The sequence below is a fragment of the Mesorhizobium kowhaii genome (assembly GCF_003253745.1).
GTDB classification, from domain to species: Bacteria; Pseudomonadota; Alphaproteobacteria; order Rhizobiales; family Rhizobiaceae; genus Mesorhizobium; species Mesorhizobium kowhaii.
In genome coordinates this window covers 54,144-107,852 of sequence record NZ_MZXV01000010.1, presented here as the reverse complement: position 1 = coordinate 107,852, position 53,709 = coordinate 54,144, and the positions used below count along the sequence as shown (strand labels likewise).

At 62.3% G+C, this 53,709-nt stretch carries 64 protein-coding genes (2 of these 64 running past the window's edge); 32 read left to right on the top strand and 32 right to left on the bottom strand.

Going from position 1 to position 53,709, the window contains the following annotated elements:
- The 6 genes from B5V02_RS01700 to B5V02_RS01675 all read right to left on the bottom strand — a co-directional run.
- Positions 1-1,246: the 5' portion of a multidrug effflux MFS transporter gene (locus tag B5V02_RS01700; RefSeq protein WP_111542519.1), read on the bottom strand. Its footprint begins 23 nt before the window's first position; only the first 1,246 of its 1,269 coding nucleotides appear in the window; its start codon is at positions 1,244-1,246; its stop codon lies off the left edge, out of view.
- A gap of 164 nt (positions 1,247-1,410) precedes the next feature.
- Complete coding sequence (gene grxD, locus B5V02_RS01695; RefSeq protein ID WP_111542518.1) at positions 1,411-1,746, bottom strand: Grx4 family monothiol glutaredoxin; 336 nt, start codon at positions 1,744-1,746, stop codon at positions 1,411-1,413.
- A gap of 258 nt (positions 1,747-2,004) precedes the next feature.
- On the bottom strand, positions 2,005-2,238 hold the full coding sequence (locus B5V02_RS01690; RefSeq protein WP_010909092.1) for a BolA/IbaG family iron-sulfur metabolism protein: 234 nt from the start codon (positions 2,236-2,238) through the stop codon (positions 2,005-2,007).
- 134 nt (positions 2,239-2,372) lie between these two features.
- On the bottom strand, positions 2,373-2,894 hold the full coding sequence (locus B5V02_RS01685) for a hypothetical protein (RefSeq protein WP_111542590.1): 522 nt from the start codon (positions 2,892-2,894) through the stop codon (positions 2,373-2,375).
- Positions 2,895-2,964: 70 nt separating this feature from the next.
- Complete coding sequence (purL, locus tag B5V02_RS01680) at positions 2,965-5,196, bottom strand: phosphoribosylformylglycinamidine synthase subunit PurL (RefSeq protein WP_111542517.1); 2,232 nt, start codon at positions 5,194-5,196, stop codon at positions 2,965-2,967.
- A 163-nt stretch (positions 5,197-5,359) separates the two neighbouring features.
- Positions 5,360-6,778 (bottom strand): aminotransferase-like domain-containing protein, encoded by a 1,419-nt coding sequence (locus tag B5V02_RS01675; protein WP_111542516.1) that lies wholly within the window; start codon positions 6,776-6,778, stop codon positions 5,360-5,362.
- 93 nt (positions 6,779-6,871) lie between these two features.
- Here B5V02_RS01675 and B5V02_RS01670 point away from each other — a divergent pair, with 93 nt between their 5' ends.
- Positions 6,872-7,123, top strand: coding sequence for a DUF1127 domain-containing protein (locus tag B5V02_RS01670; RefSeq protein ID WP_111542515.1), 252 nt, complete (start codon positions 6,872-6,874; stop codon positions 7,121-7,123).
- 26 nt (positions 7,124-7,149) lie between these two features.
- On the opposite strand, the gene B5V02_RS01665 is transcribed toward B5V02_RS01670, so the two are convergent.
- The 5 genes from B5V02_RS01665 to B5V02_RS01645 form a co-directional block, all read right to left on the bottom strand.
- Positions 7,150-7,791: a Pr6Pr family membrane protein gene (locus B5V02_RS01665; protein WP_111542514.1), complete on the bottom strand. Its 642-nt coding sequence runs from the start codon at positions 7,789-7,791 to the stop codon at positions 7,150-7,152.
- Between the two features lie 4 nt (positions 7,792-7,795).
- On the bottom strand, positions 7,796-8,203 hold the full coding sequence (locus tag B5V02_RS01660; RefSeq protein WP_111542513.1) for a hypothetical protein: 408 nt from the start codon (positions 8,201-8,203) through the stop codon (positions 7,796-7,798).
- Positions 8,200-8,865, bottom strand: coding sequence for a glutathione S-transferase family protein (locus B5V02_RS01655; protein ID WP_111542512.1), 666 nt, complete (start codon positions 8,863-8,865; stop codon positions 8,200-8,202). Before B5V02_RS01655 ends, B5V02_RS01660 begins: the two co-directional genes overlap by 4 nt.
- Positions 8,866-8,946: 81 nt before the next feature.
- Entirely contained in the window at positions 8,947-9,615 is a 669-nt protein-coding gene (purQ, locus tag B5V02_RS01650; protein WP_111542511.1) for a phosphoribosylformylglycinamidine synthase subunit PurQ, read from the bottom strand.
- Complete coding sequence (locus tag B5V02_RS01645; protein ID WP_111542510.1) at positions 9,612-10,163, bottom strand: RNA 2'-phosphotransferase; 552 nt, start codon at positions 10,161-10,163, stop codon at positions 9,612-9,614. Before B5V02_RS01645 ends, purQ begins: the two co-directional genes overlap by 4 nt.
- On the opposite strand from B5V02_RS01645, the gene B5V02_RS40375 reads away from it, so the two are divergent.
- The gene (locus B5V02_RS40375; RefSeq protein ID WP_167458320.1) at positions 10,132-10,320 is read left to right on the top strand and encodes a hypothetical protein; all 189 of its coding nucleotides are present in this window, start codon (positions 10,132-10,134) and stop codon (positions 10,318-10,320) included. The two genes, B5V02_RS01645 and B5V02_RS40375, sit on opposite strands and share 32 nt — an antisense overlap.
- A 77-nt stretch (positions 10,321-10,397) precedes the next feature.
- Complete coding sequence (locus B5V02_RS01640; protein ID WP_146605998.1) at positions 10,398-11,624, top strand: hypothetical protein; 1,227 nt, start codon at positions 10,398-10,400, stop codon at positions 11,622-11,624.
- A gap of 39 nt (positions 11,625-11,663) precedes the next feature.
- Here the strand turns inward: B5V02_RS01640 and purS are convergent, their stop codons facing one another.
- Together purS and purC are read right to left on the bottom strand one after the other, a co-directional pair.
- Entirely contained in the window at positions 11,664-11,906 is a 243-nt protein-coding gene (gene purS, locus B5V02_RS01635) for a phosphoribosylformylglycinamidine synthase subunit PurS (RefSeq protein WP_111542589.1), read from the bottom strand.
- Between the two features lie 44 nt (positions 11,907-11,950).
- Entirely contained in the window at positions 11,951-12,745 is a 795-nt protein-coding gene (gene purC / locus B5V02_RS01630) for a phosphoribosylaminoimidazolesuccinocarboxamide synthase (protein ID WP_111542508.1), read from the bottom strand.
- Between the two features lie 275 nt (positions 12,746-13,020).
- Here purC and B5V02_RS01625 point away from each other — a divergent pair, with 275 nt between their 5' ends.
- Both B5V02_RS01625 and B5V02_RS01620 read left to right on the top strand, forming a co-directional pair.
- Positions 13,021-13,341, top strand: coding sequence for a DUF1476 domain-containing protein (locus B5V02_RS01625; protein WP_111542507.1), 321 nt, complete (start codon positions 13,021-13,023; stop codon positions 13,339-13,341).
- 109 nt (positions 13,342-13,450) lie between these two features.
- Positions 13,451-14,224 carry an HpcH/HpaI aldolase family protein gene (locus B5V02_RS01620; RefSeq protein WP_111542506.1) on the top strand — a complete coding sequence of 258 codons (774 nt, stop codon included), beginning with the start codon at positions 13,451-13,453 and terminating at the stop codon, positions 14,222-14,224.
- A 151-nt stretch (positions 14,225-14,375) separates the two neighbouring features.
- Here the strand turns inward: B5V02_RS01620 and B5V02_RS01615 are convergent, their stop codons facing one another.
- Entirely contained in the window at positions 14,376-14,930 is a 555-nt protein-coding gene (locus tag B5V02_RS01615; RefSeq protein WP_111542588.1) for an RBBP9/YdeN family alpha/beta hydrolase, read from the bottom strand.
- A gap of 238 nt (positions 14,931-15,168) precedes the next feature.
- On the opposite strand from B5V02_RS01615, the gene B5V02_RS01610 reads away from it, so the two are divergent.
- Positions 15,169-15,981 carry a VOC family protein gene (locus B5V02_RS01610; protein WP_111542505.1) on the top strand — a complete coding sequence of 271 codons (813 nt, stop codon included), beginning with the start codon at positions 15,169-15,171 and terminating at the stop codon, positions 15,979-15,981.
- 79 nt (positions 15,982-16,060) lie between these two features.
- On the opposite strand, the gene purB is transcribed toward B5V02_RS01610, so the two are convergent.
- From purB to B5V02_RS01595, 3 genes are all read right to left on the bottom strand, one after another.
- Positions 16,061-17,362 (bottom strand): adenylosuccinate lyase, encoded by a 1,302-nt coding sequence (purB, locus tag B5V02_RS01605; protein WP_111542504.1) that lies wholly within the window; start codon positions 17,360-17,362, stop codon positions 16,061-16,063.
- 59 nt (positions 17,363-17,421) lie between these two features.
- Positions 17,422-17,835 carry a hypothetical protein gene (locus B5V02_RS01600; RefSeq protein WP_111542503.1) on the bottom strand — a complete coding sequence of 138 codons (414 nt, stop codon included), beginning with the start codon at positions 17,833-17,835 and terminating at the stop codon, positions 17,422-17,424.
- A gap of 107 nt (positions 17,836-17,942) precedes the next feature.
- Positions 17,943-18,665 carry a DUF2259 domain-containing protein gene (locus B5V02_RS01595; RefSeq protein WP_111542502.1) on the bottom strand — a complete coding sequence of 241 codons (723 nt, stop codon included), beginning with the start codon at positions 18,663-18,665 and terminating at the stop codon, positions 17,943-17,945.
- A gap of 237 nt (positions 18,666-18,902) precedes the next feature.
- Here B5V02_RS01595 and B5V02_RS01585 point away from each other — a divergent pair, with 237 nt between their 5' ends.
- Positions 18,903-19,157 carry a DUF2171 domain-containing protein gene (locus tag B5V02_RS01585; protein ID WP_111542501.1) on the top strand — a complete coding sequence of 85 codons (255 nt, stop codon included), beginning with the start codon at positions 18,903-18,905 and terminating at the stop codon, positions 19,155-19,157.
- Positions 19,158-19,166: 9 nt separating this feature from the next.
- Here the strand turns inward: B5V02_RS01585 and B5V02_RS01580 are convergent, their stop codons facing one another.
- Together B5V02_RS01580 and B5V02_RS01575 are read right to left on the bottom strand one after the other, a co-directional pair.
- Positions 19,167-20,192: a P1 family peptidase gene (locus B5V02_RS01580; RefSeq protein ID WP_111542500.1), complete on the bottom strand. Its 1,026-nt coding sequence runs from the start codon at positions 20,190-20,192 to the stop codon at positions 19,167-19,169.
- Positions 20,192-21,265, bottom strand: coding sequence for a branched-chain amino acid ABC transporter substrate-binding protein (locus B5V02_RS01575; protein ID WP_111542499.1), 1,074 nt, complete (start codon positions 21,263-21,265; stop codon positions 20,192-20,194). Before B5V02_RS01575 ends, B5V02_RS01580 begins: the two co-directional genes overlap by 1 nt.
- A gap of 179 nt (positions 21,266-21,444) precedes the next feature.
- Here B5V02_RS01575 and B5V02_RS01570 point away from each other — a divergent pair, with 179 nt between their 5' ends.
- From B5V02_RS01570 to B5V02_RS01540, 7 genes are all read left to right on the top strand, one after another.
- The gene (locus B5V02_RS01570) at positions 21,445-21,972 is read left to right on the top strand and encodes a flavin reductase (RefSeq protein ID WP_111542498.1); all 528 of its coding nucleotides are present in this window, start codon (positions 21,445-21,447) and stop codon (positions 21,970-21,972) included.
- Positions 21,969-22,898 (top strand): AAA family ATPase, encoded by a 930-nt coding sequence (locus B5V02_RS01565; protein WP_095085532.1) that lies wholly within the window; start codon positions 21,969-21,971, stop codon positions 22,896-22,898. Before B5V02_RS01570 ends, B5V02_RS01565 begins: the two co-directional genes overlap by 4 nt.
- 3 nt (positions 22,899-22,901) lie before the next feature.
- Complete coding sequence (locus B5V02_RS01560; RefSeq protein WP_111542497.1) at positions 22,902-24,146, top strand: vWA domain-containing protein; 1,245 nt, start codon at positions 22,902-22,904, stop codon at positions 24,144-24,146.
- A 59-nt stretch (positions 24,147-24,205) separates the two neighbouring features.
- Entirely contained in the window at positions 24,206-24,544 is a 339-nt protein-coding gene (locus B5V02_RS01555; RefSeq protein WP_095085542.1) for an XdhC family protein, read from the top strand.
- A 6-nt stretch (positions 24,545-24,550) separates the two neighbouring features.
- Positions 24,551-25,288 (top strand): XdhC family protein, encoded by a 738-nt coding sequence (locus B5V02_RS01550; protein WP_111542496.1) that lies wholly within the window; start codon positions 24,551-24,553, stop codon positions 25,286-25,288.
- Between the two features lie 66 nt (positions 25,289-25,354).
- Positions 25,355-26,965, top strand: coding sequence for an NTP transferase domain-containing protein (locus tag B5V02_RS01545; protein ID WP_111542495.1), 1,611 nt, complete (start codon positions 25,355-25,357; stop codon positions 26,963-26,965).
- 33 nt (positions 26,966-26,998) lie between these two features.
- Positions 26,999-27,889, top strand: coding sequence for an alpha/beta hydrolase (locus B5V02_RS01540; RefSeq protein WP_111542586.1), 891 nt, complete (start codon positions 26,999-27,001; stop codon positions 27,887-27,889).
- 28 nt (positions 27,890-27,917) lie between these two features.
- Here B5V02_RS01540 and B5V02_RS01535 read toward each other — a convergent pair whose 3' ends face one another.
- Positions 27,918-28,970 (bottom strand): DUF1176 domain-containing protein, encoded by a 1,053-nt coding sequence (locus tag B5V02_RS01535; protein WP_111542494.1) that lies wholly within the window; start codon positions 28,968-28,970, stop codon positions 27,918-27,920.
- A gap of 139 nt (positions 28,971-29,109) precedes the next feature.
- Here B5V02_RS01535 and B5V02_RS01530 point away from each other — a divergent pair, with 139 nt between their 5' ends.
- Positions 29,110-29,616: a DUF1993 domain-containing protein gene (locus tag B5V02_RS01530; protein WP_111542493.1), complete on the top strand. Its 507-nt coding sequence runs from the start codon at positions 29,110-29,112 to the stop codon at positions 29,614-29,616.
- 59 nt (positions 29,617-29,675) lie between these two features.
- Here the strand turns inward: B5V02_RS01530 and B5V02_RS01525 are convergent, their stop codons facing one another.
- Entirely contained in the window at positions 29,676-29,840 is a 165-nt protein-coding gene (locus B5V02_RS01525; protein ID WP_023810361.1) for a hypothetical protein, read from the bottom strand.
- Between the two features lie 394 nt (positions 29,841-30,234).
- On the opposite strand from B5V02_RS01525, the gene B5V02_RS01520 reads away from it, so the two are divergent.
- The 3 genes from B5V02_RS01520 to B5V02_RS01510 all read left to right on the top strand — a co-directional run bounded on the left by B5V02_RS01520 (position 30,235) and on the right by B5V02_RS01510 (position 33,212).
- Positions 30,235-30,708: a hypothetical protein gene (locus B5V02_RS01520; protein WP_111542585.1), complete on the top strand. Its 474-nt coding sequence runs from the start codon at positions 30,235-30,237 to the stop codon at positions 30,706-30,708.
- A 119-nt stretch (positions 30,709-30,827) separates the two neighbouring features.
- Entirely contained in the window at positions 30,828-31,895 is a 1,068-nt protein-coding gene (locus B5V02_RS01515; protein WP_111542492.1) for an aldo/keto reductase, read from the top strand.
- 48 nt (positions 31,896-31,943) lie between these two features.
- Complete coding sequence (locus B5V02_RS01510) at positions 31,944-33,212, top strand: cysteine desulfurase-like protein (protein ID WP_167458324.1); 1,269 nt, start codon at positions 31,944-31,946, stop codon at positions 33,210-33,212.
- 15 nt (positions 33,213-33,227) lie between these two features.
- On the opposite strand, the gene B5V02_RS01505 is transcribed toward B5V02_RS01510, so the two are convergent.
- From B5V02_RS01505 to B5V02_RS01480, 6 genes are read right to left on the bottom strand one after another with little or no spacing between them, the layout of a single operon-like run.
- Complete coding sequence (locus tag B5V02_RS01505; RefSeq protein WP_111542491.1) at positions 33,228-34,256, bottom strand: histone deacetylase family protein; 1,029 nt, start codon at positions 34,254-34,256, stop codon at positions 33,228-33,230.
- Positions 34,253-34,774 (bottom strand): GNAT family N-acetyltransferase, encoded by a 522-nt coding sequence (locus B5V02_RS01500; protein ID WP_111542490.1) that lies wholly within the window; start codon positions 34,772-34,774, stop codon positions 34,253-34,255. The genes B5V02_RS01505 and B5V02_RS01500 overlap by 4 nt, the downstream gene beginning before the upstream one ends.
- 3 nt (positions 34,775-34,777) lie before the next feature.
- Positions 34,778-35,287 carry a 2-thiouracil desulfurase family protein gene (locus tag B5V02_RS01495; RefSeq protein WP_111542489.1) on the bottom strand — a complete coding sequence of 170 codons (510 nt, stop codon included), beginning with the start codon at positions 35,285-35,287 and terminating at the stop codon, positions 34,778-34,780.
- A gap of 39 nt (positions 35,288-35,326) precedes the next feature.
- Positions 35,327-36,256 carry a 3,5-dioxohexanoate:acetyl-CoA acetone transferase gene (gene kce, locus B5V02_RS01490; RefSeq protein ID WP_111542488.1) on the bottom strand — a complete coding sequence of 310 codons (930 nt, stop codon included), beginning with the start codon at positions 36,254-36,256 and terminating at the stop codon, positions 35,327-35,329.
- 3 nt (positions 36,257-36,259) lie between these two features.
- Complete coding sequence (locus B5V02_RS01485) at positions 36,260-37,645, bottom strand: aminotransferase family protein (protein ID WP_111542487.1); 1,386 nt, start codon at positions 37,643-37,645, stop codon at positions 36,260-36,262.
- Between the two features lies 1 nt (position 37,646).
- Complete coding sequence (locus tag B5V02_RS01480; protein ID WP_208647026.1) at positions 37,647-39,290, bottom strand: N,N-dimethylformamidase beta subunit family domain-containing protein; 1,644 nt, start codon at positions 39,288-39,290, stop codon at positions 37,647-37,649.
- A 156-nt stretch (positions 39,291-39,446) separates the two neighbouring features.
- Between B5V02_RS01480 and B5V02_RS01475 the strand changes: the two genes are divergently transcribed.
- The 3 genes from B5V02_RS01475 (at position 39,447) to B5V02_RS01465 (ending at position 41,312) form a co-directional block, all read left to right on the top strand.
- The gene (locus B5V02_RS01475; protein WP_013895829.1) at positions 39,447-39,695 is read left to right on the top strand and encodes a ParB N-terminal domain-containing protein; all 249 of its coding nucleotides are present in this window, start codon (positions 39,447-39,449) and stop codon (positions 39,693-39,695) included.
- A 148-nt stretch (positions 39,696-39,843) separates the two neighbouring features.
- Positions 39,844-40,329, top strand: coding sequence for an SRPBCC family protein (locus B5V02_RS01470; protein WP_111542582.1), 486 nt, complete (start codon positions 39,844-39,846; stop codon positions 40,327-40,329).
- Between the two features lie 26 nt (positions 40,330-40,355).
- Positions 40,356-41,312 carry an alpha/beta fold hydrolase gene (locus tag B5V02_RS01465; protein WP_111542486.1) on the top strand — a complete coding sequence of 319 codons (957 nt, stop codon included), beginning with the start codon at positions 40,356-40,358 and terminating at the stop codon, positions 41,310-41,312.
- A gap of 50 nt (positions 41,313-41,362) precedes the next feature.
- Here the strand turns inward: B5V02_RS01465 and B5V02_RS01460 are convergent, their stop codons facing one another.
- Positions 41,363-42,391, bottom strand: coding sequence for an isopenicillin N synthase family dioxygenase (locus B5V02_RS01460; protein ID WP_111542485.1), 1,029 nt, complete (start codon positions 42,389-42,391; stop codon positions 41,363-41,365).
- Positions 42,392-42,507: 116 nt separating this feature from the next.
- On the opposite strand from B5V02_RS01460, the gene B5V02_RS01455 reads away from it, so the two are divergent.
- From B5V02_RS01455 to B5V02_RS01435, 5 genes are all read left to right on the top strand, one after another.
- Positions 42,508-42,906 (top strand): GFA family protein, encoded by a 399-nt coding sequence (locus tag B5V02_RS01455; protein ID WP_111542484.1) that lies wholly within the window; start codon positions 42,508-42,510, stop codon positions 42,904-42,906.
- A 152-nt stretch (positions 42,907-43,058) separates the two neighbouring features.
- Positions 43,059-43,256, top strand: coding sequence for a hypothetical protein (locus tag B5V02_RS01450; protein ID WP_111542483.1), 198 nt, complete (start codon positions 43,059-43,061; stop codon positions 43,254-43,256).
- A 197-nt stretch (positions 43,257-43,453) separates the two neighbouring features.
- Positions 43,454-44,326 (top strand): undecaprenyl-diphosphate phosphatase, encoded by an 873-nt coding sequence (locus B5V02_RS01445; protein WP_111542482.1) that lies wholly within the window; start codon positions 43,454-43,456, stop codon positions 44,324-44,326.
- A 75-nt stretch (positions 44,327-44,401) separates the two neighbouring features.
- Complete coding sequence (locus tag B5V02_RS01440) at positions 44,402-45,190, top strand: phosphodiester glycosidase family protein (protein WP_111542481.1); 789 nt, start codon at positions 44,402-44,404, stop codon at positions 45,188-45,190.
- Between the two features lie 183 nt (positions 45,191-45,373).
- Complete coding sequence (locus B5V02_RS01435) at positions 45,374-46,453, top strand: glycoside hydrolase family 25 protein (protein WP_111542480.1); 1,080 nt, start codon at positions 45,374-45,376, stop codon at positions 46,451-46,453.
- A 9-nt stretch (positions 46,454-46,462) separates the two neighbouring features.
- On the opposite strand, the gene B5V02_RS01430 is transcribed toward B5V02_RS01435, so the two are convergent.
- Entirely contained in the window at positions 46,463-47,374 is a 912-nt protein-coding gene (locus B5V02_RS01430; RefSeq protein WP_111542479.1) for a LysR substrate-binding domain-containing protein, read from the bottom strand.
- A gap of 103 nt (positions 47,375-47,477) precedes the next feature.
- Between B5V02_RS01430 and B5V02_RS40370 the strand changes: the two genes are divergently transcribed.
- From B5V02_RS40370 to B5V02_RS01415, 3 genes are all read left to right on the top strand, one after another.
- Positions 47,478-47,645, top strand: coding sequence for a hypothetical protein (locus B5V02_RS40370; protein WP_167458323.1), 168 nt, complete (start codon positions 47,478-47,480; stop codon positions 47,643-47,645).
- 47 nt (positions 47,646-47,692) lie between these two features.
- Complete coding sequence (locus B5V02_RS01420; protein WP_111542477.1) at positions 47,693-48,301, top strand: class I SAM-dependent DNA methyltransferase; 609 nt, start codon at positions 47,693-47,695, stop codon at positions 48,299-48,301.
- A 190-nt stretch (positions 48,302-48,491) separates the two neighbouring features.
- Positions 48,492-49,466 carry a DUF3592 domain-containing protein gene (locus B5V02_RS01415; protein WP_245445585.1) on the top strand — a complete coding sequence of 325 codons (975 nt, stop codon included), beginning with the start codon at positions 48,492-48,494 and terminating at the stop codon, positions 49,464-49,466.
- A 28-nt stretch (positions 49,467-49,494) separates the two neighbouring features.
- Here B5V02_RS01415 and B5V02_RS01410 read toward each other — a convergent pair whose 3' ends face one another.
- Entirely contained in the window at positions 49,495-49,839 is a 345-nt protein-coding gene (locus B5V02_RS01410; protein WP_245445584.1) for a hypothetical protein, read from the bottom strand.
- A gap of 196 nt (positions 49,840-50,035) precedes the next feature.
- Here B5V02_RS01410 and B5V02_RS01405 point away from each other — a divergent pair, with 196 nt between their 5' ends.
- Positions 50,036-50,557 (top strand): hypothetical protein, encoded by a 522-nt coding sequence (locus B5V02_RS01405; protein WP_111542475.1) that lies wholly within the window; start codon positions 50,036-50,038, stop codon positions 50,555-50,557.
- A 4-nt stretch (positions 50,558-50,561) separates the two neighbouring features.
- Positions 50,562-51,176 carry a hypothetical protein gene (locus B5V02_RS01400; protein WP_245445583.1) on the top strand — a complete coding sequence of 205 codons (615 nt, stop codon included), beginning with the start codon at positions 50,562-50,564 and terminating at the stop codon, positions 51,174-51,176.
- Between the two features lie 39 nt (positions 51,177-51,215).
- Here B5V02_RS01400 and B5V02_RS01395 read toward each other — a convergent pair whose 3' ends face one another.
- Positions 51,216-52,184, bottom strand: coding sequence for an MBL fold metallo-hydrolase (locus B5V02_RS01395; RefSeq protein ID WP_111542473.1), 969 nt, complete (start codon positions 52,182-52,184; stop codon positions 51,216-51,218).
- Positions 52,185-52,358: 174 nt separating this feature from the next.
- Between B5V02_RS01395 and B5V02_RS01390 the strand changes: the two genes are divergently transcribed.
- Entirely contained in the window at positions 52,359-53,225 is an 867-nt protein-coding gene (locus B5V02_RS01390; RefSeq protein ID WP_425374341.1) for a LysR family transcriptional regulator, read from the top strand.
- Between the two features lie 349 nt (positions 53,226-53,574).
- Here the strand turns inward: B5V02_RS01390 and B5V02_RS01385 are convergent, their stop codons facing one another.
- Positions 53,575-53,709 carry the 3' portion of a type II toxin-antitoxin system HicB family antitoxin gene (locus B5V02_RS01385; protein WP_024504399.1) on the bottom strand. It continues 72 nt past the right edge of the window, so only the last 135 of its 207 coding nucleotides appear in the window; its start codon lies off the right edge, out of view — the gene reads right to left on this strand; its stop codon occupies positions 53,575-53,577.

The following is a 53,709-nucleotide window of genomic DNA, read 5'->3' as shown; positions in this document are numbered from 1 at the left end:
CTGAGACGGGTGGGTTGTGCGGCTGGAACATCTTGCCGCGCTCGGCAATGAAAATCATCAGCAGCGCTGCGACCGAGACGCTGCAGAAGCCGGCGGCCAATGGCGTCACCGTGCCGTTGAAAGCCTGACCGATCAGCGTGCCGAGAATGCCACCGAGAAAGGTCTGCATGAAGCCCAGTATGGACGACGCCGTGCCGGCCAGTTGGCCGAGCGGTTCCATCGCAAGCGCGTTGAAATTGGCGCCGAGTGCACCGAACGGCAGCATGGCGCCGGCAAAGAAGGTGATGAAAAGCCAGAGTGGCATCTTCATTTCAAGCGAAACGACCAGCCAGGCGAGGCTGATGACCAGAAACAACAGCAGCGCGCTCTGCGACAGGCGGCGCATGCCGATGCGGCCGACAAGGCGCGAGTTCAGATAGTTGGAGAAAGCAAGCACGCCCGCAACCCCGGCGAAGATGACCGGGAACATCTCGCCGACGTTGAACATGTCGACATAAATCTGCTGCGCCGAGGCGATGAAGCCGAACATGGCGCCGAAGACGAAAGTGCTGGCGAAGGCGTAGCAGAGTGCTATGCGATTGGTCAGCACGATGTGGAACCCGCCGACGACGGATGAAACCGTCAGTGGCCTGCGATACTCCGGATGCAGCGTTTCTGGCAGGCGCAGCAGCGACCACGCCGACACGATCAGAGCGCCGACCGCCATGGTGACGAAGATCCAATGCCAGGTTGCGAACAGCATGATGAACTGGCCGATGCCGGGAGCAATGACCGGTATCGCCATGAACACCATGAAGATCAGCGACATCACCTCGGCCATGCGCCGGCCATCGAACGTATCACGCACGATCGAGACGGCAATGACGCGGGTCGCGGCCGCACCAATGCCTTGCACGGCCCGGCACAGCAGAAGCGTTTCAAAGCTTGGCGCAACAGCGGCCGCTGCGGCGGCGGCGACATAGATCACCAGCCCGGCAACCAGCGGCGCGCGCCGTCCGAAACGATCCGAGATCGGACCGAAGAAAAGCTGGCCGCCGCCGAAGCCCAGAATATAGGCTGTTATGACATATTGCCGATGGTTTTCATTCTCGACGCCGAGCGAAGCGCCGATCTGCTGCAGGGCCGGCAGCATGATGTCGATGGCCAGCGAGTTCAGCGCCATTAGCGCGGCGCACAGCGCGATGAACTCCCAGCGCGGAATGGGCAGCTTGCTCGCCGATTGCGGCGCTACTGATGGCTGGTCCACGGCAAGTCCGATCTCTCAAACGAAAAACGCGCCGGCGGGCCGGCGCATTGGCTCGTCCTGGTCCCGATATCCGGGACATAAAATTGCCGAGGTGGGGCTGCCCTGGCGCCTGGTGCACGAACCGAAAATCGACATCGATTTTCGGTTCATGCAAGAAACTGAAATCAGGCGGCGCCTTTGACGCTTACGCCCTTCTCGACGAGGAACGTCTGCAGTTCGCCTGCCTGGAACATCTCGCGGATGATGTCGCAGCCGCCGACGAATTCACCCTTGACGTAAAGCTGCGGGATTGTCGGCCAATTGGAATATTCCTTGATGCCTTGGCGCAGCTCGGCCGAGGTCAGCACGTCCACGCCTTTGTAGTCGGCGCCGATATAGTCGAGGATCTGGACGACCTGGCCGGAAAATCCGCACTGCGGAAAACCGGGCGTGCCCTTCATGAAAAGGACGACGTCGTTGCCCTTCACTTCGTTGTCGATGTAGTCGTTGATACCGCTCATGGAACATCCTTTCCCGCCTGTGGGAGTCAGGCTCGAAACATACCTTTCAAATAAACCCAACGATTGCTCGAAACAAGACGTTAGCCGTGCCGCGGCTGAAATGGCGCAAAGGATGGGCCGTGTTGGGCCAAGCGGCTGTTGCGACACCGGTCTCCAATCGGATGTCAGCGTGCCGATGTTATTTGCTGGCCACGCACGCAGATGAACGCCGGCGCTAGGCTCAGTTCGGCAAAACCGGGGGGCGGCGGTTTATGCGGATTAGTCGGGAACGCTGGTCTGCAGCGCCAGCGCGTGCAGCACGCCGCCCATATTGCCCTTCAGCGCGTCATAGACCATCTGGTGCTGCTGGACGCGGCTCTTGCCGCGAAAGCTCTCTGCCACCACCTCGGCCGCGTAATGGTCGCCATCACCGGCCAGATCGCGGATCGTCACCTTGGCGTCCGGAATGCCGTCCTTGATCAGTTTTTCGATGTCGTGGGCATCCATTGCCATGGCAAAATCCTGTTTCGAGCGGCCGGTAGCCGACCATCTGATAAGAGTCGGGCGAGCCTAAAGCCTTTCTGGTCCGGATTGAAGCCGTTCAGTCCTGCCACAGGCAAGAAGACCCGGAGCCCTCAAGGGCAGACCTAGGCTGGTGGGCTTGCTTCGTCCTCGGCAGCATCCTCGCGCGTCGAAAAAGCGCGGCCAAGGCTAAAGGCCAGCACATAGAGCGGAACGTTGATAATCAGGCTGACGATGGGGAGATAGCTCGTCATTCGCCAGAACGGCGAGAAGAATGGCTGACCGTAGCCATCGCAGACAAGCGAGGAGCCGTATTCCCACAGCGCTCCAACGACCACCGCGGCGGCGAAAAGCTTGATGCAGGTGACAATATGCCTTGCTCGCGCGGGCTCCGGCAAAAGCCGGCCCCATAGCACCAGGCACAGGATCGGAACGGCATAGATCAAGTTCTGTACCGCAAGCATCGGAATGGTGCCGTTGGCCGCGGCGAGGAACTCGGCACGTGTTTCCAGCCGGGCGCAAACCTCGCTCGAGGTCGTCGACAGCAGGAAAAAGACGAACGGCCCGAGGAACCAGAAGAAGAACAGCGACGGCCAGAAAACGACTGCAAGCAGCGCCTGGGCAGCCAGTTTCCTGTGATTGAGCATGATCTCTGGACAAAACGGTTTTCCGTTTGTCCGAGAAAACCGGTTTCCACTTTTCGGGATCATGCTCTCGTCAACTGGCCTGATCCATGAAGCGGGGGAACCAGCCTTCGTGCGCGGCGCTCAGTTCGCTGACCGGGATCGCCCGCGCCTCGCCAAGCTTCAGCGCGCTGCCGCCGGTCGAGCCGATCCATGGCGCGAAGATGCCGAGTTCGCCTTGCTGCTTACGGATGGCGTCCCATTCATCACTATCCGGATCGATCGACAGCGTCAGGAGATAGCGCCCCTGATCCTCACCGAACCAGACCGGGATCGGATCGGTGCCGACAAGCCCGGGGACGGTGGCGCCGATGCCGGACGCCATCGCCATTTCGGCCAGGGCCACGGCGATGCCGCCGTCGGAAACGTCATGCGCCGCCGTGACGATGCCGGACGCAATCAACGCGCGCACATGGTCGCCGACGCGTTTTTCATGCTCGAGGTCGACCGGGGGCGGCGGGCCGTCGCTGCGCCCATGGATATCGCGCATATAGACCGATTGGCCGAGATGCGTTCCCCAGAAAGCGGGCGCACCAACCAGCAGGATCATCTGGCCTTGCGCCGCAAAGCCGGTTCGCACCATCTTCGACCAGTCGGCGATCAGACCGACACCGCCGATGGTCGGCGTCGGCAGGATGCCCTGGCCGTTGGTCTCGTTGTAGAGCGAGACGTTGCCGGAGACGATCGGGAAGCCGAGTGCGCGGCAGGCGTCGCCGATGCCTTTCACCGCGCCGACCAGCTGGCCCATGATCTCAGGCCGTTCCGGATTGCCGAAATTGAGGTTGTCTGTGGCCGCCAGCGGCAGCGCGCCGGTGGCGGTCAGGTTGCGCCAGCATTCGGCCACCGCCTGCTTGCCGCCCTCATAAGGGTCGGCTTCGCAATAGCGCGGCGTGACGTCGGAGGAGAAAGCGAGCGCCTTGGTGGGATGGCCGTCGACGCGCACCACGCCGGCGTCGCCGCCGGGAAGCTGCAGCGAATTGCCCTGGATCAGCGTGTCATATTGCTCCCAGACCCAGCGGCGCGACGAAAGATCCGGTCCGCCGAGCAGCTTCAACAGCGCATCGGCCACATCGGCCTGCGGAACGTCGTTGGCGGCAAGCGGCGCCGGCTTTTTGGATTCGACCCAAGGCCTGTCGTATTCCGGTGCCTTGTCGCCAAGATCCTTGATCGGCAGGTCGGCGACCTCGTCGCCCTGGTGCAGCACGCGAAAACGCAGATCGTCGGTGGTCTTGCCGACGATGGCGAAGTCGAGCCCCCATTTGTGGAAGATCGCCTCGGCTTCCTTTTCCTTTTCGGGGCGCAGCACCATCAGCATGCGCTCCTGGCTTTCCGACAGCATCATCTCATAGGCGCTCATGCGCTCTTCGCGTACCGGCACCTTGTCGAGATCGAGCTCGATGCCGAGATCGCCCTTGGCGCCCATCTCGACCGCGGAGCAGGTGAGGCCGGCCGCGCCCATGTCCTGGATGGCGATGACCGCACCCGAGGCCATCAGTTCGAGGCAGGCCTCGAGCAGGCACTTTTCGGTGAAGGGATCGCCGACTTGCACGGTCGGGCGCTTCTCGTCGATCTTGTCGTCGAATTCGGCCGACGCCATGGTGGCGCCACCGACGCCGTCGCGGCCGGTCTTGGCGCCGAGATAAACGACCGGCAGGCCGACGCCCTTGGCTTCCGACAGGAAGATCGCGTCTGTCTTGGCGATGCCGGCAGCAAAAGCGTTGACCAGGATGTTGCCGTTGTACCGGGCGTCGAAATTGACCTCGCCGCCGACCGTCGGCACGCCGAAGGCGTTGCCGTAGCCGCCGACGCCGGAAACCACACCGGAGACGAGGTGCCTGGTCTTGGGATGGTCAGGCGCGCCGAAGCGCAGCGCATTCATCGCCGCGATCGGCCGCGCGCCCATGGTGAAGACGTCGCGCAATATGCCGCCGACGCCGGTCGCCGCACCTTGATAGGGCTCGATGAACGAGGGATGGTTGTGGCTCTCCATCTTGAAGACGACGCAGTCGCCGTCGCCGATGTCGACCACGCCGGCATTCTCGCCCGGCCCCTGGATCACCTGCGGGCCTGTCGTCGGCAAGGTGCGCAGCCATTTCTTCGAGGATTTGTACGAACAATGCTCGTTCCACATCGCCGAGAAGATGCCGAGTTCGGTGAAGCTCGGCTCGCGCCCGACGAGGTCGAGGATGCGCTGATACTCGTCGGGCTTCAGCCCATGCGCGGCGATGAGCTCGGGGGTGATCGGCACGGAATTGGAAATGGTCATGGGCGGCGATTTGTATCCGGGGCGTTGGGATTTGAGTCCCGTCTTATCGCAAGCTTTGAGGCCGATACACCCATGGATCGACGAAAAACGCGCGAAAGCCGGACAAAGCCACAGGGCAATCCCCAGCGGGTAGCGATCCCTCGCGCGCGAGGCGCCTCATGGCTCAGGAGAAGCTGTCGTAGCCGGCGCGGCCCTCATCCAGCAGACGCCTGATGACCGCGACGCCTTCGGCGATGTCCTTGCGTTGTCTCGGCTGTGAAACGCCGAAGCGGACGCCGTGGAAAACCTGCTCGGAGCGGCCGGCCTTGAACTCGTCCTCGTCGTCGATCAGCACGCCATGTTCGAGACAGGCGTTCTTGAAGGTGCCGGAAAGCCACGGGTCGGGCAGGGTCAGCCAGACAAAGGGCACCTTTTCGTGTGACTTGAACGCGAAGCCGGCCAGTGTCTCGCGCACGATGGCGATGCGGGCGCCGATTTCGGCGATACTGCGCTTGCGTATCTCATCCGCCTGGCCGGACAGCACCAGCCGGGTATTCACCTCCGCCAGCAGGAAGGGCATTCCTCCGGTCATCATCTTGTGGGCGACGCGGATGCGATGGCGATAGGCGGGCGGGCAGGACAGCCAGCCGCCGCGCACACCCGCCGCCACCGATTTCGACAGGCCGCCGGCGACAATGGTGCGTTCGGGCGCGTATTCGGCCAGCAGCGGCGTCGGATCATCGGTCAAGTTTCCGTAGAGATCGTCCTCGATGAGAACGACATTGTATTCGCGCGCGACACGCGCGATCGCCTCGCGACGTGACGCCGACAAGGTCACCAGGGTGGGATTCTGCGCCGTCGGCATCAGGAAGATCATTTTGGGATGCTTTTGCGCGCAGACGCGCTCGAAATCGGCCGGGTCGATGCCCTGGTCATCCGACGCCACCAGCGCGGTGCGCCGGCCGATCAGCCCGGCACTGCGGGAAATCTGCGAGTAGGTGAGGTGCTCGAAGGCGACATAATCGCCGGGCGTTGTCAGCGCTGCGATTGCCGCCATCACCGCGGCATGGGTGCCGAGCGTGGGGACAATGGCGTCGGCTTTTGGGCGGAAGGAATTGCGCGACAGCCAGCGGGCGCCGGCTTCGTACCAGCGGTCCGGAAAATCCCGTGTGTAGCTTGAAATCTCATGCGGATGGTCCTGCGCCGTGCGCGACAGGACATCGGCGACGACGGCGCCCTGGCCGATGTCGGGCGCTGCCGTGCTGTCGAAACGCAGCTTGCCGCGCGGCGCATCGATATAGCGTGTGCCTTCGCCGCTGACGTCGGGAGCTAGCAAGTCCGGCTTTGGGCCGTCAGCGCGCTGGCCGAGCACATAGGTTCCACGCCCGACTTCGCCGCTCACCAGCCCGCGCTCGCGCAGCAATTGATAGGCCCGGCCGACCGTGCCGACAGTGGTGCCGATGTCGTAGGCGAGGTCGCGTTGCGGCGGCAGCTTTGCCCCTGCGTCGATCACCCGCCGGTCGATGTCCGTTTCGATGGAATCCGCAAGCCGCTGATACAGCGGCCCGGAGCCGGCGGTGAGATCTGGAAGCCAATTTGTCATGGTGACAATTTTCTATATTGCACCGAATTGTGAGTCAATACATATCAGCCCTGCGCCAAAAAGGGTGCAATTGAGAATTCTGGTAGAAAGAAAATGAATACAATCGCTACAATCCGCCCTTCGAGAGCCGAGTTGTCAGGCCAATCGACACGCCCATCGGGCCGGCGCGGCTTTGCCGGCCGGCTGGTGCATGTGGTCAGGTCGCTGGCGAAATGGATCGACCATCTGCTGGAGCGTCGGCGCAGCCGGCTGGTGCTGCTGGAAATGACCGATGATCAGCTCAAGGACATCGGCGTCTCGCGCTGCGATGCCCACCGCGAGGGTATCAGGCCGTTCTGGGATTGACCGTGATCCCAAAAATGGCGCATCGCCTAACGGACGCTTGATGCCCTGATGCGTGAAACGCCGCGATCCGCAAGGACGGCAACCACGCACAGCACGAGAAAAAGTCCAGTGACGGCCGCCGCTGAGATGGCGACGCTGGCTGCGCCGTTCTTGGCGACATCGAGGAAGGGGTAGGGCACCTCGCCGGCAAACGGCGCCCGCGCCAGCGCATAGATCAGATAGGCCACGGGATAGAGCATCCACCAGGAAATGTCGCTCCACCGCGTCCTGCCGTCGGCGCCTGCGACCAGCCACCACAGCACGAACAGCACCGGCGTCGCATAGTGCAGCAGGACGTCGCAGAGCAGGAACAGGCCCTGTGGGTGCCACAACTGCGACAGCACCGTTGCATAGACGATGAAGACCAGAGTGATCGAAACGGCGATGCCCGCGCGTATCCGGAATCCCGCGAAGGCAGGCAGCCACGCATAGCCGGTGGGCGACAGCAGCGAGGTGTGGACGAGCACCGCGCCGATGTTGGTCAGGATGGTGAAGAAGCTGAAAAGGAAGACGACGGAACCGAGCAGGCTGCGGCCAGCTTCCATCGACGCCGGAATGCTGATGCAGAACTGCAGGAAAAGCCCGGCCAGACCGATGACCAGACCCGCGATCTGCAGGAACCGGCCCATTGCCCTATGCAGCCGCCGCGCAGGAGGGATTGCCCGCCTGCCAACGGGCGATGTCGGAGCCGATGCGCGCACCGAGCGGGTCGTTCATGAGCGGTCCGAACACGTCGACGCGGCTCGAATTGCCTTGCGCCTGCACGACCAGCAACGGTTTGCCACCATAATGCTTGGCCGGCACCAGCAGGAAGCGCGGCGTGCCGCTGAACGAATTCAGCTCGTTGGCCATCTGATACTGCTTGAAGGCCGGATCCTTGCTGGCGATCCAGCATTTGTGGGCGGCGATCGCCACTTGTTCCATGGCCAGCAACGCGGCACTTTTGCCCGTGGGGACTGGCGTGCTCTTCGGGCTCGATTGGCAGGATGCCAGGGCGAAGCCTGCCGCGGCAACCAGCGCGATCGTCTTGCTGTTGATCAAGCGGCACCCATCTCAAGTTCGGACAGAAAAATCTTCAAGCCGTCGGTCATTTCGCCCCACACCCGCGACAATGCCGGATGCTGCGAGGCGATCTGTTGATAGGCATCGAATTTGGGATAGGCGTCGAGCAGGTCGTGGCGTCCCGTCATGGCCCGGAACTGGTTGAAGATGAACCGCGTCGGCGTCAGCCAGGCGTCGGCGAAACTGATATCGTCGCCGAGCGCGAAGGGGCCTTGCGCCATGCGCGCCTCGATCGCCGCCAATCCGTGGTGCAGGCGGGCGAATTGAGCGTCGATCTCGGCATTGTTTCGCTTCGGCACAAAATGAAGCTCGAAAAGCTTCATCGTCGGGGTCAGCACGTCGAGATCGGTGATGCGGGCGAACATGCGCACCAGCGCGCGATCCTTGGAATCGGGAGGCAGCAGCGCCGGTTCCGGAAAGCGTTCCTCGAGATACTCGGCGATGACCACCGATTCGACGATCGTTTCGCCCGAGCCGGTGATCAGTACCGGAATCCGGTTGAGCGGTGAGATGGCGCGAAACTCTTCCGGGATCGGAAAACCGGGCGGCGGCGCGATGATCTTGAGCGGCACATCCTTGATGTAGGCCAGTGCCCGCACGATCGACGAGTAGGGCGACAGCGGTCGCGAATAGAGTTTCATGACCGTCTCTCTCCCCATGAAGCGGACTTGCCCAAGAAAATGGGCTGGAATGTCCGGCTGTTTTCAAGCTGTTCGATAATATCAGGCAGCAATGCCGAGGGCACTTTCGAACAGCGCGCGGCCGTCGCTGCCGCCGTGGGCTGCTTCGATCAGGTTTTCCGGATGTGGCATCAGGCCGAGCACATTGCCACGTTCGTTGATTATGCCGGCAATGTCGTTGATCGAGCCGTTGGGGTTGGTGCCGTCGGCATAGCGGAACACCACCTGGCCTTCGCCTTCGAGGCGGGAAAGTGTGTCGGCGTCGGCAAAATAATTGCCGTCATGGTGTGCCACCGGCGTGCGGATGATCTGGCCCGGCTGATAGCGGCGGGTGAACATGGTGTTGGCGTTGGTGATCTGCAGCTTGACCTGCCGGCAGACGAATTTGAGCGAGGTGTTGCGCATCAAGGCGCCTGGCAGCAGGCCAGCTTCGACCAGGATCTGGAAACCGTTGCAGACGCCGATGACCATCACGCCCTTGGCAGCCTTTTCGGCAACCGCCCGCATGACCGGCATGCGCGCGGCAATCGCGCCACAGCGCAGATAGTCGCCGAAGGAAAAGCCGCCGGGAATGGCGATCAGGTCGACATCCGGGATTTCGGTGTCCGTCTGCCAGACGGTGACCGGTGGTTTTCCCGAAATCTTGGTCAGCGCCGCGATCATGTCGCGGTCGCGATTGAGGCCAGGCAGAAGGACGACGGCGGATTTCATGGCAATTCCCGTTCGAGCATCTGAACCAGATACCGGGGTGAAACGTGGTTGGTCAACCAGACGCCGTTATCGGAGAGAAAGAATGACGCTCCGTCCTTCGTCATGGTTGCCGAGTCGACCTGCAAGATAACACTTTTCCCGTGGCGGCGCCGTGCGACGATCAGAGCCGTTTCGACGTCCTTTGACAAGTGAACATGCTGGCGTGACTGGCTGGTCAGGCCCTCGCGCAGAATGCTGGGGAGAAACTCTTCCTTGGTGCCGTGGTAGAGGGTTACCGGCGGGACCGATGGCGATAAGCCGAGATCGACATCGACGCTGTGGCCTTGCACGGCACGGATGCGATTGCCGTCGATAGCAAAGCGCTTTTTCGGGTTCTCTTCGACGATGCTCGCAATATCGGCGACCGATGCGCCGAACTTCGACTGTATCACCGCGCAGAGCGCGTCGAAATCGGCCCAGCCGTTTTCGTCGAGTGACAGTCCCGCTTCGTGCGGAGCGTGTCGCAGGACCAGGCTCATGAACTTTGAAATCTGTGTGTCGTTCGGCATCGCAACAAGGCGGTTTTCAAGTGTCGACGGCGGCGTCTCGAAGGCGCGGCCGATTTTGACTGCGCATGCCGTGTGTAGCGAGGTCGCGGACGTCGGTCAAACGGGCACAGAGCTCGACAAGCAAGTGCCAAGGTGGCGAATCAATGCAGGTGCTTAGCACTTGGTTAAGTATACATCTGTCTCGATCTGTCTCGAGGATCGATATCCAGGGGAATTGTTCAGTAGAAAACCACGTTGTTAACGATCGCAGCTGCAAAAGAAATGTTTCTGCAGCAACTCGAGGCTCTGGTGGATTACGATAAGATTAGGGCGCGCGAATACAGTCGGCGCGCGATGTGGACTTCCGCCACTATCGTAACGGCACTCGCTGCCTTCGCCTTCATGTTGTTCTGGGATGCTTCGGAATCCATGCGATCGTTGTTTTCGACGTGGCTCTCTCTCGATACGGATTTGGGTGGTTGCGCCGTCTCTTTTGCACGCCTGTTGATGGTGGCGACGGCTCTTTCGATTGGCCTGGGGATCATTTCGGCGGGCCTTGTCGTGTCGAACACAGTTGATGTCTTCAGCTACAAGAGAAGCTTCAGGGTCTACCGCAAGCTTCTGCTCCTCGGAGTGGGCCTGACGATATTTTTCCTTCTGCCTCTTTTTTTTGGAAAAGGCACTTGGGACAGGGGTGGCCATCACGGAGTGTCGCGGATCGATCTCGCGAACGCCTGCATTGCCAGCCACGATACCACTTTCTACAGGCTGCATGGCCGCCTGCTGATAGTCGTGTTTGCTGGCTGGATAAGCATATTGGTGCAGTTGGTTCTGCGACGCGCGATCGCCGACGGGCGCGATCCGAGCCAGCTTTCTGACGATCCGCGGACCCGGGAAATGCAGCTGCGAGTCATAGAATTGGCTCAACGACGCCAGACGAGCGGGCGAATCGTATTCAAGGTTGCGATGACGGTGCTAGCGGCTGCGATGTTTTATTTCGGCGCATGGTCGATGAAGCCGGCTGTCGTCCGGTTCATTCACACTTTCACCTGGGAGCGGCAAAAGGCGAACGTGGTCGAGACCGGCATGCAATGTGTGCTGGAAGTGAAAGTCAGGCGCGGCTGGGTAGAGCGGTCCCGCGCCGATTGCACTTCAGTTGCCGTGACAGTTCCTTCGACCCCGGCGCCGGGCGAGGGTGCCTGGCGCATTACGAAAATTCCAACCGCAAAGCTCACCTATCGCCCTCCGGGAGGTGGCGAATATTCGTTTGAGGTGACCGGAGATTTCTATGTGAAAATGCCGACGTCGGTCGGCACCGAGATCGAGGTGTTGCGAAATCCGGCCAGTCCCGAGGGGATCGACAAGGTTTTCGACGGCGGTGATGTCAAACGAATGTTCTACAAACTGCTCATGATTATCGCAGGCGCCGTCGCGATCTACTATCTTTGGTTTCGCAGGCCGCAGAGCCCACGCCCGATCTAGACCGGATCACCGCCCGCCAACCGGCGGGCGCTATCAGCATCACACCAGCGTCACACTATAATTCTCAATCACCGTATTCGCCAGCAGCTTGTCGCACATGGCTTTCAGATCGGCCTCGGCCTTGGCCTTGTCGCTCTCGGCCAGTTCGACGTCGAACACCTTGCCCTGCCGCACCGCGCCGACGCCGCCGAAACCCAGTCCGGACAGCGCGTGTTCGATCGCCTTGCCTTGCGGGTCGAGCACGCCGTTCTTGAGGGTGACGGTAATGCGGGCCTTGATCACGCTGGACATGCTCCTGTTCTCAAATATCGGGTCGCAAGCCGCTATCAGTGCGGCTTGCCTTTGACGCCTTCGGTGGAGGCGACAAGCACCGGGCCGGTGGGGCGCGGCGGCTCGTTCTCGTTCATGATGCCGAGGCGGCGGGCAACTTCCTGATAGGCTTCGACGAGACCGCCCATATCGCGGCGGAAACGGTCCTTGTCGAGCTTGTCATGCGTCGCCACGTCCCACAGGCGGCAGGAATCCGGCGAAATCTCATCGGCAACGACGATGCGCATCATGTCGCCTTCGAACAGGCGGCCGCATTCGATCTTGAAATCGACGAGCTGGATGCCGACGCCCATGAACAGGCCGGAGAGGAAGTCGTTGACGCGAATGGCAAGTGCCATGACGTCGTCGATCTCCTGCGGGCTCGCCCAGCCGAACGCCGTGATGTGCTCTTCCGACACCATCGGATCGTCAAGCGCGTCGGCCTTGTAATAGAATTCGATGATCGAGCGCGGCAAAACGGTGCCTTCCTCGATGCCGAGGCGCTTGGACAGCGAACCGGCGGCGACATTGCGGACCACCACTTCGAGCGGAATGATCTCGACTTCCTTGATCAGCTGCTCGCGCATGTTGAGCCGGCGGATGAAGTGGGTCGGGATGCCCATCCGGTTGAGATGGTTGAAGATGTGCTCGGAAATGCGGTTGTTGAGCACGCCCTTGCCATCGACGACTTCATGTTTCTTCTTGTTGAACGCGGTTGCGTCGTCCTTGAAGAACTGGATGAGCGTACCCGGCTCGGGTCCCTCATAGAGGATCTTGGCCTTGCCTTCATAAATGCGGCGGCGATTTTTCATCTGATTTTTTCTCTGGAGTTCCGGGCAGGCGGCAAGCGACCATTTCCTGTCCGTCTGCCTGAAATAGTGCGGCTACGGTAGGGTTCAATGCCGGGTCTATCCCAATCACATCGTTTGCTCAATCGGCAATTCCTTCCAATCAACCGCTTTCGGGACTGAAATGCCGCAGCGCAGCATGCAACGAAGCGTATTGACCGGCTCGCGACCTTTTGGTTTGTGCTTCGTCAACACATATACGTCATCACCAGCGAATCGATTTCCATCGGAGGGATGCCATGAGCAGCATGAAGGATCGCGAAGAGGGCTTTGAACGCAAATTCGTATTCGACGAGGAACTTCGGTTCAAGGCCGCGGCGCGCCGCAACAAGGAGCTCGGTCTGTGGGCCGCCGAAAAGCTTGGAAAGTCGGGCGCCGATGCCGACGCCTATGCCAAGCAAGTGGTCGTCGCCGATATCGAGGAAGCCGGCGATCACGACGTATTCCGCAAGATCCGCAAGGATTTCGACGCCGCCGGTGTCGACCAGTCGGACCACCAGATCCGCCGCACCATGGACGAGTTGATGGCGCAGGCCATCGAGCAGATCAAGAACACCTGATCCGACCACACGCTGGACCAATCGACCGCCCGACCTATCCGGGCGGTTTTTCTTTGCCTTTGCAGCGGTTTCCGGCTGAAACTGCTGACGTTAACAAGGAAAAGATTAGATGTCCCTGAAGTCCCGCCTTGCCGCCGATGAAACGCTGTTCACCGCATGGTCCGGCGTGCCGGATGCCTTGACCGTCGAGATCGTCGCCAAGCAGGGCTTCGATGCCGTCACCCTCGACATGCAGCATGGCGGCCATCATGAGGACAGCGTGTTGCGCGGGCTGGTGCCGGTGCTCGCTGCAAACAAGCCGGCGCTGGTGCGCATTCCGGTCGGCCGCTTCGACATGGCAAGCCGCGCACTCGATTTCGGCGCCGAGGCTGTCATTGCGCCGATGGTGAATTCGGTGGCCGATGCAAAACTGTTCGCCGCCGCCATGAAGTATCCGCCGCTTGGCGAGCGCTCCTGGGGCCCGACCTATGCGTTTCCGCGTCACGGCAAGGGCGACCAGGCTGAATGGTTGCGCGACACCAATCAGCGCACGATGGCCTTCGCCATGGTCGAGACCCGCGCGGCACTCGACGCGCTCGACGGCATCCTCGACACGCCGGGCATCGACGGCATCTTCCTCGGCCCGTCGGATTTCTCGATCGCCTGGAGCAACGGCGCGACCATCAATTCGACGCTGGAAAGCATGATGGAAACTGTGGCGTCGGTCGCCGAACGCACCCGCAAGGCTGGAAAACATGCCGCGATCTATGTTGTCGAGCCGGCAATTGCCGGCCGCGTCGTCTCGATGGGCTACCGGCTGCTGGCCATGGGCTCGGAACACGCGCTGATCGGGCTCGGCGCAAAAACACTGTTGAAGAGCGTCAGGGATTCGATCGGCGCCTGAGAGACTGTTTCGAAATTCGCTCTGGCGAGTCATATGGTGGTGGTTTTGAGAACCGGAGCGGAGCGGACATCAGGTCCGCGGGCACCGGAAGCACAGAAAACGCCATCAGATGGCCGCAAGAGTATAATTTCCAAGCGGTCTCTGAGGAAGCTCAGGGTTTCAGGTCGGTCAGGAACTTGGCGAAGGTCATCGAGCCTTCGGGCCACGGACCAAAGCCCGAATCCGCGTTGAGGTGACCGGTCTCGCCGGCGTCGATGAACAGCGAGCCCCAGGCGCCAGCAATGTCCTCGGCGACATCGAAGGCGCAGAACGGGTCGTTGCGGCTGGCGATCACGATCGAAGGAAAGGGCAACGGCTCGCGCGGATAGGGGCCGAAGGTCATCAGGTGCCGGGGCTTGATCTTGGGGTTGGCGACATCGGGCGGAGCGACGAAGAAGGCGCCGGCGACCGGCTTCTGGAACTGCTGCATGGCCTGCACTGCGGCGGCGACACCAAGCGAGTGCGCAACGATGACAACCGGCCGCTCGGCCTCGTTGACCGCCTTGGCCACGCTCGCCGTCCAGTCCTCGCGCACCGGTTTAGACCACTCCGCTTGCTCGACGCGGCGCGCCGTCGACAGCTTCGACTGCCAGCGGCTCTGCCAATGGTCGGGGCCGGAATTGGTGTAGCCCGGCACGATGAGAATATCTGCGTCTTTGACCTTCATGGCGCTGAAATAGCGAGCGGCGTCGCTTCGTGCAACGGCCATGAACCGCGCTCTTCATCACAATGGTGAACACGATGTTCGCTTCTTCAAGTCTTGTGTGAACGATGCCGATGGACGATTTGTCGTGAGGAAGAGAAACAGCTGTGTGCGGGAACCCCCGCACGGCGTAAAATCATTGGCGGCACGGAGGCTCTTTGCCTTGGGAGTTTCACCGCGGGCCGGCCGAACGGAGCATTTAATGAGCGAATTGCCTTTTGCCGCCACCACCCCGGTCAGCGTTGCCCGCGTCGGGCTGAAGGCGCGCGACGCCGAAAGTCTTGCCGCCTATTATCGCAGCGTCGTCGGTCTGCAGGAGTTGAGCCGCGCCGATGGCGCGATCACGCTCGGTGCCGCCAACCGTCCGTTGCTGGTCATCGAGGCGGATGCGGCGGCAAAGCCGGATGATCCGCAAAGCGCCGGCCTGTTCCACACCGCTTTCCTGCTGCCCAGCCGCGCCGATCTCGGCCGCTGGATCAACCACGCCATCGCCAGCAAGATCGCCATCGAGGGTGCTTCGGACCATCTGGTCAGCGAAGCGCTCTATCTGACCGATCCCGAAGGCAACGGCATCGAAATCTACGCCGACCGCCGTCCGCAGGACTGGAAGTGGCATGGCGACAAGATTGCCATGGCGACCGAACGGCTGAACATTCCGTCTGTGGTTGCCGAAGTGCCGGCGGGTGATGCGGGCTGGCAGGGCGCGCCGGAAAACAGCATTGTCGGCCATGTCCACCTGCGCGTCGGCAGGCCGGAAGACGCCGAAGCGTGGTGGAACCAGGAATTCGGCTTCGACACGGTGGCGAAATATGGCGGCCAGGCCGTGTTCCTGTCGTCCGGCGGCTATCACCACCATATCGGCGCCAATGCCTGGCGCAGCCCCGGCGCCGGGCGCCGCGATCCGAGCCGGTCCGGTCTGGCCTGGGTCGAGATGCGGTCGGACAACGTGACCAGCCCAGTAACCCGCGAAGACCCGTGGGGGACTGTGATCAACACCGTTCCCGGCAAGGCCTGATCAGGTTTTCTGGAATACCAAAGAGAGGCCCGCGGCCAACGGCCGAGCCGGGCCTCTTTTTATATCGGACTGCTCAGGCTTACCCGAACACCCGCTTGAAGATCGTGTCGACATGCTTGGTGTGATAGCCGAGGTCGAATTTCTCGCGGATCTCGGCTTCGGGCAGGGCGGCGGTCACTTCCTTGTCGGCCAACAATTCCTCAAGAAAATCAGCGCCTTGTTCCCACACCTTCATGGCGTTGCGCTGCACCAGCCGGTAGGAATCTTCACGCGACAGGCCGGCCTGCGTCAGCGCCAGCATGACGCGCTGCGAATGCACGAGACCGCGGAACTTGTTCATGTTCTTCAGCATGTTGTCGGGATAGACGAGCAGCTTGTCGACGACGCTGGTCAGCCGCGACAAAGCGAAATCGAGCGTCACGGTGGCGTCCGGGCCGATCATGCGCTCGACCGACGAATGCGAAATATCGCGCTCGTGCCAGAGCGCCACATTCTCCATCGCCGGCAGCGCCATGGACCGCACCATGCGAGCAAGGCCGGTGAGGTTTTCGGTCAGCACCGGATTGCGCTTGTGCGGCATCGCCGACGAGCCTTTTTGGCCCGGCGAAAAATACTCTTCCGCCTCCAGCACTTCGGTGCGCTGCAGATGCCTGATCTCGATCGCCAGCCGTTCGATCGACGAGGCGATGACGCCAAGCGTGGCGAAGAACATGGCGTGGCGGTCGCGCGGGATCACTTGCGTCGACACCGGCTCCGGCTTCAGGCCGAGCTTTGCCGCCACATGTTCCTCGACATAGGGGTCGATGTTGGCGAAGGTCCCGACCGCGCCCGAAATGGCGCAGGTGGCGATGTCTTCCCGCGCGTGCACCAGCCGCTCGCGGCAACGCGAGAACTCGGCATAGGCCTGCGCCAGCTTGATGCCGAAGGTCGTCGGCTCGGCATGGATGCCATGGCTGCGGCCGATGGTGACGGTGTCCTTGTGCTCGAAGGCACGCCGCTTGAGTGCCGCAAGCAGGCCGTCAATGTCGGCGAGAAGGATGTCGCTGGCCCGGGTAAGCTGCACGGCAAAGCAGGTGTCGAGAACGTCCGACGAGGTCATGCCCTGGTGGATGAAGCGGGCGTCGGGTCCGACGAATTCAGCAAGATGGGTGAGGAAGGCGATGACGTCATGCTTGGTGACGCGCTCGATCTCGTCGATCGCCTCAACATCGAATTTTGCCGCGCCGCCCTTTTCCCAGATGGTTTTTGCCGCTTCCTTGGGGATAACACCGAGTTCGGCCAGCGCGTCGCACGCATAGGCTTCTATCTCGAACCAGATGCGGAACCGGGTTTCGGGCGACCAGATGGCGACCATTTCCGGCCGGGAATAACGAGGGATCATCGGTCAGTCCTGATTTGTCGAGGAGTTTGCCCGCGTCCTACCAGAGGCGGGCAAAATGCTCAACGCTGCTGCCGCGCAAACCAGACGCTCGCGGCAAACAAGGCGACGAAACCGAGCGGAAAATAAAGCCGGATGCCCAGCACCACGAACTGGTAGAGCGCAATCAACATTGTGAAGACGAACTGGAGGGCCCAGGTGTGGGTGAAAGCCGGGGCATGCCACTCGGCGTAGTAGGAGCGGTATTGCAGGGCAAACAGCCCGCCGGTCAGGCCGATCGTCGCGCCGAGCAGACACACGAACGCCGCCGCGAAGGCAACCTCCCAGCGCCTTCCGAGCGAGACCAGCCGCGCCGCGAACAGGCCAAACGGAAAGGCGAGTGCTCCGCCGCAGGCATAGAGCAGCGACACGGTGCGGATTTTTTCAGGCGTCTCCCAGTCATCCAACAGCAGGTTGACGAGCGCGCTGGCGCCCATCGTCGCGGCCCACAACAAGGCGCCGAAAAGCGCTGTACGCGGCGTCGGTAGGGCGCGGCGAATGCGGCTCAGGGCACGATTGCGCCCAGCGGGTTGAACAAGCAGTGTCACAGGCGGCCGGTCACTGCGATCCAGCGAAAGTTCGGCCCCTCGAAGCCGTATTGGCGCACGCTGATCAGCACCGCATAGAAGCTGAGACTGTCCATTGAAAATGTCTGCACCGCGCCGATCCGGTAGCCGTTCGGGCACCCCCGGCTCTTGGGGATCGATTTGTCCTCTTGCAGCAGCTTGGTCGTGCCGCCATCCTGCGCCTCGATGCGCAGCAACCGGAAGCCGTTGATCTCGCCCTGGCTCTCGCAGCCTTCGGTGTTGTTCATGCCGATCTCGTCGAGCCGGAATTCAAGCGGCTGGTCGACCGGCGAAAAGATCGGGCGTGGGTTGACCGCCATCCGATGCGGATCGGCCGAAAGTTCGGTCACCGGGTTGAAGCCCGCGGTGATGCCCTTGTTCGCAGTCAACTCAGCCTGTTTGACGATCGCTTCGCCTTTCTGCCGGGCCTCGAGGCGGGCCGCTTCGAGCGTGGCATTCTCATCGTCGATCCGGACCCTGATCGGCGTTCCCATGAGAAAGCTGTCGTCGTTCGTGTCGATATAATAGCGGTTGGCATAAGGGAATCCCGAGCCGTCCTGGACGCCATATTCCTCGAAGGCGAAGACGCTGCCGTCCTTGGTGAAGCCGAGGATTTCGAGTTCGGCGACATCGCCGGCATGGGCGATCGACGTCGCAGACTGTGCAAGCAGGGAAACGACAAACAGGAAGAGCAGTCGCATCGGTTTTCACTCCGGCAGCCGTGATCGTTTCAATCCCCTAAAGCGCGTCGCGTTTGAGCGGATTCAGGCGACGCGCTTTAGATCTTTCTTTCTATGCATGTCGTTCTCCCAAAACCGGGACCACTTTTGGGCGACATGCATTAGCACGACGGAATCAAAACGTCGTGCAGTCCGAAAGCCGATGCATCCAATCGGCCCCTCATTTGTTATTGTCGGCAATCCCAAAGGAGAACCACCATGACCGACACCAGCAAAATTCGTGAGCATATGGAAGTCGTCGGCGCCGATGGCGTGCATATCGGTACCGTCGACAAGGTCGACGGGAAGCGGATCAAGCTGACCAAGGTCGACAGCGGCGAGGGCGCTCACAAAGGCCATCACCATTACATTTCCCTGGCTCTGGTTGCCGAGGTCGATGGCAAGAAGGTGTGGCTGTCGGCGAATTCCGATGTCGCGGTGACCTTCGAGGAAGAAAAGTCCGATCCGGTCTGATCGGCTGCTTCACCCCAAGCGCGACGACCATACCGGAAACAAGTCGTCATCGGCAGGCGTCGCGGCAAACACGCCGCGACTGATCGCGCGCGCCATGGTGGCACCGGCCGCGGCATAAAGATCGATTGCCGCGTCGGCCAAAAGCTCGACACCACTCGTGCCTGTCGCCAGCGCAAACACCAGGTCGCCATCGGCCGGCGTGTGCGTCGGCCAGATGGCACGCACGAACCCGTCATGCGCTGATATCGCCAGTCGTTTTGCGGCGGCCTTGGTGAGAACCGCATCCGTGGCAATGACGGCGATGGTGGTGTTGCCACCGGTCTCCATCTGTCCGCCGACACGCTTGTCGCGGTATTTCAACAGGATCCGTTTCGCGTCGTCCGGCATCGGCGAGGGATAGCCAAGTCCGCCGAATTCGTCGCCGATTTCGAATGGCGCCGCCCAGAAATGCCGGGTTTGGCTGATGGTCACCGAGCCAGTCGGGTTAACGGCCGCCAGCGCGCCGATGGTGATGCCATTGTCGAGCAGCGTCGAGGCCGAGCCGAGGCCGCCCTTCAACCCCGAGGTGAGCGCGCCGGTGCCGGCGCCGATCGTGCCGAGCTGGAAATCGGTGCTGGCGGCTTGTACGGCTTCATAGCCAAGGTCGCGATAGGGTGGATAACGGCCCCAATCCTTGTCGCCGCCATTGCGCAGGTCGAACAGGATCGCCGCCGGCACGATCGGCACGCGAAAGCCACCGACTTCGAGTCCGATGCCGTGCTCGCGCAGCGCCGCCTGCACGCCGGATGCCGCATCGAGGCCGAAAGCAGAACCGCCTGAAAGCACCACGGCATGGACCGCCTCGACCGAATTGTGCGGTTCGAGCAGATCGGTCTCGCGGGTGCCCGGCGCACCGCCCAGGATCTGGACGCCGGCCACCGCCGGCCCGTCGCAAAGGATGGTCGTGACGCCCGACTTCAGCCTGGCGTCGGAAGCGTTGCCGACGCGCAGGCCGGCAACGTCGGTGATCAGATTGCGCGGGCCGGTGCGAAACATCAGTTGCTTTCCAAAGGCGCAAAACGCGTGCCGTCGAAGCGGAAGACGCGGTAGGGGCTCTGGCTGAGGTCGCCTTTCGCGTCGAAGCGGATCGGCCCGATTGCCGTGGTGAAATCATGCCCGGTCAGCGCGTCGGCCAGCGGCTTGCCCGAAGTTTCGAACAAGCCTGACGCTGCCTTGGCGATCTCGACCGCCGCATAGGCCGGCAACGTGTAGCCGTCCGGCACGATCTTCTGTGCGGAGAAGCTTTCCAGCACTTTTGGATCGGCGACATCGGCCCATTCCGGCGGCGCGACCATCAGCGTGCCCGTCGCATAGGGCACATCGCCGGGCGGTGTGCGCAGATTTTCCCCGCCGGCGAACACGAGACCGGCAGAGAGTTGCGCCGCGTCACGGCCCATAATGGCGATGTCGTCGCCGTCGCCACCGGCAAAGACATGCGTCGCGCCGGCCTTCTTCAGCCGGCCGACCAGGCCGATCTGGTTGTCGAGCTGCGGCCGGAACGTGTCGACGAAAACCGGCTTCAGCGCCGCCTGCTCGGCCGCTGCGCGAAGCGTCTCGGCGATTTCGCGGCCGTAGATGGTGCCGTCATCGATGACGGCGAACAATTCGTTCTGCCACAGATGGGTGAGGTTGGAGGCGACCGCATTGCGCTCATCGTCGCCGCGTGGCCCGAGACGATAGACCGGCCAGCCGGTCTTGGCGCGCCGGTCGGTCAGGCTTTCGGTTCGCACGCCAACGGTGATGACCGGAATGTTGGCGTCTTTCAGGATCGGCATCGCCGCCTCGATCGCGTCGGTGCAGAGGAAGCCGACCACGATGTTGACCTTGGCCGCCACCAATTCCCTGGCCGCAGCGGCGCCGCCATCGGCGGTGCAGGCGTCATCGACGGTTTTGAGTTCGATGCCATTCGCTTCGGCTGCGAGACCGGTGCCGGCGTCGATCTGCTTGCCGAGGATGGCTGATGGTCCGGACAAAGGCGTGGCCACGCCAACCAGCAGCGTCTGGCCGCTGGCGACGCTGGCCATGAACAGCCAGGCCAGTGCGACAGATATCGTTACCCTGGGGCGCATCCTGGTGAAGAATCCCTCCAAGCTGGCGACATCCCGCAGGCGCCAACTCCGCCAAGACCTAAAGGCTGGCCGGCCTTGGTGCAACACGCGAATTTCGCGATATGGGCCAAGCACTTCGCTTGTGGCATGTCGTATGTGGCCATATATAGCGGTAGGGTTCTGGCTATGGACAATTTCCCGTGCTGAAGAAGAATGACATTGGGCCGCAGGCCTATCGCGACGCGATGAGCCATTTTGCCGGCCACGTCCATGTGGTCACCACCGATGGGCCGGCGGGCAAGCGCGGCGCGACGGTGATCGCGGCCTGTTCGGTTTCGGACACGCCGCCGACGATTCTGGTCTGCCTCAACAGTGAAAACCCCAAGAATGAGCCGTTCGTGAAAAACGGCAGATTTGCCCTGAACACGCTGGCTTCGCACCAGGAACCGCTCTCGGTCGGATTTTCCGGCATCACCGGCCTGCCGGTCGAGGAGCGTTTCGCGCTCGGCGAATGGGACGTGATTTCAACCGGCGCGCCGACGCTGAAGGGCGCGCTCGCGGTGTTTGACTGCGAACTGATCGACACCAAGGATCTGGCCACGCATCGTGTGCTTTTTGGCAAGGTGACAGGCCTGCGCATCGGCGATAATTTGCGGCCGCTGATCTACCACGCCCGCGGCTACCACGTTCTGGACAGCGGAGCGCCGGCGTTCACGGAGAAAGAATGAACGAGCTGAAACCGCGCGCCGCGCCGCGGACGATCGACGAGACGCTCGATCTCCTGACCGGCGCGGACTATGTGGCGGACCGGTCATTGGCAACCGTGCTGTTCCTGTCGCTGCGCATGAAGCGGCCGCTGTTCCTGGAAGGTGAAGCCGGTGTTGGCAAGACCGAGATCGCCAAGGTGCTGGCTCAGGCGCTTGGCCGTCGGCTGATCCGCTTGCAGTGCTACGAAGGTCTTGACGTCTCGTCTGCCGTCTACGAGTGGAACTATGCCGCGCAGATGATCGAGATCCGCATGGAGGAGGCGGCCGGCAAGGTCGATCGCTCCGACATGGAGCGCAACGTCTTCTCCGAAAAATACCTGATTCGTCGCCCGGTGCTCGATGCGCTGACCGGTAAGACGGGTGCCGCGCCGGTCTTCCTGATCGATGAGCTCGATCGCACAGACGAAGCCTTCGAAGCCTTCCTGCTCGAAATCCTGTCCGATTTCCAGGTGACGGTGCCTGAACTCGGCACGATCAAGGCGGAAGAACCGCCGATCGTCATCATCACCACCAACCGCACCCGCGAGATCCACGACGCGCTGAAGCGGCGCTGTCTCTATCACTGGGTCGACTATCCCAATGCCGAGCGCGAGCTGGAGATCGTGCGCCGAAAGGTGCCGCAGGCCAACCAGCGGCTTTCGGCCGAGGTGGTCTCCTTCATCCAGAAGCTGCGCCAGATCGAGCTGTTCAAGGTGCCGGGCGTCGCCGAAACTATCGACTGGGCCGGGGCGCTGACGGAACTCGACAAGGTGGCGCTCGATCCGGAAACCGTCTCCGACACCATCGGCGTGTTGTTGAAATACCAGGACGACATTGCTCGGATCGAACAGGGCGAAGGCCGGCGCATCCTCAACGAGGTGAAGGCCGAGCTTTCGGCGGCGGAGTAGGCGATGCCGCGCCCCGAACCGAAAGAGGCGACAGCGGACGGACGCATCGCCGACAACATCGTCTATTTCGCCCGTACCTTGCGCAAGGCCGGCATGCGGGTCGGACCGGCCTCGGTCAAGGACGCCATCGAGGCGGTGCTCGTCGCCGGCATCGGTTCGCGCGACGATTTCTACTGGACGCTACATGCCGTGCTGGTGTCGCGGCACGAGGATCATGCCACTTTCGACGAAGCCTTTCGGCTGTTCTGGAAGTCGCGTGAGCTGATCGAAAAGATGCTGGCGATGTTTTCGCCGGTGGCGCCCGACACCAGGGAGAAGCAGAAGCCGCGCGCCGCGGAGAACCGCGTCAGCCAGGCGATGTTCGAGGGCCATCAGAAGAACCAGCCGACGCAGGAAATCCCCGAAATCGAGGTCGACGCCCGCTTCACCTTCTCCGGCAACGAGGTGTTGCGCGGCAAGGACTTTGCCCAGATGAACGCCGCCGAGATGGCCGACGCCAGGAAGGCGATTGCGCAGCTGCGCTTGCCCTTTGACATGGTGCGGACCCGGCGCTTCAAGGCCGATGCGCATGGCCGCCGCATTGATCCGCGCGCCATGATGCGTTCGGCCGCGCGCACCGGCGGCGAACTGATCCTGCCGAAATTCCGCTCACCGCGCGAGGTTCACCCGCCGCTGGTGGTGCTGGCCGACATTTCCGGTTCGATGAGCCAATACACGCGCATCTTCCTGCATTTCCTGCATGCGCTGACTGAAAAGCGCCGGCGCGTGCACACTTTCGTCTTCGGCACCCGGCTGACCAACCTGACCCGGCAGATGCGCCATCGCGATCCCGATGCAGCACTTGCCGACTGTTCGGCGGCGGTTAAGGACTGGTCGGGCGGCACCCGCATCGGCGATACGCTGGCAGAGTTCAACCGGCTGTGGTCGCGCCGCGTGTTGGGGCAGGGCGCGGTGGTGCTTTTGATTACCGACGGGCTGGAGCGCGACGATGTCGCCGGCCTGACGGAGGAAATGGAGCGCCTACACAAATCCTGCCGGCGGCTGATCTGGCTGAACCCGTTGCTGCGCTTCGACGGTTTCCAGGCGCGCGCCCGCGGCGTCAAGGCGATGCTGCCGCATGTCGACGAATTCCGCTCGGTGCACAATCTCGATGCACTCGCCGATCTCTGCGCATCGCTAGACAAGAAATCGGCGCAGTCTGTCGATCCGCGCCGATGGCTGGACGCTGGCACGAGGCACGCCGCATAACCATATCTTTCCCGGGAAAACAAGTTCCCTCTGAAAAACAGACTCTGAGAGAAGCGATCATGGAAAACAGCATCTATCTCGATGAGGCCCGCGACCCGCTGATCATCGCGGAAGGCTGGATGAAGGACGGCAAGGATGTGGCCATCGCCACGGTGGTCGAGACCTGGGGATCGGCGCCTCGCCCCGTGGGCAGCCATCTGGTCATCGACGCCGACGGCAATTTCCACGGCTCCGTCTCGGGCGGCTGCGTCGAAGGCGCGGTGGTCACCGAAGCGATCGATGTGATCGACACAGGCAAGGCCAGAATGCTGGAGTTCGGTGTTGCCGACGAAACCGCCTGGCAGGTCGGTCTGTCCTGCGGTGGCCGTATCAAGGTCTATGTTGAAAGATTGGGCTGACTTTTTATGGACCCATATGCGCTTAAAACGTTGAACGCCGAACGCCGCGCCCGCCGCGCGGCGATCCTTGTCACCGATCTCGGTGACGGCCGCGACCGTATCGTGCGCGAAGGCGATCCGGTTGCCGGCGATCTCGGCGCTGCGATCGCCAAGGCGTTCCGCACCGGCAATTCCGGTTCGGTCGAGGCCGAGGGGCGGACCTTCTTTCTCAACGCGCATCTGCCGCAGCCGCGGCTGGTGGTGATCGGCGCCGTGCACATCAGCCAGGCGCTGGCGCCGATGGCCAGGATCGCCGGCTATCCCCTGGAGATCATTGATCCGCGCACCGCCTTCGCCACATCAGACCGCTTTCCCGATGTCGCCCTGCATGCCGAATGGCCCGAGGATGTGCTGAAACGCCAGCCGCTCGACAGCTACACGGCACTTGCCGCGGTCACCCACGATCCGAAGGTCGATGATTTTGCGCTGAAGGCAGCGCTCGACGCCAGGTGCTTCTATGTCGGCGCGCTCGGTAGCCGCAAAACCCACGCCAAGCGCGTCGAACGATTGCTGGCGCTGGGCGCGAGCGCCGACCAGATCGCCCGCATCCACGCGCCGATCGGGCTTGACATTGGTGCTGCCAGCCCTGCCGAGATCGCTGTCGCGGTGCTGGCGCAGGTCGTTCATGCCTTCCGCTCGCGCGGCTTGGAAGCCGCCGCATCGGCTCCAAAATCGCAATCGATTTTGGAGAAGCACGATGCGTAGATTCAAAATAGTAGAGCGTCCTTTGCGCGTCCAAAAGGACGCGCGGCGCTCTACGGGCGTGGCGGCGTGAAATTCGGCCCGATCCCGATCGAAGCGGCCGAAGGTGCAGTGCTGGCGCATGCCACCACCGCCGGAGAGCGGCGCTTTCGCAAGGCGCACAGGCTGAACGCCGAAGACGTGGCACTGCTGCGGGCCGCCGGCATTTCGCAGGTGGTTGCGGCCGTGCTGGCTGCCGACGACCTCGGCGAGGACGCCGCCGCGCAGGAAATAGCCGAGAGCATGGCCTTTCGCGGCATCGACGCCCGGTCGGCCGCGACCGGGCGGGTCAATCTCCATGCCGGGTCAGCGGGTATCTTCACCGTCAATGCCGCGATGATCGACGCCATCAACGCCGTCGATCCCGCCATCACCATCGCCACGCTGGCCCAGCATTCACCAGTCGAGAAGGGCCAGATGGTCGCGACGGTGAAGATCATTCCTTTCGCGGTCAGCTCTGCGCTGGTCGATGCGGTCAAGAAAATCTGCGCCGGCGGCGAGATATTTGCCGTCAATGCTTATCAGCCGGTGCGTGTCGGCGTCATCCAGACCGTTCTGCCGGGCATCAAGCCGAGCGTTCTGGACAAGACGCTGCGCGTCACCGAAGCGCGGCTGGCGCGCTCCGGCGGCAGGCTGACAGCGGAGCGCCGCACGCCGCATGAGATCGCGCCGGTGGCGGAGGCCGCGGCTTCGCTGGCGCGCGACAACGACATGGTGGTGATCTTCGGCGCCTCGGCGATGAGTGATTTCGCCGATGTCGTTCCGGCGGCGATCGAGAGGGCGGGTGGTACTGTTATCCGCGCGGGCATGCCGGTCGATCCCGGCAATTTGCTGGTGCTCGGCACGCTCGGTGGCAAGCGCGTCATCGGTGCGCCCGGTTGCGCCCGCAGTCCCAAGGAGAACGGCTTCGACTGGGTGCTGGACCGGTTGATCGCTGGCCTTGACGTGACCGCCAAGGATATCGCCGGCATGGGCGTCGGCGGGCTGTTGATGGAAATCCCGACCCGGCCGCAGCCGCGTGAACCGCTGCCACCCAAAAGCCAGCTCAAGGTCGGCATCGTCCTTCTGGCGGCTGGCCGGTCGAGCCGCATGGGCGGGCCGAACAAGCTCTTGGCGCTGTTCGATGGCAAGCCTTTGGTGCGCCGCACCGCCGAGCGCGCGCTCGGCTCGAAGGCCTCGGGCACGATTGTCGTCACCGGCCACCAGCGCGAGCGGGTGCACGCGGCGTTGGCGGGGCTGGATGTGACCTTCGCCGACAATCCCGATTTCACCGACGGCCTGTCCACGTCGCTGAAAGCCGGCATTGCCTATCTGCCCGAAGACGCCGCCGGTGTGATGATCGTTCTCGGCGACATGCCGGGTGTCTCGTCGAACGATCTCGACCGGTTGATCGATGCGTTCCGCAAGGCCGGCGGCAATTCGGTGGTCCGCGCCTCGCACGACGGCAAGCGCGGCAACCCGGTGCTCTTGCCGCGCTCCCTGTTTCCGGCGATCGCCCATCTGGAAGGTGATACCGGTGCACGCCATCTGGTTGAGACCGAAGGGCTCGATGTCATCGATGTCGAGATCGGGGCAGGGGCGTCCGTCGATGTCGACACTCGCGAAGCGCTGGAAGACGCCGGCGGCGTGCTGCAGGATTGACAAACCGAAGCTGAAAAACGCATGCCTGCTGGCATGTCTTTCCGCTTCCGATTTCTCTGTGTCTTTGTACCCGCGACAGCCCTGTTGTCGACGGTCGCTCAAAGTCAGCCGCTGTCGCTAAAACCCTTCAAGGACGATCTCTTCGCCTATCCGGCCACGTTGTCGTCCGAGACCAACGGCGCCTACACGGTCCTCGACTACCACGAGCTGCGCGACATCAACCAGCGTGACGAGGTGCCCGAGCGCCGGGTGCACGCCCAATACACCGACACCGGTGTGCGCAAGGTGCAGCAGGATCTGCTGCTGAAGACCGATGCCGGCGATGTCAGGCATGTTGCCGTCGGCAAGGCCGAGGGCGCCGGTATCATCGTGCTTTACCTGCACGGGCAGGGCGGCAGCCGCAAGCAAGGCGTCGACGACTTCACTTTTGGCGGCAATTTCAACCGGCTCAAGAACCTGATGGCCGGCAATGGCGGCCTCTATCTCAGTCCGGACTTTCCCGATTTCGGCGACACCGGCGCGTCCCAGGTGGCGGCACTGATCGACCATTACGCCGAACAATCGCCCGGCGCGAAGATCTTCGTCGCCTGCGGCTCGATGGGCGGCGCGCTGTGCTGGAAACTTGCCGCTCGCAAGGACACCGGCGGTCGTATCAACGGCCTGCTGCTGCTCGGCTCGCTGTGGGACGAGAGTTTTTTCGCCAGTCCCGCCTTCAAGCGTCGCGTACCGGTCTTCTTCGGCCAGGGCAGCCATGACGTGGTCTTTCCAGTGGCAACCCAGGAAGCCTTCTTCCGCTCCATCCTGGCCAAATCGAAGACCTATCCGACCCGCTTCGTCCGCTTCGAGACGGGCACCCACGGCACGCCGATCCGCATGACCGACTGGCGCGGCACGCTCAACTGGATGCTGTCCAAGGCGCCGTGATCGACGTGCGGGCAAGCCCGTCCAACGCTCATGGCGCGGTGTTGTAGTCGACAACCGTCTGCGGATTTTCCTCGCCGTCATAGGACGCATCGACGTCGAACTGGACCAGCGAGAAATTGCCATTGCGGAACAGATACGTCCCTGCGTCGGATGCATCACCGATGCCGCGCCACTTGTTGAAAGTGGTGATCGTGTGAGCTTCCTCGTCATAGTCGGAATTGACCGCCCAGCCGGACGTCTGGAAGCCGACGATGCTCATGCCCAGCAATTTGCCGTCGCTGTCATTGTTCTCGTACCGGATGTCCATCTTGGGTTCGGCGAACTGCAATTGCTGCACGCCCGACACCTCGTCGGTCATGTAGTAGATCGAGCTTTCATTGTAGGCAGCAGCCGAGCAGGAAAAATGGAACAGCCGCGTTTCCTTGTCGGGATCGCCGGGCGCCGCATCCTTGTCCTTGTATTTGATCGAAAAAACGGTCGGCTCATCGGCCAGGAACTGCTTGTCGCATTGGTCGCCATAGGTCGCCAGGAACGCCTTCTTGGCCTGCTCCAGTGCCGTGTCCTTCTTCGGCGGCTGCGGCCCGTCGCCGCAACTTGGCGGCAGCGCCTCCTCGAAATCGGCGGTGGAGGGTTTCAGCGCACCTTTTTCGATGTGGATCGGATCGAAAGGCGGCGCCGCCTGGATCTGGGCATTCACCTGGCGCAGCGTATAGCAGCCGGCAAAGACCTTTTCGCCGCCGGTCTTGTCGGTGGCGCGAATGGCGACAGGGACGTTGTAGAAAATGCTGCCGGCGGCGCCTTCGTCTGAAACCGCTCCGGTCTCGACCTCGACCTTGTCGGTGCCGTCAAAGCCCTTGACGAAACTGTCGAAGTCTTTTGCTGGCTTTGTATCGCCGAAATAACCCCAGGCGCGGGCGAATTCATGCCGGTTGATGGCGCTGTAAAGTGAGCGGACGACGGCATCGGCGCTTGATCGATCGTCGACATAAGGCGCTTCGGGTGTATCGTCGGCTGCCAGTGCCGTCTGGCCTGTTGTAGCAAGGGAGAGAAAGGCAGTCGCTGCGAAAAGGGCGCGTCTCATCGGGAATCTCCGCTCGATGAGGAGATTCTACTATGGCGATTGCGGCAACGTGGTGACGCGGCGCTGGTGGTGCTTGAAGAATCGTGCCTGAAGGCGCTACGTCCGTCCGCCGGCGTTCCGGCCGGATAGGAGATTTGACGTGACGATATCGATGTATGAGGCATCCGTGCCTGTGTTTTCGGAGAGGCTGAAAGCCCTTTCCACCATACTGGCGGCAGCCGAACAGAATGCGCTTGAGCGCAAGATCGACCCGCAGGTGTTTCTGACCTCCAGGCTGGCCCCCGACATGTATGCGCTGACCAGGCAGGTACAGATCGCCACCGACCATGCCAAGGGTGCGCCGTCGAGGCTCGCCGGCCGCGAAGTGCCGAGATACGAGGACAACGAGGCGAGTTTTGCCGATATCCAGGCGCGCATCACCAAGACCCTGGACCTGCTGGCGACATTTTCAGCTGCTGAGTTCGACGGTTCGGATGACAAGGTGATCGAGTTGAAGCTTGGCGGGCGCGAAACCTCGATGCCCGGCCTGCAGTATCTGCTGCATGTGGCCATGCCCAACTTCTATTTCCACCTCACCACGGCTTACGACATCCTTCGCCACAATGGCGTGCCGTTGGGCAAGGCGACATTCCTGGGCGCGCGCTGAAGGAATTGAGATGTTCGAGATGTCCCGGACGGATCCGGGACATCTCGCGGCGTATATATTTAGCGAATGGACATTTCGCGGGCGATGCGCGGAAAGTCGGCGGGTTTGATGCCGATGTCGGCTCGGTCGGCATTGCTCATCGAATGAAGCAGTGCGAGCGCCGAGCGGTATCTCAGATGTTCCTGCGGCCGCGGTCGGGCAAACATTTCAGTGAAGAAACCCATGATTCAGCCCCTGGTTGGTCCTCCACGGCTGCCAATATAGGTGAATCGTGACAATTGTGCAGTGCAGCATTTGCATGCCAGCCATGCGCTGGTGACTTTTTTGAACATACTTTTGCGAGCGGGTGAAACTTTTGCCCGACGCGCACCGTACGCTTGAACGCTGGCACATAGCCGGTTTTCCTCGCCACTCCTGGCGAATTCCGGACTGCTTGAAAATGCAGTCCGGCTTTTTGTTTTGGGATTGCGAATGCGCTAGCGTCGAACCAGGCAACGGCTAAATTCGTTAACATCGGTGCATGCATTTTTAACGAGCCGGTTCTATGGTCTGAAGCTTGCACAGTCGGGCAAGGAGGAGGCTGACATCGCTACTGGCGCCAAGCGTGATTTCGCTTCGTTGCTCGACGACCTTTTCGTCGCCTCCGACAAGAGCGACGCAATTGAGGGCGAAGAGACCAGCGCTCGTCCGTCCATCCCGTTCGACTATCTCTCTGTGGCGGAGGAACTCCATTCCGGCCGCATCAAGGTATCGGGCAGCGGCTTTGCCACCGAATATCGAGAGGCCGGCGCCGATCTGGCGACCGAATTCGCTGCTTTGCTCGATCATGCCAAACTGGCTCTCGCTGGCGAAGAGCTAAAGCCCGAGGAAAAGCTGCCGCCGATCGATCCGGAATCCATTGCCGTCGAACTTGGCCTCAATCAGCCGAAGCAGGTCGCCGACTTTGGCCGCATGCGCCGCAGCTTTGCCTTCGCCAACCATCCAGACCGTGTCGCTCCGCATCTGCGCCAGCGCGCCATGATCCGCATGCAGGTGGCCAACATGTTGATCGACGAGGCCAAGCGCCGCGCGCTGGCCGGCGCCCGCCGCTAAACGCCGCTGGTTCACGTAAAAGTCGGTCTGGCGAGGCTTGGAGAGCGCCTCTGCTTTCCCTATAGATGCGGCTTCCTTCCCGCGCCGCCACGCAAGCTTTCCCTCCGGAGCAGAAGTCCATGCACAAACGCCGTCTCGGTCGGACCGATCTTCTTGTTACCCAGATCTGCCTGGGCACCATGACCTGGGGCCAGCAGAACACCGAGGCCGATGGGCACGCCCAGATGAACCTCGCCTTTTCGCGCGGCGTCAATTTCATCGACACCGCCGAACTCTACCCGATCCCGCCCAAGGCGGAGACACAAGGGCGGACCGAGAAGATCATCGGCAGCTGGATGAAGGCCAAAGGCAACCGCGACAAGGTGATCCTGGCCTCTAAAGTCGTCGGCCGCACGGCCAACGGCTGGTTCCGCGGCGACAGGCCGTCGCAACTGGTGCGCGCCGACATCTTTGATGCCATCGACAAATCGCTGGCCAAGCTTGGCACCGACTATCTCGACCTCTATCAGATCCACTGGCCGGAACGGGACATTCCCTGGGGCGCCAACCCGACGCGCGTCGGCGCCGTACCGCGCCGAGCCGATTCTGTGGGCGCACCAACCGACGAAACGCCGATCGCCGAGACGCTTGCCGTGTTCGATGAACTGATGAAGGTCGGCAAGATCCGCCATTTCGGCCTGTCGAACGAAAGTTCCTGGGGCGTGATGCGGTTTCTTGCCGAGGCTGACAAAGGGATCGGTCCCCGCGTCGCGTCGATCCAGAACGCCTACAATCTCGTCAACCGCACCTTCGAGGTGAATCTCGCCGAGGTCTGCGAGCGCGAGCAGGTGTCGCTGCTCCCTTATTCGCCGCTGGCGCAGGGATACCTGACCGGCAAATACGACCATGGCGCCCGCCCGCCGGGGTCGCGTACGCAGCTGTTCAACCGCGGCCAGCGCTACGAGACCCCCAACGCAGCCGAGGCTCAGCTCGAATACATTGAGCTGGCGCGTTCCTTTGGCTTGGAGCCGGCACTGTTTGCCAATGCCTATGTCTCGAGCCGGCCCTTCGTCACCGCGAACATCGTTGGCGCGACCACTCTTGCGCAGCTCGACATGGCGTTGTCTTCGGTTGATGTCGTCTGGACCGAAGAGATGCAGAAGGCGGTGGACGCGATCCATCAGCGCGTCGGCAATCCCTGTCCTTGAACGGCTCCGGGGGTAGAATTATCCAGGAATGACAGAGGGGTGGAGACGATGGTGGATTTTCCGATCGAGCCAGTGCGTGGAAGGTTTCCGGCCCTCTCGCTGGCCGACAAGGGGCGGCGGCGCATCTATCTCGACAACCCGGCCGGCACGCAGGTGCCACAGGCAGTCGCGGACGCTGTGTCGCGCTGCCTTTTGACCACCAACGCCAACCTTGGCGGTTATTTCGAAACCACGATTGCCGCGCAGGCCGTCGTCGACGAGGCGCATCAGGCGATGGCCGATTTCCTCGGTGCGGAAAGCACCGAGGAAATCATCATCGGCGCCAACATGACGACGCTGACCTATCACATGTCGCGCACGCTCGGCCGCACGCTGAAGCCCGGTGACGAAATCATCCTCACCCGCATGGACCATGAGGGCAATGTGTCGCCCTGGCTGCAACTGGCCGAGGACCTTGGCCTGGTGGTGCGCTGGCTGCCGTTCGACGAAAAGAGCTGGCAGGTCGAAGAGGCGGTGCTGGCCGCGCTGCTCACGGAGAAGACCCGGCTGGTCGCGTTGAACTACGCCAGCAACCTGACCGGCTCGATCAACCGGGTGAAGGCGTTGACCGCCATCGCCAGGAATGCCGGCGCCCTGGTCTATGTCGACGCCGTGCAGTTCGCGCCGCACGGCCTGATCGACGTCAGGGATCTCGGCTGCGATTTCCTGATCTGCTCGGCCTACAAATTCTTCGGTCCGCATATGGGCATATTGTGGGGCCGGCGCGGTATCATCGATGGCCTGAAACCCTACAAATGCCGCTGTTCTTCGAATGGCCTGCCGGAGCGGTTCGAACTCGGCACGCCGCAGATCGAGCTGATGGCCGGCCTCACGGCCGCGGTCGACTATTTCTCTGAACTGGGTGCGGCAGCGGGCGAGGGTGGGTCGCGACGGCAGAAGATCGCCAAGGCGTTCGAGGTGTCGATCGCCTATGAAAACCCGCTGGCGCAGAGGCTGATCGACGGCCTGTCCGACATCTCAGGCCTGACGATCCACGGCATCACCGATCCGAAGCGGGTCGCCGAGCGCGTGCCGACGGTGTCCTTCACCGTCGACGGCATCGTGCCGGAGACGATCGTTCGGCAGATGAATGCCGAAAACATCTTCCTGTGGTCCGGCCACAACTACGCCTGGGAGATCGTCCACCAGCTCGGCATTCCGGCCGAACAGGGTGTCGTGCGCATCGGCATCGCCCACTACAACACGGCAGCCGAAATCGACGAGACGCTGGAGAGCGTGCATCGGGTGATCGCTATGCTCAGGCAGCAGCGCTCCTGACGCCAGTCTGGATCCTCAGCGCTCCTTGCCACCGAAACCGGTGAGGAAGGCGGTGAGATTGTCGCCGAGTTCGTCGCAGAGATAGCCGCCTTCCTGGACGATGACCGTCGGCAGGCCGAGCTTGGCGATGGCCTCGCCAATGCGTGAGAAGCCTGGTGTCGTCACCGAAAGCCCGCCGAACGGATCACCCTCGAACGCGTCGAGGCCAAGTGCAACGACCAGCGCGTCCGGCGAAAAGGCGCGGATGCGCTGGAATGCCACCACAAGCGCTTCGAGAAACGTCGCATCGGCGGATTTGCGCGGCAGCGGCAGGTTGAAGTTATAGCCGAGGCCCGGACCTTCGCCGCGCTCGTCGGCATGGCCCCAGAAGAACGGATAGAAGCGCACCGGATCGGCATGCAGCGACACGGTGAGCACATCCGGCCGCGCGTAGAAGATGCCTTGTGTGCCGTTGCCGTGATGCAGATCGACATCGAGGATCGCCACCCGCGCCGCCTGCTTGCGCAGAACCTGAGCTGCAACGGCCGAATTGTTGATGAAACAGAAGCCGCCGGCAACGTCGGCAAAGGCATGGTGGCCGGGCGGGCGGCACAGCGCATAGGCGGCCGGCGTGCCTGATATCACGGCTTCAGCGGCTTCGACCGCGCTCCAGGCGCTCCACAGCGCGCTCTGCCATGTCTCACCCGAGATCGGGCAAGCGGTGTCGGCCATATGATAGCCGGCCTGGCCGACCGCCGAGGCCGGATAGCTGCCTGACCGCGCGATCGGATGGATGTTGGGGATCACTTCCGCCGACGCACCTTCGATGCGCTGCCAGCGCTCGAAGATATGCTCGAGAAAGTCGAGATATTCGGGCGTGTGCACCGCCGCGACCGGGCCGAGCCCATGATTACGCGGTCGCTCGACGGTGCAGCCGGCAGATGTTGCGCCGGCTAATAATCGTTCGACCCGTTCGGGCATTTCCGGATTGGGCTTCGCCGCACCGCTCGAAAGAAAGGCCTTGGGGTCATGGCGCTTCTGTTCCTCGGCATAGAAGGCTTTCATTCCTGCTCCCCATTCTGCGGCGCGTCGGCGAAGGCAAGGAAGGCATCGCCGATGATCTTCTGCGTCTGCTCGTAGCTCGACCAGGCGATGCCCAGCCTTTCATAAAACGCCTTGGCGCCCTCATTGTCGGTGTCGACGGACAGCCGGAGATAGACGCCGCCTTCCTTTCGGCACTGTGCCGCAACGTGCCGCAGCAGGCGCTCGCCGATCTTGCGGCCACGAAATCGGTCCTCGACATAGAGGTCCTGCACATAGACGCCAGGCCGCCCCATCCAGGTCGAAAAGATCGGGAAATGGAGGCAGAGACCGGCGAATTCGCCGTCCACCTCGGCAATCAGGGTGGAAAAGGCGGGTTTTTCGCCAAAGCCGTAGGTTCTGAGATCGTCTGCTGTCGAGGTGATCTCCTCCGGCGCGCCGATGTGCGTGCCGAGTTTCAGGATCGCCGCGTGGATGGCATCGACATCGTCGATGCGGCCGGGCCGGATAACGGTGTCGGTGGCTTGGGCTTTCTCTCGCATGGATCAGGCCGCGGCGCCGGCCGAACCCGGTCTGGTCAAAAGGTCATCAAGCTCGTCAATGCCGTCTTCCGAAAAGACGCGAATGCCGTTCGCTTCCAGCAGCGCGGTGGTCGTGCCATGGCCAGCCACCCGGTTACCCCTGAAACTCCCGTCATAGATGAAACTGCTGCCGCAGGACGGGCTGCCGTCGGTAAGAACCGCATACCGACACCCTGTTTCTCGGGCGAGATCGAGCGCGAGTTGCCCGGCTTCGAGATAGAGTCCGGTCACATCGTTTCCCGTTTGCTCGACCACTTGGCCTTGGCCGTGAAGCACTGCGCGGCCGTCGCCTGTGCCTCGAATTTCCGCCGGAGGACGTGGCGTGGAGAAGCCTGCGGCAACCTCCGGGCAGATCTGCACGATCCGCCCCTCTGCCTGCCATCGCGCAAGAACGGGATGGTCGTTGAGCCGGTAGGAGCCGTTGTAGCGAACCTTGCTGCCGAGCAGGCAGGCTGAAACGAGAACCCTTTCCATATCAGCTCCTCCCTTTGCCACTCGACCTCCAGTGCTCCCCTAGAACGCCACCCGGTCGCCGCCCTTGAGTGCCAGCATGTCGCGCGCTTCGGTGGGCGTGGCAACCTCCAGCGACAGCCCGTCGAGAATGCCACGGATGCGGCGCACCTGATCGGCATTGGATTTCGCCAGTTGGCGGCCGTCATAGAGGCTGTCTTCCAGCCCGACCCGGACGTTGCCGCCCATCGCCGCGGCAATCGAGATCAGCGGCATCTGATTGCGGCCGGCGGCCAGTACCGAGAACTGGTAGCTGTCGCCGAACAGCTTGTCGGCGATCCGCTTCATGTGGACGAGATTGTCCGGATCGGCGCCGATGCCGCCCAATATGCCCAGCACGAACTGGATGAACAGCGGTCCCGACACCAGCCCGCGGTCGCGGAAATGTGCCAGCGAATAGAGGTGACCGACATCGTAGCACTCGAATTCGAATCGCGTGCCGCAGCCCTTGCCCAGCCGCTCAAGCACGCCCTCCATGTCGGCGAAGGTGTTCTTGAAGATGGTGTCGCGCGTGGCTTCGAGCAGCTTCGGCTCCCACTCGTGCTGCCATTCCCGTGGCTTGTCGAGCATGGGAAAAAGCGCGAAGTTCATCGAGCCCATGTTGAGCGAGCACATTTCGGGCTCGGCTCGCAGCGGCGCTGCCAACCGCTGGTCAAGCGTCATCAGCGACGAGCCGCCGGTAGTGATGTTGATCACCGCATCGGTCGCCTGCTTGATGCGCGGCAGGAGCTGCATGAACACGTCCGGATCAGCGGTTGGCCGCCCATCCCTGGGATCGCGGGCGTGCAGATGCAGGATCGAGGCGCCGGCTTCGGCGGCCGCGATCGCGTCGGTGGCGATCTGGTCCGGCGTCACCGGCAGATAGGGCGACATCGACGGCGTGTGCACCGAGCCGGTGATGGCGCAGGTGATGATGACTTTTCGCGGCGCCATTTCTTACCCCTGGCCTTCCACCGGCAGGTCGAGCTCGGACGCCAGAACCTCCAGCGAGTCGCCGATGATGGCGACGATCTCGCCGACCTGTTGACGCGTGACGATCATCGGTGGCGCGACCATGAAATTGTCGCCGTCGACGCCACCCTTGACCCTGCGGCCATAGATGATCAACCCGCGCTCATAGGCGAGGTCGAGCAGGCGCTGCGTGGCTTTCTTGTTCTGGTCGATCGGCCGCAGCGTCTCGGGATCGGCAACCATCTCTGCGCCGGTGAGCAGGCCCTTGCCGCGCACGTCGGCGATGAACGGAAACCGCTTGGCCAGCCCCTTCAGCCCGTCCATCAGCACATCGCCCATCGCAGCCGCATTGGCGATCAGGTCGAGCCGGTCCATTTCGCCGAGCACGGCAAGGCCGGCGGCGCAGGCCAGCGGATTGCCGGCATAGGTGTAGCCGTGCTGGAAGCCGCCAGAGGCAAGCAGCGGCTGCACCAGCCGCATGGGTGCGGCCAGCGCGCCGAGCGGCGCATAGCCCGAGCCCAGCCCCTTCGACAGCGCGACGATGTCGGGTTTGCAGTTCCAATGGTCGCCGCCGAGGAATTTGCCGGTACGGCCGGCGCCGCTCATCACTTCGTCATGGATGAGCAGGATGCCGTAGCGGTCGCAGATCTCGCGGATGCGCGCATAATAGCTGTCCGGCGCCACCAGGGCGGCGGTGGCGGCACCGCCGATCGGCTCCATGATGAAGGCAACCACGCTCTCCGGACCTTCGGCCAGGATTTTCTCCTCCAGCATGTCGGCGTAGCGGATGCCGCGCTGTTCCATCGAAAGGTTGTCGCGATCGCGCCAGGCCGTCGGCGCCGGCACGGTCGGCATCACCCGCATCATCGGCGTAAAAGTTTCGGCCAGCGCATCGTCGCCGGTGATCGAAAGCGAACCCAGCGTGCCGCCATGATAGGAAGGGAAGCGCGTGATCACCTTCCAGCGGCTGGCCTGGTCGGTGGCAACCGCCCACTGCCGCGCCAGCTTGATGCAGGACTCCGTCGCTTCCGAGCCGCCCGAAACGAAGAAGATGCGGTCCATGCCCTCGGGCAGCTTGCCGGCCAGTTCGCGTGCCAGCTCCTCCGCCGGCTCATTCTCGAAATGCAGCCGATAAGCGAAGGTGGCGCGGTCCATCTGCCGTTTCATCGCGTCGAGCACATTGCGGTTCGAATGGCCGATATTGGCGACCATCGGGCCGCTCGATCCGTCGATGAAGCGGCGACCATCCTGCGTCCAGATGTAGATGCCCTCGGCGCGATCGACCAATGGCCGGCGCAGGCTGGAGAGATAGAACAGATGCGATTCTCGCCGGGCGTCAGTGTCTTGAGCGGCGGTCTGGACTTTCGACATATCAGGACTTTCTGAGGTAACGATCGAGGACATTCTTGGTGACGCGTTCGACCATCGGATCCTGTCTTAGCAGGCCGGCGACCCATTCGCAGCTTCCGGCGTGGAATACCTCGCCCTTGCCGCGCGGGAAATTGACGATCATGCCGTTGCCGCGTTTGACCTTTTCCAGATTTGCGTCGCTCGCTTCACCGAACAGCGTTTCGGCGGTGAAGCGGCCATCCTCGTCGGTGAGGAACTGATCCTCGATCGGAATGTCGGCGCTTTCCTCGACCTGGGATGCCATGCCGACGGCGAGAACCTGCAACCCGTCGGGCGCACCGCTGGTGGCGGTGGGGTAGGGCAGGCCGCCGCGTATCTCGAAGTCGAGCCCGTCGACCTCATAGCCATAGACATGGCTGTCGGCGCCCAGCAGGTCGCCATAGTAGATGCCGGTGCCGGCAAAGGCCCAGTGCTCGGGCCGGTAGACCGGAAAACCGCGCACGCCGCGCGGCGCGCAGCCGCCCCAGCCGGCATAGACACCGCGTGTCGCGTTGAGCCCGAAGGTTGCCGAGCCCGGGCGACCGATTTCCGGTGCTTCCCAGGAATTGGTGGCGCGGGTGACGTCGCCGCCGCGGAGATAGGCTGGATCTTCGGCGCGCGCGCGGTATTTGTAACAGACCTGCCGGCGGCCCTCGTCCTCCAGCCGCGTCTGCCACATGAAATTGCCGGCAAAGCGCGCCGCATGGCCGCCGCGCTCGACATAGGCGTCGACCGCATCGCGCATTTCCCAGGTCCAGTATTCGTCATGGCCGACGAAGACGGCGCAGTCATAGCCGTCGAGAATCTTGGGCGAAAAGTGCAGATCATGCTGGCTGGCGAGGTCGACCCCATAGCCTGCCCGCTCGGCGAAGCGGAAAAAGTGGCTGTCGTAACTGGCCCAGCCCGACGAGGCGTATTTCTTCGAATGGCCGGTGGCCAGCGCCCACTCCATATGCGGGTAGCGCGGCACCGTCTTTGGCGGCACGGCCACTTCCAGCGGCACGCGCGGCGCATCCTTCGGCAGCACGACGAAGCCGCGGCACCAGGGGCGTTGTGTCGACACGATGGGCGAATACTGGTTGCGGTCCGGCCCGGTGATGCCCTGGTAGTGGTTGGAGCCGCCCCAGGTGTTGTAGGCGAGCCAGGTTCCCGTCGCCGCCACCTGCAGCACACGACCGGGTTTCTTTCCGGGCTGCGGGCTGACGATGAACAGATGGTGGCAATGGATCGGCTTGCCGTCGCGGCCGTCTGCAGTCAGCGTTAGCCGATAGGCACCCGACGGCCAGTCCGCCCCAACGCGGAATTCGAACGATGCTTCCCAGCCACAGCCCTCGGCCGAGCATTGGTCGGGACTGTCCTGCCAGCGCGCCGCAATGCCCGATTTCTCGAACACCTTCGTCTCGGTGCTGCCGTCGCGGACGATCGCCATGTTGAATGCCGGAGCCGTCGAACTGACATGCAACGCCACTGTCTCGCCGGCGCGATAGGAAAACCGGTCGCTGTAACACCAGATCTCGCCGCGCTCGCCGTCCATGCCCGGCCATTCATAGTAGTGGCCGCGTACCGCGTGGCGGCGCTGGTCCGGCGTCAGTCCGAAATCGGGGAATTCGGTCGGAAGGTTGATCATGAAGCCCTGAACGTTCGAAGGCGCCATTTCGGCGATCTGCCGGTCGAGCGTCAAATGGAAACCATCGGGCCAGCATTCGTTAGCCGCGCCCTTGGCCCTCTTGAACAAACCGACTATCTCAGGGGAGGGCGGCGTTTTCCGCCACGGGGAGGCGGCATGCTCAGAGTCCAGAAGGTCAAGGTCGACGACATCTACGTGCCGACGGCGCGCAAGAAGACGCTGCATCCCGAGACCGTCCGGCATCTGGCCGAGGACATTCTGGAAAACGGCATGAAAACGCCGATCCAGGTCCGCCATGACGGCAAGCGTCATGTCCTGGTCGAAGGCCTGCATCGGCTGGAGGCGGCAAAATGGCTCGGCGAGACCGAGATCGATGCCTATCTGGTGCAAGCCAAGCGCCACTGACGCTTCTTCGTTCTTGGTCTCTATCCAGCAGACGCATTCTCCAGAATTTTTCGCTGGCCCAGAATTTTTCGCTCGCGGTGTCGGTCTGCGGTTCATCGGTTCGTCCTTGGGACGGAAGCCAGATCAAACGCACACCGATGACACCATCATGACCACCAAGCTCGACATCGCCCCCGCCAACGACCGCGAACTTGTTCTGGCCCGCATCATCGATGCGCCGCGCGAGAGCGTCTATCGCTGCTGGACAGATCCGAAACTGGTGACGCAGTGGTTTGCGCCAAAGCCATGGACGACGCCGCGCACCGAGATGGATGTGCGCACCGGTGGCTCGAGCCTGGTCGTGATGGCCGGTCCCGATGGCAATGAATTCCCCAACCCCGGCGTTTTCCTCGAAGTCATTCCCGGCAAGAAGATCGTCTTTACCGACGCTTACACCCAGGCATGGGAGCCATCGGAAAAGCCGTTCATGACCGGCGTGCTGACCTTCGAGGACGAGGGCAATGGCAAGACCCGCTACATTGCACGGGTCAGGCACTGGAGTGTCGCCGACCGCGAGCAGCACGAGACAATGGGTTTTCGCGTGGGTTGGGGCCAGTGCACCGACCAACTCGAAGAACTCGCCAAGACGCTTTGATACAGGCAGGGCTGGAGGAGGCTGACATGCTCAGATCGACGTTTTTTGCAATTTTCGTCTCGGCCGCGGCATTGTTCGCAGCGCCGGGCTTCACCAATGCAGAGGAGGCAAAACCTGCCATGACGACTGAAACCAAGACACTACCGAAGCCGGAAAAGTCCGGCCTGCTGCCGATCAACGGGCTGAACTATTATTATGCCGTCTACGGCAAGGGCGAGCCGCTGCTTCTGCTGCATGGCGGTCTTGGCTCCACCGACATGTTCGCACCGATCCTGCCCAAGCTTGCCGAGAACCGCACCGTCATCGGCGTCGACATGCAGGGTCACGGTCGCACGGCACTCGGCGACCGGCCATTCACCGTGGAGGCGATGGGCGACGATATGGCCGCCATCGTCAAGGCGCTCGGCTATCAGCAGGTTGACGTCATGGGCTATTCGCTGGGTGGCGGCGTCGCCTTCCGCATGGCGGTCCAGCATCCCGAAACCGTGCGTCGCCTCGTACTGGTTTCGACCGGCTATGCCACGGATGGTTTCTACGCCGAGATGCGCGGTCAGCAGGCGCAAGTGAGTGCGGCAGCGGCCGATTTCATGAAGGACACGCCGATGCACAAATCCTACGTCGCGGTGGCGCCGCATCCCGAGGACTTCCCAAAGCTCCTCGACACGCTGGGCAACTTCATGCGTCAGAACCGCGACTACTCGGCCGATGTCGCCAAGCTGAAGATGCCGGTCATGCTGGCCTATGGTGACAGCGACATGTACCGGCCCGAGCATGAGATCAAATTCTACCAGATGCTCGGTGGCGGGCTGAAGGACGCCGGCTGGATGCGCGAGAACCTGTCGCAGAACCGCCTGGCGATCCTGCCCAACCGCACTCATTACGACGTCTTCTTCGCCCCGGAATTGACGGCCGCGGCACTGCCGTTCCTCAACGGCGAAACCAAGGTGAAGACCTGGGACGAGGTCGTCAGCGAAACCGAATAACCCTGCCGTTCCCCGCCGGCCGTCTCGATCGAGGCGGCCGGTGGTTTTGTTTATGAAGCCTTTTTGCTGCGCGGCTGCCTGAGATGTTTGATGCCGCTCATCTCGACGAAATTCGTTGCTGACTCCCAGAGATAGTCGCCATAGAGAAACGGCTCGAAGGGCTCCGCACCATCCAATGGCAACGGCGTGATTTCGGCATCGACACGCGGCTCGTAGAAGAACGGGATCGAGAACCGCGCCGTCTTCGGCGCGATCACCCGGTGTCGCGTCGCCCGGACGCGCCCGCCGGTCCAGCGCTCCAGCAACTGGCCGAAATTGATCGCCGGCGTGCCGTTGGCTGGCGGCACGTCGATCCATTCGCCGGCGAGGTTCTTTGCCTGCAAGCCCTCGACGCCGTCCTGCGCCAGCAAAGTGACGAAGCCGGAATCGGCATGCTCGCGGCCGATGATCGTGCGCGTCTCGCCCTTGTGCACCACCGAAAACTCCGGCCCTCTGATGTCGACGCCGGCATTGGCGTTCCGCAAGGGATAACGGATCAGGCGCAGCGTCGAGATGCCGTGATCGAAATAGGCATCGAAGATTGTTTCCGGCAGGCCAAGCCCGCGGGCGATCGAGCGCATCAGCGCGTTGCCCACCGTCTCCATCGCGCGGTAGTAATCCGCGGCCGCCGCGCGCCAGCCGGGCAGGGTATCTTCGGCCGGCAGGGGCGTCGGCTCGCACAGCGGATCGTCGGAAACCGAGGCATCCGCCGCATCGGCAAGGTCCGGTCCCATGTCGATGCCTTCCTTGTAGGAAACGGCTGTCGGCTGCAGCGGGAACCAGCCGCGATAGACGTTCTTTTTGCTGCGGTCGAAATTCCAGCGCAGCAATTTCTGCTTCTCCTCGTCGGGAAGCGCGAAGAGGCGCAGCAATTGTGCTCGTTTGTCCGGCGTCAGCCAGTCATCGCCGGGAAAGTCCCGGACCGCCATGAACCCGATCCCGGCGGCGGCAGCCATGATCCTGGCGTCGGTGCGGTCGCGAGCGGACGAGGACGGTTCGAACAGATCCGCAATGCCGATGGTTTCGATGTCAGGCGTCATGGCTTCAGGTCCACCGCATCACGATAAGCGATGGCGTTGTATCAAAGCTTTTCAATTGACCCAATCGGCCCCGCCATTACCTTGCCGGTTATTCTCTCCACCAATGGATTAGGGCTATGACAAGATACGAGGGCGGATGCCTGTGCAAGGCGGTGCGCTATCACACTGAGGCAGCCCCCATCAACGAACGCATCTGCCATTGCCGGCTGTGCCAAAAGGTGATTGGCGCCGCCTTCAACGCACGCGTGCTGTTTCGCATCGACGATGTGACGATCGACGGGCCGCTGGCAACGGTGAACACCTCGCCGGAGCTCAAGCGCGGCTTTTGCCCAAGCTGCGGCACGACGATGTTCTCCCGGCGCGATTCCGCCGGCATCATCGGCATCACCACCGGTTCGCTCGACGATCCCACGGTCTTCAGGCCGCAAATGCATATTTTCACGGCCTCGAAGCAGCCCTGGGTTATGCTTGACGACGGCCTGCCGCAGTATGAAGGCGCACCGCCGCCAAGCTAGGGTTTCCCTTCTCCCAAGCGGGCGAAGCGAGAGCGCAAGCATGACCAAAATTTAATCGAAAGAGACACGGGATAGCCGGCAAAGCGTCATTGGCGGGCCATCTTTGTCTTCCTATTTAAGGGGCGCGGGCACGGTATTCGAGGAGACGACGGATGAACGACAGCATCAGCACCCTGGACGAGCTTTTGAGCGATCCGATGGTCCTGCTTGTGATGGAGCGCGATCGTGTGCGCCCCGAACAGGTGCGCATGCTGCTCGAACGGGTTCGCCGGCCTTCCGTCGATGAACCCGTCGTGCCGCCGGCGCATGTGATCGCCAGGACGTGCCAGAAACTCTGGCTGTGCCCATAGTCGCGTTGCGATTTCCCGCATGAACACTCAAGCCTGCCCGCGGCGGGCCGGCTTTGAACGGTGCGCATTTCGGCGCACCGGCGCCAGCTTACAAATCCGTAAATTGATTATCCGGTCCATGACGATAAGGCTTGCCCGGGATTGACCGACACCGGTCGGTCCGTGCAAGCCCGATCTCTCACACATGGAATTCGACATTGGCTGACATCTGCACTCAAGGCGTCGACACGGGCTTCGTCGGCCTGGGGTATGCCAAGGTGGCGTTCCTCGGCGTGGTGCAAGGCATCACCGAATTGCTGCCGATTTCCTCGACCGCCCATATGCGCATCGTGCCGGCCGTGCTCGGCTGGCAGGATCCGGGTTCTGCCTTCTCCGCCGCCATGCAGCTTGCGGCCTTGGCCGCGGTGGTCAGCTATTTCTGGAGTGACGTCAGGGAGATCGTGTTTGGTTCGCTCGACGCCCTGACGCGACGCGATTTCGCCGACCGGCATTTCCGGCTGGCGCTGTGGATCGTGCTGGCGACGATCCCGATCGTCATCGCCGGCGTGGCGCTCTCGGGCGTGCTCAACGCCTGCAATTCGCCGCTGCGCAGCCTGACGGTGATCGGCTGGGCTTGTATTGCCATGGCGATCCTGCTGGCGCTGGCTGAGATTTTCGCCAGCCACCGGCGCACCGTCGCCGAGGCATCGCTGGCTGATGCGCTGCTCGTCGGCGTCGCCCAGATCGGCGCGCTGATTCCTGGTGTGTCGCGCTCGGGCTCGACCCTGACGGCCGCGCTCGGGCTCGGCTTCAAGCGAGCCGAAGCGGCGCGTTTCTCGTTCCTGCTTGGGCTGCCTGCGATTGCGCTCGCCGGCCTCAAGGAGCTTTGGGAGCTGCACAAGGTCCATCTCGACGCGCATGGCTGGTCGGTTCTGGCGGTGGGGTTGGTCGTCGCCTCGGTTTCCGCCTTCTTCGCCATATGGGGGCTGATGCGCGTGCTGGAGCGTTTTTCGGCCTGGCCGTTCGTCATCTATCGCGGTGTGCTCGGTGTCGTCCTGCTGCTGAGTGTGGCGATGGGATGGCTTGTCTGAGGCGTGTCCGTCCACAGTATCGCTTGAAACAGGCTATATCCGTACCGGAACATCAAACTGGATTCCGGTACGCGCATGGTTTTTTTGACCCTCCTGCAATCGCTGCCGCTATTGCTGGCGCTCGCCAAGGGTGCGCTGCCATCGGTGGCGGCACTCGGCATGGGATTTGGCCAATGGGTCGCCTCGCTGCCGCCATGTCGTGACTTCGCCTTTGAGGCGACCAGCTATCTCGTTTGCGAGGTCGACCCGAAGCGATATCAGGTCGAACTGTTCTGGAAAGATCCGGCGGGCAAGCCGTTTCAATCGCTGCACAATCTCAATGCCTCGCAGCAGGCTGCCGGGCGCACCATGCTGTTTGCCATCAATGCCGGCATGTATCACCCCAACCTCGATCCGGTCGGTCTCTATGTCGAGCATGGCCAGGAAATGGCGTCGGTGAAGACGGGATCGGGGAGCGGCAATTTTTCCATGCAGCCGAACGGCATTTTCTACATGAGCAACGGCAAGGCTGCGGTCCGCTCCACCAGGGACTTTCTGAAAAGACAGCCGCCGCTCGACTATGCGACGCAATCCGGGCCGATGCTGGTGATCGACGGCAAGCTGCATCCGAAATTCCAGGCCGACAGCACCTCGCGCAAGACCCGCGACGGTGTCGGCGTGCGAAAGGACGGTGTCGCGGTCTTCGCCATTTCCAAAGGCACGGTGACCTTCCATGCCTTCGCCCGTCTTTTCCGCGACGCGCTCGGCTGCGACAACGCGCTGTTCCTCGACGGCACAATATCCAGCCTGTTCGCTCCGGCCATTGGCCGCAACGATGACTACTGGAATCTCGGGCCGATGATCGGCGTCTTCGGAAAGTCCTAGCGGCTTTACCAACCGCTTGCCGCCGCGGCCGATCACTTGCGCCGAGAGCCAGATCGCGCCGCTTGGCGTGCATGAAAAAAATTGATTCAAACTTTATTGGTAATTTCTCGTTCATAACTGATCTGGTTTGTCCGTCGGCTGTCGTTTTGCCCTCGGTCTGTTGTGTTTTGAGTACAGGTCCAGATGCGGATTCCGGGCGTCATCAGTTTCTTGGTCGCATCGCTATGCCTTGCCGGCTGCACATCGACGGCCGGCGTCGACGCGCTGGATTTGCAGAAACCGTCCAACGAAACCACCAGTTCCGTGATACGGCCGCCGGCGCCGATCACCGCCGCTCCGAAGGCAATGGCCAGGAGTGCACCGAGCGACGAAATGGCGCCCATGGCTGACGATGCTCCGGCCGAAAATACTCGGCCTTTCGGCTTGGCGGAGGAAGAGACGGTGGCGTTTCCGGCACCTGAACTGCCCGACAGCGCCGAGCCGCCGGTCGAGCCGGCAGCCCTGGTGTCGCCGCCGAGGCTGTTGAGCCGCGCCGCCCCGCCGATGCTTGCCGGGCCGGTCACCCATTACGGCTTTCGCGATGCCAAGCCGATCAATTTCGGCAAGGCTTCGCCCCGGCACCTTGCCGTGCACGGCGTCGACGTCTCGCGCTGGCAAGGCAACGTCAACTGGGACAAGCTGCGCGCCCAGGGCGCCAATTTCGCCTACATCAAGGCGACCGATGGCGGCGACCATCTCGATCCGATGTTCACCAGGAACTGGCGCAATGCCGACGCCGCCGGCCTGAAACGCGGCGCCTATCATTTTTTCTACTGGTGCCGCACGGCGGGCGAGCAGGCCGACTGGTTCATCCGCAACGTGCCCAAGGTCGACGGCGCGCTGCCGCCGGTGATCGATGTCGAGTGGAACGGTGAGTCCAGCTGCAAGCGGCGGCCGTCGCGCGAAAAGGTGCTGGAAAAGATGCAGGTGTTCATGGACAAGCTGGAGCGCCATTACGGCCAGCGGCCCATCATCTACACCGCGCCTGATTTCTACCGCGACAACCTCCGGGGCGAATTCCTCGATTATCCGTTCTGGCTGCGCGCGGTGGCGCGCCATCCGTCGAAGGTCTACCCCGACCGCAAATGGCTGTTCTGGCAGTATTCCGGCTCCGGCCTGTCGCACGGCGTCACCGGCCGCATCGACCTCAACGTCTTCCACGGCGACGAACGGCAATGGCGCGCCTGGGCCGGCGGACGGATTTCCATCGCCGACGCCGACTGAGGCAGCCCATCAGGCCTGGCGTGCTTCGCTCTCCCGGATGTCGGCCGTCTGGGCCAGCACCCAGTCCCGGAACACCTTGATCTTCGGCGTGTTGCGGCGGCTTTCGGAGTGCACCAGCCAATAGCCATCGCCGTCAGACCCGAGGACTTCAAATGGCTGTATCAACTGCCCCTTTGCCAGGAGCGCGCTGTAGATGTTGCGGGTGAGGATAGCAGCGCCCTGATCGGTCAGTGCCGCCATCGCATCATAAGCCTGCGACCCCAGCGTCGGACCCGCGATGACGCGGTCGGGATCGAACGGTACACCGGCTGCTTCGAACCAGATTTTCCACCAGGGATCGGCGGCGCAGCATAGCGCCACCTTGTAGAGATCCTCGGGGTGGCGAATACCGCCCACGCTCTCGGCCAGTTTTGGGCTGAGCATGGGCGTATAGTCCGCCTTGAACAGATAGTGGGCTGTCAGGCCCGGCCATTTTCCGGTGCCGGTTCTGATCCCGATATCCACGTCCTCGCGCGTGAAATCGACCAGCCGGGACGATGTATTCACCTTCACGGCGAGGTCGGGATGCATGAGCTGGAATGTTCCAAGCCACACGGCCAGCCAGTTCGATGCAAATGTTTCCATGGTCGTCACGGAAAGCACGCCGGCCGCTCCACCTTTGGTGGCGAGCCATGCATCCGCCAAAGCTGAGAACGCGCCGGTTGCGTGCGGCGCCAGCTGCTCTCCGGCCTCGGTCAGGGCGATCTGCCTTGTTTTTCTTATGAAAAGCGGTGTTCCGGCGCGTTCTTCCAGCACCTTGATCTGATAGCTGGCCGCCGACTGGGTCATGCCGAGTTCTTCGGCCGCCTTAGTGAAACTGCCCAGCCGCGCTGCGGCTTCAAACACCCGAATGGCGCCCAGCGGCGGCAGTTCCCAGCTCATGACGCATCAATCCTCCTGATGCATAGTACGCGACGTTCGATTGGAAACCAAGCCAGGAAAACGGCATGCTCTCTTCATCAACTCGAACCTGAAGGACATGGCAATGACCACCATCCTGCACAACAGTTTTCGTCGTCCGATCCTGGACCTCTTCGCCGCTCCCTTCAGGCCTCGGTCACGCGGCCTGCTCGACCACCGTGCGCTGTCGGATCATTTCCTGCGCGATATCGGGATGCTCGATGGCCACGCTTCCGCCGGCAGCATCCGCTGAGGACAGTGTCCGGCTCTTTGACCAACATGGATACAAGGGAGGAAAAGATGAGCGTGTCTGTAGAGGCTCTGGCAAAGAACCGTCAAACGATCGACTCCTACGAGGATTATGCGGAGCAGTATGATGCAATCGTGCGGCATGTTCCCAACCCGAGAGAGCAGGCAGCGCTAAAGCGCCTTGTGGCGATCGCCGGCACAGGCGGCCAGATTCTGGAAGTCGGGTCAGGGCCGGGATACGATGCAGACTTTCTGGAGAGTTTAGGCGTCAAGGTTCGGCGCACCGACGCAACACAGCGGTTTCTTGAGCTGCAGGCCGCGCGCGGCAAGCACGGTGAGCTACTCAATCTCATCACCGATGATCTCGGCGGCCCCTATGACGCAGTCTTGGCCCTGTGCGTCCTGATCCATGTGCCGCGCGAACAGACCGATCAGGTTCTTGCCAAGATAGCCGGGTCGCTACGGCCAGGCGGCGCGTTCCTCGTATCGATGCGCAATGGCGATGGCGAGACGGGCGGCAAATATCATACGGTCTACTGGCGCAGGGACGACTTCGCGGCCCGTGTCGAAAGCGCCGGGCTGGTCCTTATCAGGGACGATTTCAACGTCGGCCGCGATCGCGAAGAATGGAACACGTTCCTGGCCGTAAGGCCGTCATGAGGTAGCGCGGACGGCATGGGATGCCGTATGTCAGGCACTCGCCGGCATGAAGGCCGGGCCTGCTGCAAACTGCGCAGCGCCGTTGGGACTTGCCGGGCCAGTTACTCCAGCACTTTTGCGAATAAACAAGACATTGCCATTGCCATGCTGTCTATGTCTAGGGGTTGCTGCACTCCTGGGGGGATCGGAGTTGGAACTCAAATTACTGTTGGTCGGCTTTGCCTGCGTGGTCGCCGGCGGGTTGTCGATTGTTACTTTTCTGAAATGGCGAGAGGTGAAAGCGGTCAGCCGCTGGTTGCCGGCGCCGGGAAAGATCATCACCTCGCGCGTCGAGGCGCGTGAGGTCAGAAGCTCTGGCTCCGGCTCGGAGAGCAGCGATGCCACCGAGATCCGCAATTTTCCGGCGATCACCTTCGAGTACAAGGTGGGCAAGAAGACCTTCCAAAGTTCGCGCTACAGCGTGCAGGAGAACCTCGGAAATTTCGAAGTCACGGAGACGCTAGCGCGGTTTCCCCGCGGCGCCGCCGTGACCGTCTTCTATAACCCTGGCGACCCGGCCAAGGCCGTGATCGAGCGCACCATGCCGGAAGGCGCCTTCAAATTCATGATCCAGCTTTCGGCCGGGCTGGTGATCGGCGCGCTGGTGCTGGTGTTTTCAGTTGGCGGTGTCCTGGAGGCGATCGGGCCGCATTTGCCCAAGCCGCAGAACGTCGGTGCGGCGGCACTGCTGCTGTTCATGGGCCTGTTTGTCCTGCGCATGGGCTTCGTCCAGAAATCGATGGCAGAGCAGGCGGCAAAATGGCCGGTCGCCGCCGGCCGCATCGACGCGTCAGGCTTGCAGGCGATCAAAACCCGCGAGCGGTCCGGAGGCTATCGACCCTGGCGCACTGTTTTCAAATCCCGCATCGTCTACAGCTATGGCGTCGCCGGCCAGCGCTACGGCGCCGACCGCGTGGCCTTCGGCGCCAGCGTGACGGCGTCGCTGCCCGGCCTCGTCGGCGCTCAGGCGCGGCGCTATGTGGAAGGCAGCAAGGTCGACGTGCATTATGATCCCGCCAACCCCGCCTCGGCGGTGCTCGAATGCAGGGTGCTCGGGTTGTGGGTGCTGTGGGTCTGTTCCCTTGGCTTTCTCGGTGGCGCCGCCTTCCTGGTCGGGCTGGTCTGAGGCCCGAACGCCTTGAGGAGTGGGCGCCTTAGCAGCGCACAAGACGTCCGCTGTCGAAGCCAGGCCAGGTAAAGCGAACCGTTGCGCCATGCCTGACGATGTGGATGACACGCGTGAACGGCTCCTCCAGCGATGGGTCCGACCCGTAGCACTGGCTTGCATGCACCACCCAGCCGGTCAGGCTTTTGCGAAATATCGCGTGTTCGCAGCCGAACTCAGGAAGCGACAGGGCCGACTGATCGACGGTGAACATGGTCTGACGTTGGACGTCGGCGGCCGCGTGGCAGTTCAGCCTGTCGCTGGACCATGCCCCGACATAGGGCGCCACCGCCAGCGCCGGACCAGCCGCGAATGCGGATATTGCAATCGTCATCGCCAAACGCCGCATCACTAGGCTTTCTCCTTCGGTCAGTGCGCGCGACCATACAGACTGTTGGGGTTTGCGAGGGACAAGTTTTCATCAGGAGGGGACAAACGCCGCCGTTTGGAATTTCGCTTATGATTTTGCGCGGATGGTGCGACTGTGCGGGCCAGTCCGCGCCCAGGCAACACTTTCCCAGAGACATTTGATGATCACCCGCAAACTGGCCTTCCTCTTCCTGGGCCTGCTCGGCCCGATGCAGGCAGCGAGCGCAAAAGACTGTCTGCTGAGCCACGCCACCTATCGGGAACCGCGCTCGGGCGCGATTATGCAATTTCGGCCGCTCGACAACGAGCCGGCGGCGCTGACGGCCGAGGTGTTTTCGCTGACCGTGCCCCATACCGACACTCACCTGCCGGCCGACATCACCTGGACCAACGGCAAGAATTCGTTTCCGCTCGGCACCATCCGCCACCCTTGCACCGACGACGATCGCGAAGCGGGGCTGCAGGACGGCAGCGGCCTGTGCAGGATATGGGATGGGCAGGTCTATGCCTTGACCGGCGGCGGCGCCGAGCAGTTGAATTCGCGCGAAGCGACGCCGGCGCCGAAAGGGCTGTTGTTGCCTGATTTCGGCGCCGCTTTCACCGAATGGGCCGACTTCGCCAACGCCAATCCAGATGGCTCGGCATGGGATGCCTTCACTTTGACAGGATGCAGCGATGAATAGCGCCATGAAATCAATCGTCTGGGGCGGTGCCCTGTTTGCGTCCGTGACGATATCCGCAGTGGCGCGTGCGGACGAGCCGGTGCCGTCGCGCCCGCCCATCGACAAATGCGTCTGGGAAAGGCTGACGGACAAAAATGTCGGCCTTGCCGCCTGGGTGCAGCGCTGCGATTTCGGCTTTCGCCAGATCCACTTCGAGTTCGCCGGCAACGCTCTCGCCATCAAATACAGCGATGGCGGTGCGGCCGACCCTCTGGTCGAGGTTTTCGACATTAAGCCCGGCGAAACCGCCGAGGCTGCCTTGCTGCGACTCTTCCAGGAAAAGACCGACAAGGCCGTCAGCGCACGTTGCGTGCTGGCGCCCTACACCGAGGGCACCGTGCCAGCCGGCGTCAAACGCTATACCTTCAGCCCCGACGCCGCCTACGCGAAAGAGCTGAAAGCGCTAGCCGATCCCAACGAGGTTCCCGACCCGCCCTGCGGCGACTGGGGCGAAATGCCCGACGGCATCCAGTATTTCGAGGTGCCGGAGGGTGCGGCACAAAAGCTGCTTTTCGTCCGCATCGGCCAGGACGAGCCGTTGTTCGACGAGCAGACGCTACAGGTTTTGCCGGCGGGGTAGGGGCCGGGGCCTCATGGACAACTCGCTCTGAGGCGGAGGTTAGAGAACTGTCTTCAAAGGTTCGGGAATGTAGTGGAAGCCTTCGCCGTGCTTCACGACATGGCCAAGGCCAGGCCAGGGAAAATGGTATCCCATCATCCGCGTACGGTCAGATGTCAGCATGTCGAGCATTCGAACGCGCGTCGCCGCTGCCTGCTTGGCGTCCGTATCAAAGACGAATGTCCCGCGAGGATCTTCCAGCAGCAGAACAGAGTGATGGGCGAGATCGGCGGCGTAGCAGAAGGTTTCGGAGCTGGAGGTAATCATGAACATGGAATGTCCTACAGTGTGCCCCGGAGCCGCAAGTGCCTGGACGCCAGGCAGAAATTCCTGGCCATCCTTATAAAAGACGATCCGGTCGCGCAAAGGTAATAGGTTCCGGCGGGCAGTTTCGATAAGCGGCTTGAGTTGAGAGCCAAGCTTCACTTCGTCGGTCCAGAAGTCCAGGTCGGCCGAGCTGATATAAATTTGAGCGTTCGGAAAGACCGCCTGCCCATTGATATCGACGAGACCACCGCAATGGTCGGGGTGAGCGTGGCTGATCACCACGGCATCGATATCGCCGGGCGCGATGCCAGCCTTCACCAACGTTGAGGCTAACTTGCCAGGAAGCGGCCCAAAGCTTTTAGAAGTTCCAACCCCGGTATCAAAGACGATGAGTTTCTCTCCGGTGTTGAGAACGAGGACGTTCTGCTCGAGGACGATGTCATCGGTTGGCAAGAAATTACTCTGCAGGAGCTTGGTGATCTCCCCCGGAGGAAACCCGTTGAAGCTGGCTGCGGGTTTGCCCATCGGCAACGGTCCATCTGAGACGACCGTCGCCTCGATTGCGCCAATCATGAAACGATGGAAAGCCGGCGCTTGGGTGCCGAGAAAAGGCGCCCGAGCAGCGGCGCGGTTCGTGAGCAACGCACTGCCGATTCCCGCCGCCCCCAGCCCCAAAAGTGATCGTCTATCCAATGTCGACATCTCAGGTCTCCGATTTCGTTGATTCTGTTTGAATGTGACCGGCCGGATATCGGTGGGAGCGTTTTTGCCCGGCGCGGATCCGCCTGAATATTGATCCGATAGCAATTAAGAGATAAATAGCGGAATGCGCCACTTACTCGTAACCAATGGTTTGTAATGGATCGATTATCCAGCATGGCTGTTTTCGTAAAGGCCGTCGAAGCCGGCTCGTTCGCCGCGGCGGCTGACGCACTCGACCTATCTGCCCCTATGGTCGGAAAACATGTCAAAATGCTCGAGGACCATCTGGGCGTCCGTCTCATTAACCGCACGACGCGCCGTCAGAGTCTGACCGAAACCGGGCAGTGCTTCTACGAGCGTTGCAAGACAGTGTTGATGGAGGTCGAAGCGGCAGAGGCTTGCGCGGCGGAAAGCCGTGCGATGCCGCGCGGCCGGCTGCGTGTGAATGCACCCGTGACTTTCGGTGCTCATTGTCTCGCGCCAATCCTGCCTGAGTATCTGCGGGCCTATCCGGAGGTGTCGGTCGATCTCGGCTTGAACGATCGCATCGTGGACCTTGTCGAGGAGGGCTACGATGCGGTTGTCCGGGTCGGGGCCTTGTCGGACTCGACTTTGATTGCGCGTCCTCTGGCGCCTTATCGCTTAGTCGCTTGCGCCGCGCCGAGCTATCTGACTGAACGCGGCTCGCCATCGTCACCCATGGACCTTGGTGATCACGAATGCCTTGGATTCGTTCATTGGGCGCCGCGCGGTTCTTGGGAATTCAAAGATGCAAATGGTGCCACGAGAACGGCAGCGATTGCTGCCCGATTGACCACAAACAGCGGGCAAGCCCTCCGCGCGGCGGCACTTGCGGGCTTTGGGATTATCCTGCAGCCGTTGGCGCTGGTGGCTGGGGACCTTGAAGCCGGACGGCTGGTCCAACTGCTGTGCGACTATGAACCGCCGTCGCGGTCCATGCATATTCTTTTTGCGCCCGACGAGCGGCCTGGCCCAAAGCTCCGCAGCTTTGTCGACTTTATGGTGCAGCGCTTCGGGTGAAATGACGATGGCATCAACGAGCCGCTGCGGCGGCTGAAATCCAAAGGGGGCGGGCCTTCAGCACGTCAACCCGATCTCACCCTTCTGCGACCCGCTGATCATATTCGTCCCGCGCTGCGTCTATGGCCTTGATGTTTTCATATGCCCATTCCCGGATGACGCTGACCGCTGCACTTAAGCCATGGCCAGTATTTCGAGGTGCCGGCTGGGGAAGCGCGCAAGCTACTGTTCGTCCGCATCGGCCAGGACGAGCCGTTGTTCGATGAGCAGACATTGCAGGTGTTGCCGAAGGGGTGAGGCGCTGAGGTCAGAGTCTGATCCACATCGAGTGGATCGCGGGAGCTGCCTTCTATGCCTCTACGTACTCTGCGAGGCTGACACCTTTGGGCACATCCAGCCCATCGGCTCGCAAACCTTCAATGTGAAAGCGTATCGCGTCGCGAATCTCGGTTTCCACCTCAGGCACAGTCGCACCGGTCGCGAT

Coding starts and splice junctions, on each gene's coding strand:
- grxD (WP_111542518.1), bottom strand. CDS start 1,746: ATGAGCGGTATCAACGACTACATCGACAACGAAGTGAAGGGCAACGAC.
- B5V02_RS01690 (WP_010909092.1), bottom strand. CDS start 2,238: ATGGCAATGGATGCCCACGACATCGAAAAACTGATCAAGGACGGCATT.
- B5V02_RS01685 (WP_111542590.1), bottom strand. CDS start 2,894: ATGCTCAATCACAGGAAACTGGCTGCCCAGGCGCTGCTTGCAGTCGTT.
- purL (WP_111542517.1), bottom strand. CDS start 5,196: ATGACCATTTCCAATTCCGTGCCGATCACCCCCGAGCTCATCGCCGCG.
- B5V02_RS01675 (WP_111542516.1), bottom strand. CDS start 6,778: ATGACAAATTGGCTTCCAGATCTCACCGCCGGCTCCGGGCCGCTGTAT.
- B5V02_RS01670 (WP_111542515.1), top strand. CDS start 6,872: ATGAATACAATCGCTACAATCCGCCCTTCGAGAGCCGAGTTGTCAGGC.
- B5V02_RS01665 (WP_111542514.1), bottom strand. CDS start 7,791: ATGGGCCGGTTCCTGCAGATCGCGGGTCTGGTCATCGGTCTGGCCGGG.
- B5V02_RS01655 (WP_111542512.1), bottom strand. CDS start 8,865: ATGAAACTCTATTCGCGACCGCTGTCGCCCTACTCGTCGATCGTGCGG.
- purQ (WP_111542511.1), bottom strand. CDS start 9,615: ATGAAATCCGCCGTCGTCCTTCTGCCTGGCCTCAATCGCGACCGCGAC.
- B5V02_RS40375 (WP_167458320.1), top strand. CDS start 10,132: ATGAACTTTGAAATCTGTGTGTCGTTCGGCATCGCAACAAGGCGGTTT.
- B5V02_RS01645 (WP_111542510.1), bottom strand. CDS start 10,163: ATGCCGAACGACACACAGATTTCAAAGTTCATGAGCCTGGTCCTGCGA.
- purC (WP_111542508.1), bottom strand. CDS start 12,745: ATGAAAAATCGCCGCCGCATTTATGAAGGCAAGGCCAAGATCCTCTAT.
- B5V02_RS01625 (WP_111542507.1), top strand. CDS start 13,021: ATGAGCAGCATGAAGGATCGCGAAGAGGGCTTTGAACGCAAATTCGTA.
- B5V02_RS01620 (WP_111542506.1), top strand. CDS start 13,451: ATGTCCCTGAAGTCCCGCCTTGCCGCCGATGAAACGCTGTTCACCGCA.
- B5V02_RS01615 (WP_111542588.1), bottom strand. CDS start 14,930: ATGAAGGTCAAAGACGCAGATATTCTCATCGTGCCGGGCTACACCAAT.
- B5V02_RS01610 (WP_111542505.1), top strand. CDS start 15,169: ATGAGCGAATTGCCTTTTGCCGCCACCACCCCGGTCAGCGTTGCCCGC.
- purB (WP_111542504.1), bottom strand. CDS start 17,362: ATGATCCCTCGTTATTCCCGGCCGGAAATGGTCGCCATCTGGTCGCCC.
- B5V02_RS01600 (WP_111542503.1), bottom strand. CDS start 17,835: ATGGGCGCCAGCGCGCTCGTCAACCTGCTGTTGGATGACTGGGAGACG.
- B5V02_RS01595 (WP_111542502.1), bottom strand. CDS start 18,665: ATGCGACTGCTCTTCCTGTTTGTCGTTTCCCTGCTTGCACAGTCTGCG.
- B5V02_RS01585 (WP_111542501.1), top strand. CDS start 18,903: ATGACCGACACCAGCAAAATTCGTGAGCATATGGAAGTCGTCGGCGCC.
- B5V02_RS01580 (WP_111542500.1), bottom strand. CDS start 20,192: ATGTTTCGCACCGGCCCGCGCAATCTGATCACCGACGTTGCCGGCCTG.
- B5V02_RS01575 (WP_111542499.1), bottom strand. CDS start 21,265: ATGCGCCCCAGGGTAACGATATCTGTCGCACTGGCCTGGCTGTTCATG.
- B5V02_RS01565 (WP_095085532.1), top strand. CDS start 21,969: ATGAACGAGCTGAAACCGCGCGCCGCGCCGCGGACGATCGACGAGACG.
- B5V02_RS01560 (WP_111542497.1), top strand. CDS start 22,902: ATGCCGCGCCCCGAACCGAAAGAGGCGACAGCGGACGGACGCATCGCC.
- B5V02_RS01555 (WP_095085542.1), top strand. CDS start 24,206: ATGGAAAACAGCATCTATCTCGATGAGGCCCGCGACCCGCTGATCATC.
- B5V02_RS01550 (WP_111542496.1), top strand. CDS start 24,551: ATGGACCCATATGCGCTTAAAACGTTGAACGCCGAACGCCGCGCCCGC.
- B5V02_RS01540 (WP_111542586.1), top strand. CDS start 26,999: ATGTCTTTCCGCTTCCGATTTCTCTGTGTCTTTGTACCCGCGACAGCC.
- B5V02_RS01535 (WP_111542494.1), bottom strand. CDS start 28,970: ATGAGACGCGCCCTTTTCGCAGCGACTGCCTTTCTCTCCCTTGCTACA.
- B5V02_RS01525 (WP_023810361.1), bottom strand. CDS start 29,840: ATGGGTTTCTTCACTGAAATGTTTGCCCGACCGCGGCCGCAGGAACAT.
- B5V02_RS01515 (WP_111542492.1), top strand. CDS start 30,828: ATGCACAAACGCCGTCTCGGTCGGACCGATCTTCTTGTTACCCAGATC.
- B5V02_RS01510 (WP_167458324.1), top strand. CDS start 31,944: ATGGTGGATTTTCCGATCGAGCCAGTGCGTGGAAGGTTTCCGGCCCTC.
- B5V02_RS01505 (WP_111542491.1), bottom strand. CDS start 34,256: ATGAAAGCCTTCTATGCCGAGGAACAGAAGCGCCATGACCCCAAGGCC.
- B5V02_RS01500 (WP_111542490.1), bottom strand. CDS start 34,774: ATGCGAGAGAAAGCCCAAGCCACCGACACCGTTATCCGGCCCGGCCGC.
- B5V02_RS01495 (WP_111542489.1), bottom strand. CDS start 35,287: ATGGAAAGGGTTCTCGTTTCAGCCTGCCTGCTCGGCAGCAAGGTTCGC.
- kce (WP_111542488.1), bottom strand. CDS start 36,256: ATGGCGCCGCGAAAAGTCATCATCACCTGCGCCATCACCGGCTCGGTG.
- B5V02_RS01485 (WP_111542487.1), bottom strand. CDS start 37,645: ATGTCGAAAGTCCAGACCGCCGCTCAAGACACTGACGCCCGGCGAGAA.
- B5V02_RS01480 (WP_208647026.1), bottom strand. CDS start 39,290: ATGATCAACCTTCCGACCGAATTCCCCGATTTCGGACTGACGCCGGAC.
- B5V02_RS01475 (WP_013895829.1), top strand. CDS start 39,447: ATGCTCAGAGTCCAGAAGGTCAAGGTCGACGACATCTACGTGCCGACG.
- B5V02_RS01470 (WP_111542582.1), top strand. CDS start 39,844: ATGACCACCAAGCTCGACATCGCCCCCGCCAACGACCGCGAACTTGTT.
- B5V02_RS01465 (WP_111542486.1), top strand. CDS start 40,356: ATGCTCAGATCGACGTTTTTTGCAATTTTCGTCTCGGCCGCGGCATTG.
- B5V02_RS01460 (WP_111542485.1), bottom strand. CDS start 42,391: ATGACGCCTGACATCGAAACCATCGGCATTGCGGATCTGTTCGAACCG.
- B5V02_RS01455 (WP_111542484.1), top strand. CDS start 42,508: ATGACAAGATACGAGGGCGGATGCCTGTGCAAGGCGGTGCGCTATCAC.
- B5V02_RS01450 (WP_111542483.1), top strand. CDS start 43,059: ATGAACGACAGCATCAGCACCCTGGACGAGCTTTTGAGCGATCCGATG.
- B5V02_RS01440 (WP_111542481.1), top strand. CDS start 44,402: ATGGTTTTTTTGACCCTCCTGCAATCGCTGCCGCTATTGCTGGCGCTC.
- B5V02_RS01435 (WP_111542480.1), top strand. CDS start 45,374: ATGCGGATTCCGGGCGTCATCAGTTTCTTGGTCGCATCGCTATGCCTT.
- B5V02_RS01430 (WP_111542479.1), bottom strand. CDS start 47,374: ATGAGCTGGGAACTGCCGCCGCTGGGCGCCATTCGGGTGTTTGAAGCC.
- B5V02_RS40370 (WP_167458323.1), top strand. CDS start 47,478: ATGACCACCATCCTGCACAACAGTTTTCGTCGTCCGATCCTGGACCTC.
- B5V02_RS01420 (WP_111542477.1), top strand. CDS start 47,693: ATGAGCGTGTCTGTAGAGGCTCTGGCAAAGAACCGTCAAACGATCGAC.
- B5V02_RS01410 (WP_245445584.1), bottom strand. CDS start 49,839: ATGACGATTGCAATATCCGCATTCGCGGCTGGTCCGGCGCTGGCGGTG.
- B5V02_RS01405 (WP_111542475.1), top strand. CDS start 50,036: ATGATCACCCGCAAACTGGCCTTCCTCTTCCTGGGCCTGCTCGGCCCG.
- B5V02_RS01400 (WP_245445583.1), top strand. CDS start 50,562: ATGAAATCAATCGTCTGGGGCGGTGCCCTGTTTGCGTCCGTGACGATA.
- B5V02_RS01395 (WP_111542473.1), bottom strand. CDS start 52,184: ATGTCGACATTGGATAGACGATCACTTTTGGGGCTGGGGGCGGCGGGA.
- B5V02_RS01390 (WP_425374341.1), top strand. CDS start 52,359: ATGGCTGTTTTCGTAAAGGCCGTCGAAGCCGGCTCGTTCGCCGCGGCG.